Origin of the sequence: Citrobacter sp. JGM124, from assembly GCF_018257795.1 — a bacterium.
Taxonomy (GTDB): Bacteria; Pseudomonadota; Gammaproteobacteria; order Enterobacterales; family Enterobacteriaceae; genus JGM124.
The window spans coordinates 230687-288357 of record NZ_JAERJD010000003.1 but is presented as its reverse complement, the minus strand read 5'-3'; the positions used below and the strand labels follow the sequence as shown (position 1 = coordinate 288357).

Annotated in this window: 49 protein-coding genes and 1 riboswitch (2 of these 50 running past the window's edge); of the genes, 19 read left to right on the top strand and 30 right to left on the bottom strand. The window is 47.1% G+C overall.

Going from position 1 to position 57671, the window contains the following annotated elements; genetic code table 11:
- On the bottom strand, nt 1–607 hold the 5' portion of the coding sequence (gene dgoR / locus JK154_RS06010; RefSeq protein ID WP_211991601.1) for a D-galactonate utilization transcriptional regulator DgoR. It extends 83 nt beyond the left edge of the window; the window shows 607 of its 690 coding nt (coding positions 1–607); its start codon is at nt 605–607; its stop codon lies off the left edge, out of view.
- 691 nt (nt 608–1298) lie between these two features.
- Between dgoR and JK154_RS17805 the strand changes: the two genes are divergently transcribed.
- Complete coding sequence (locus JK154_RS17805) at nt 1299–1427, top strand: hypothetical protein (RefSeq protein ID WP_283093661.1); 129 nt, start codon at nt 1299–1301, stop codon at nt 1425–1427.
- 43 nt (nt 1428–1470) lie between these two features.
- Here JK154_RS17805 and JK154_RS06005 read toward each other — a convergent pair whose 3' ends face one another.
- Entirely contained in the window at nt 1471–1944 is a 474-nt protein-coding gene (locus tag JK154_RS06005; RefSeq protein ID WP_211991600.1) for a DUF1456 family protein, read from the bottom strand.
- Nucleotides 1945–2083: 139 nt separating this feature from the next.
- Nucleotides 2084–3196, bottom strand: coding sequence for an iron-sulfur cluster carrier protein ApbC (gene apbC, locus JK154_RS06000; RefSeq protein WP_211991599.1), 1113 nt, complete (start codon nt 3194–3196; stop codon nt 2084–2086).
- Between the two features lie 162 nt (nt 3197–3358).
- Between apbC and metG the strand changes: the two genes are divergently transcribed.
- Complete coding sequence (gene metG / locus JK154_RS05995; RefSeq protein WP_211991598.1) at nt 3359–5395, top strand: methionine--tRNA ligase; 2037 nt, start codon at nt 3359–3361, stop codon at nt 5393–5395.
- A 1148-nt stretch (nt 5396–6543) separates the two neighbouring features.
- Here metG and JK154_RS05990 read toward each other — a convergent pair.
- Nucleotides 6544–7785, bottom strand: a complete 1242-nt coding sequence (locus JK154_RS05990) for an MFS transporter (RefSeq protein WP_211991597.1) — start codon at nt 7783–7785, stop codon at nt 6544–6546.
- A 537-nt stretch (nt 7786–8322) separates the two neighbouring features.
- Between JK154_RS05990 and ybjG the strand changes: the two genes are divergently transcribed.
- Both ybjG and deoR read left to right on the top strand, forming a co-directional pair.
- Nucleotides 8323–8931, top strand: a complete 609-nt coding sequence (gene ybjG / locus JK154_RS05985; protein WP_211991596.1) for an undecaprenyl-diphosphate phosphatase — start codon at nt 8323–8325, stop codon at nt 8929–8931.
- Between the two features lie 62 nt (nt 8932–8993).
- Nucleotides 8994–9758 carry a DNA-binding transcriptional repressor DeoR gene (deoR, locus tag JK154_RS05980; RefSeq protein WP_211991595.1) on the top strand — a complete coding sequence of 255 codons (765 nt, stop codon included), beginning with the start codon at nt 8994–8996 and terminating at the stop codon, nt 9756–9758.
- Between the two features lie 5 nt (nt 9759–9763).
- Here deoR and dacC read toward each other — a convergent pair whose 3' ends face one another.
- Complete coding sequence (gene dacC, locus JK154_RS05975) at nt 9764–10969, bottom strand: serine-type D-Ala-D-Ala carboxypeptidase (RefSeq protein WP_211991594.1); 1206 nt, start codon at nt 10967–10969, stop codon at nt 9764–9766.
- A 325-nt stretch (nt 10970–11294) separates the two neighbouring features.
- On the opposite strand from dacC, the gene JK154_RS05970 reads away from it, so the two are divergent.
- Together JK154_RS05970 and rimO are read left to right on the top strand one after the other, a co-directional pair.
- Nucleotides 11295–11921: a glutathione S-transferase family protein gene (locus JK154_RS05970; protein WP_211991593.1), complete on the top strand. Its 627-nt coding sequence runs from the start codon at nt 11295–11297 to the stop codon at nt 11919–11921.
- Nucleotides 11922–12100: 179 nt separating this feature from the next.
- Nucleotides 12101–13408 (top strand): 30S ribosomal protein S12 methylthiotransferase RimO, encoded by a 1308-nt coding sequence (gene rimO, locus JK154_RS05965; protein WP_211991592.1) that lies wholly within the window; start codon nt 12101–12103, stop codon nt 13406–13408.
- 39 nt (nt 13409–13447) lie between these two features.
- Here rimO and gsiD read toward each other — a convergent pair whose 3' ends face one another.
- The 6 genes from gsiD to JK154_RS05935 form a co-directional block, all read right to left on the bottom strand.
- Nucleotides 13448–14359, bottom strand: coding sequence for a glutathione ABC transporter permease GsiD (gene gsiD / locus JK154_RS05960; protein ID WP_211991591.1), 912 nt, complete (start codon nt 14357–14359; stop codon nt 13448–13450).
- A 2-nt stretch (nt 14360–14361) separates the two neighbouring features.
- On the bottom strand, nt 14362–15282 hold the full coding sequence (gene gsiC, locus JK154_RS05955) for a glutathione ABC transporter permease GsiC (RefSeq protein ID WP_211991691.1): 921 nt from the start codon (nt 15280–15282) through the stop codon (nt 14362–14364).
- Between the two features lie 127 nt (nt 15283–15409).
- The gene (gsiB, locus tag JK154_RS05950; RefSeq protein WP_211991590.1) at nt 15410–16948 is read right to left on the bottom strand and encodes a glutathione ABC transporter substrate-binding protein GsiB; all 1539 of its coding nucleotides are present in this window, start codon (nt 16946–16948) and stop codon (nt 15410–15412) included.
- An 18-nt stretch (nt 16949–16966) separates the two neighbouring features.
- The gene (gsiA, locus tag JK154_RS05945) at nt 16967–18841 is read right to left on the bottom strand and encodes a glutathione ABC transporter ATP-binding protein GsiA (RefSeq protein ID WP_211991589.1); all 1875 of its coding nucleotides are present in this window, start codon (nt 18839–18841) and stop codon (nt 16967–16969) included.
- Nucleotides 18841–19794 (bottom strand): isoaspartyl peptidase/L-asparaginase, encoded by a 954-nt coding sequence (locus tag JK154_RS05940; protein ID WP_211991588.1) that lies wholly within the window; start codon nt 19792–19794, stop codon nt 18841–18843. The genes gsiA and JK154_RS05940 overlap by 1 nt, the downstream gene beginning before the upstream one ends.
- 200 nt (nt 19795–19994) lie before the next feature.
- Nucleotides 19995–20159 (bottom strand): hypothetical protein, encoded by a 165-nt coding sequence (locus tag JK154_RS05935; RefSeq protein WP_211991587.1) that lies wholly within the window; start codon nt 20157–20159, stop codon nt 19995–19997.
- 231 nt (nt 20160–20390) lie between these two features.
- On the opposite strand from JK154_RS05935, the gene JK154_RS05930 reads away from it, so the two are divergent.
- The 3 genes from JK154_RS05930 to moeB are packed head-to-tail and all read left to right on the top strand — an operon-like array spanning nt 20391 to nt 22625.
- The gene (locus JK154_RS05930; protein WP_211991586.1) at nt 20391–20600 is read left to right on the top strand and encodes a hypothetical protein; all 210 of its coding nucleotides are present in this window, start codon (nt 20391–20393) and stop codon (nt 20598–20600) included.
- 36 nt (nt 20601–20636) lie between these two features.
- The gene (gene moeA, locus JK154_RS05925; protein WP_211991585.1) at nt 20637–21869 is read left to right on the top strand and encodes a molybdopterin molybdotransferase MoeA; all 1233 of its coding nucleotides are present in this window, start codon (nt 20637–20639) and stop codon (nt 21867–21869) included.
- A gap of 3 nt (nt 21870–21872) precedes the next feature.
- Nucleotides 21873–22625, top strand: a complete 753-nt coding sequence (gene moeB, locus JK154_RS05920) for a molybdopterin-synthase adenylyltransferase MoeB (protein ID WP_211991584.1) — start codon at nt 21873–21875, stop codon at nt 22623–22625.
- 48 nt (nt 22626–22673) lie between these two features.
- Here the strand turns inward: moeB and JK154_RS05915 are convergent, their stop codons facing one another.
- The 3 genes from JK154_RS05915 to JK154_RS05905 all read right to left on the bottom strand — a co-directional run bounded on the left by JK154_RS05915 (nt 22674) and on the right by JK154_RS05905 (nt 25541).
- A complete protein-coding gene (locus JK154_RS05915; RefSeq protein ID WP_349291096.1) occupies nt 22674–23384 on the bottom strand; it encodes an MgtC/SapB family protein in 711 nt (236 codons plus the stop codon).
- A gap of 265 nt (nt 23385–23649) precedes the next feature.
- Nucleotides 23650–24690, bottom strand: a complete 1041-nt coding sequence (locus JK154_RS05910) for a magnesium transporter (protein WP_249215790.1) — start codon at nt 24688–24690, stop codon at nt 23650–23652.
- A 71-nt stretch (nt 24691–24761) separates the two neighbouring features.
- Nucleotides 24762–24937: riboswitch (M-box (ykoK) riboswitch) on the bottom strand.
- A 280-nt stretch (nt 24938–25217) separates the two neighbouring features.
- Nucleotides 25218–25541 (bottom strand): hypothetical protein, encoded by a 324-nt coding sequence (locus tag JK154_RS05905; protein ID WP_211991583.1) that lies wholly within the window; start codon nt 25539–25541, stop codon nt 25218–25220.
- Between the two features lie 742 nt (nt 25542–26283).
- Between JK154_RS05905 and JK154_RS05900 the strand changes: the two genes are divergently transcribed.
- On the top strand, nt 26284–26883 hold the full coding sequence (locus JK154_RS05900; protein WP_211991582.1) for a LuxR C-terminal-related transcriptional regulator: 600 nt from the start codon (nt 26284–26286) through the stop codon (nt 26881–26883).
- A 17-nt stretch (nt 26884–26900) separates the two neighbouring features.
- On the opposite strand, the gene JK154_RS05895 is transcribed toward JK154_RS05900, so the two are convergent.
- From JK154_RS05895 to JK154_RS05875, 5 genes are read right to left on the bottom strand one after another with little or no spacing between them, the layout of a single operon-like run.
- On the bottom strand, nt 26901–27590 hold the full coding sequence (locus JK154_RS05895) for a molecular chaperone (RefSeq protein WP_211991581.1): 690 nt from the start codon (nt 27588–27590) through the stop codon (nt 26901–26903).
- Nucleotides 27591–27594: 4 nt separating this feature from the next.
- Nucleotides 27595–29211, bottom strand: coding sequence for a fimbrial protein (locus JK154_RS05890; RefSeq protein ID WP_211991580.1), 1617 nt, complete (start codon nt 29209–29211; stop codon nt 27595–27597).
- Nucleotides 29201–31735: a CS1-pili formation C-terminal domain-containing protein gene (locus tag JK154_RS05885; protein WP_211991579.1), complete on the bottom strand. Its 2535-nt coding sequence runs from the start codon at nt 31733–31735 to the stop codon at nt 29201–29203. Before JK154_RS05885 ends, JK154_RS05890 begins: the two co-directional genes overlap by 11 nt.
- 8 nt (nt 31736–31743) lie before the next feature.
- Nucleotides 31744–32421, bottom strand: coding sequence for a hypothetical protein (locus tag JK154_RS05880; RefSeq protein WP_211991578.1), 678 nt, complete (start codon nt 32419–32421; stop codon nt 31744–31746).
- Nucleotides 32422–32480: 59 nt separating this feature from the next.
- A complete protein-coding gene (locus JK154_RS05875; RefSeq protein ID WP_211991577.1) occupies nt 32481–33065 on the bottom strand; it encodes a common pilus major fimbrillin subunit EcpA in 585 nt (194 codons plus the stop codon).
- Between the two features lie 908 nt (nt 33066–33973).
- On the opposite strand from JK154_RS05875, the gene JK154_RS05870 reads away from it, so the two are divergent.
- The 3 genes from JK154_RS05870 to JK154_RS05860 all read left to right on the top strand — a co-directional run bounded on the left by JK154_RS05870 (nt 33974) and on the right by JK154_RS05860 (nt 38294).
- A complete protein-coding gene (locus JK154_RS05870; RefSeq protein ID WP_211991576.1) occupies nt 33974–34585 on the top strand; it encodes a methylthioribulose 1-phosphate dehydratase in 612 nt (203 codons plus the stop codon).
- 453 nt (nt 34586–35038) lie between these two features.
- Nucleotides 35039–37348: a molybdopterin-dependent oxidoreductase gene (locus JK154_RS05865; RefSeq protein ID WP_211991575.1), complete on the top strand. Its 2310-nt coding sequence runs from the start codon at nt 35039–35041 to the stop codon at nt 37346–37348.
- A gap of 28 nt (nt 37349–37376) precedes the next feature.
- On the top strand, nt 37377–38294 hold the full coding sequence (locus JK154_RS05860) for an alpha/beta hydrolase (RefSeq protein ID WP_211991574.1): 918 nt from the start codon (nt 37377–37379) through the stop codon (nt 38292–38294).
- Nucleotides 38295–39355: 1061 nt separating this feature from the next.
- On the opposite strand, the gene zigA is transcribed toward JK154_RS05860, so the two are convergent.
- The 6 genes from zigA to dalD form a co-directional block, all read right to left on the bottom strand.
- Nucleotides 39356–40582, bottom strand: a complete 1227-nt coding sequence (zigA, locus tag JK154_RS05855) for a zinc metallochaperone GTPase ZigA (RefSeq protein ID WP_211991573.1) — start codon at nt 40580–40582, stop codon at nt 39356–39358.
- A gap of 300 nt (nt 40583–40882) precedes the next feature.
- Complete coding sequence (locus tag JK154_RS05850) at nt 40883–41761, bottom strand: ABC transporter permease (RefSeq protein WP_249215799.1); 879 nt, start codon at nt 41759–41761, stop codon at nt 40883–40885.
- Between the two features lie 119 nt (nt 41762–41880).
- Nucleotides 41881–43380 carry a sugar ABC transporter ATP-binding protein gene (locus JK154_RS05845; protein WP_211991571.1) on the bottom strand — a complete coding sequence of 500 codons (1500 nt, stop codon included), beginning with the start codon at nt 43378–43380 and terminating at the stop codon, nt 41881–41883.
- A 66-nt stretch (nt 43381–43446) separates the two neighbouring features.
- The gene (locus JK154_RS05840) at nt 43447–44412 is read right to left on the bottom strand and encodes a substrate-binding domain-containing protein (RefSeq protein ID WP_211991688.1); all 966 of its coding nucleotides are present in this window, start codon (nt 44410–44412) and stop codon (nt 43447–43449) included.
- 67 nt (nt 44413–44479) lie between these two features.
- A complete protein-coding gene (gene xylB, locus JK154_RS05835; protein ID WP_211991570.1) occupies nt 44480–45949 on the bottom strand; it encodes a xylulokinase in 1470 nt (489 codons plus the stop codon).
- Nucleotides 45933–47318 carry a D-arabinitol 4-dehydrogenase gene (dalD, locus tag JK154_RS05830; protein ID WP_211991569.1) on the bottom strand — a complete coding sequence of 462 codons (1386 nt, stop codon included), beginning with the start codon at nt 47316–47318 and terminating at the stop codon, nt 45933–45935. The genes xylB and dalD overlap by 17 nt, the downstream gene beginning before the upstream one ends.
- Before the next feature lie 301 nt (nt 47319–47619).
- Here dalD and JK154_RS05825 point away from each other — a divergent pair, with 301 nt between their 5' ends.
- Together JK154_RS05825 and JK154_RS05820 are read left to right on the top strand one after the other, a co-directional pair.
- Nucleotides 47620–48576 (top strand): sugar-binding transcriptional regulator, encoded by a 957-nt coding sequence (locus tag JK154_RS05825; RefSeq protein ID WP_211991568.1) that lies wholly within the window; start codon nt 47620–47622, stop codon nt 48574–48576.
- Nucleotides 48577–48661: 85 nt separating this feature from the next.
- Complete coding sequence (locus tag JK154_RS05820) at nt 48662–49165, top strand: DUF523 domain-containing protein (RefSeq protein WP_211991567.1); 504 nt, start codon at nt 48662–48664, stop codon at nt 49163–49165.
- A gap of 187 nt (nt 49166–49352) precedes the next feature.
- On the opposite strand, the gene JK154_RS05815 is transcribed toward JK154_RS05820, so the two are convergent.
- Complete coding sequence (locus JK154_RS05815; RefSeq protein ID WP_211991566.1) at nt 49353–49877, bottom strand: DNA starvation/stationary phase protection protein; 525 nt, start codon at nt 49875–49877, stop codon at nt 49353–49355.
- Between the two features lie 632 nt (nt 49878–50509).
- Here JK154_RS05815 and JK154_RS05810 point away from each other — a divergent pair.
- From JK154_RS05810 to JK154_RS05795, 4 genes are all read left to right on the top strand, one after another.
- Nucleotides 50510–51631, top strand: coding sequence for a hypothetical protein (locus tag JK154_RS05810; RefSeq protein WP_211991565.1), 1122 nt, complete (start codon nt 50510–50512; stop codon nt 51629–51631).
- 466 nt (nt 51632–52097) lie between these two features.
- Entirely contained in the window at nt 52098–52574 is a 477-nt protein-coding gene (locus tag JK154_RS05805) for a WbuC family cupin fold metalloprotein (RefSeq protein ID WP_211991564.1), read from the top strand.
- A gap of 290 nt (nt 52575–52864) precedes the next feature.
- A complete protein-coding gene (locus JK154_RS05800) occupies nt 52865–53647 on the top strand; it encodes a glutamine amidotransferase (RefSeq protein WP_211991563.1) in 783 nt (260 codons plus the stop codon).
- Between the two features lie 27 nt (nt 53648–53674).
- A complete protein-coding gene (locus JK154_RS05795; RefSeq protein ID WP_211991562.1) occupies nt 53675–54367 on the top strand; it encodes an amino acid racemase in 693 nt (230 codons plus the stop codon).
- A gap of 166 nt (nt 54368–54533) precedes the next feature.
- On the opposite strand, the gene JK154_RS05790 is transcribed toward JK154_RS05795, so the two are convergent.
- The 4 genes from JK154_RS05790 to JK154_RS05775 all read right to left on the bottom strand — a co-directional run.
- Nucleotides 54534–55256, bottom strand: a complete 723-nt coding sequence (locus JK154_RS05790; RefSeq protein ID WP_211991561.1) for an amino acid ABC transporter permease — start codon at nt 55254–55256, stop codon at nt 54534–54536.
- Between the two features lie 3 nt (nt 55257–55259).
- A complete protein-coding gene (locus JK154_RS05785; RefSeq protein WP_211991560.1) occupies nt 55260–55973 on the bottom strand; it encodes an amino acid ABC transporter permease in 714 nt (237 codons plus the stop codon).
- A 59-nt stretch (nt 55974–56032) separates the two neighbouring features.
- A complete protein-coding gene (locus JK154_RS05780; protein ID WP_211991559.1) occupies nt 56033–56872 on the bottom strand; it encodes an ABC transporter substrate-binding protein in 840 nt (279 codons plus the stop codon).
- A gap of 289 nt (nt 56873–57161) precedes the next feature.
- Nucleotides 57162–57671, bottom strand: the 3' portion of a protein-coding gene (locus tag JK154_RS05775; protein ID WP_211991558.1) for a LysR family transcriptional regulator. 381 nt of this gene lie beyond the right edge of the window; only the last 510 of its 891 coding nucleotides appear in the window; the start codon falls outside the window, past its right edge; it ends in the stop codon at nt 57162–57164.

Here is a 57671-nt window from a genome sequence, read left to right as displayed (position 1 = left end):
GAATCGCATCAAACAGGGCTTTATGCTCTTCGAGTGTTTTCGGCATATTGCCTTCATCACCGCGCCAGGTTCTTTCAAAAACAGCAAGCTGAAGTGAGCTGATTGCAACATTAAGCTGTTGCAGTACCGGGTTATTAACTGAATTCAGTACTGCTTCGTGATAACGTATATCCGCTTCATTAAAAGCAACCCTGTCCTGATTGTTCGCAATCATATCGTTGAGCGCAGCTTCAATTTCAGCCAGATTGCTTGATGTCGCCCGCTCCGCAGCCCAGCGAGCAATCGCAGGCTCGACCAGATTTCGGACCTCACTCATGGCATTAATCAAAGCCGGGTCATCATCACCTTCCAGAACCCATTGCAGCACGTCACTATCAAGGTAATTCCACTGATTCTTTTGTGTGACATAGGCACCATAATATTTCTTCACCATGATTAAGCGTTTTGCCATCAAGGATCGAAAGACTTCACGAATAATATTTCGTGACGTTGAAAACTCTTCACATAAATCAGTTTCTGCCGGTAATGCTGAGTTAGGTAAATACTTACCACTCACTATTTGCTTACCCAGTGTAATAACGATCCGGTCCGTTTTATTGAGAGTCATATGTCATCCTCAGGCATGATATTTACTGCTCAACTTTATCATTAACACCTGAACCGCCTCCACTTTTGTAGTACAAGCAACAGGGCTTTATCCATATCGCTTGAAACATTGTAGTACAATCTATAATGATTGTACTACGATCTGGATCACAAAACAGTTCTGACTCTTTCAGAGAAAAATAAGACGAATAGTGGCATGCCTGCCCCCGTTTACTGAAGAGAGCCCCTTGTGCCGTTATCATGGTTATCTAATTGATATAGTTATAAAAAATGGGGTAATTCATTATGCAACTGTTCAACAAACTGGCTTATTGATCATCGTACTGCCCCTTTGAGGGTGAGCAGCAGCCTGATGTCATCACTGGCTAAACCGCGCCCCGAACACAAAGCCAGAGCGATCGATTTATTGATTTTCAGTCAGCAGTAAAACAGAGGGAGGAACGTCGCTTCCCCCTCTTTTCAACAATGGCGGCATCCTGAATAGCGTTGACGCATTTACTCCAGCCAGCACCTTCGGCAAGACAATCTGGGGTCAGTATGCGCCAAATGCCTCTTGCCCCGAACAATGTCTGAAAGAACGTGAACAGCAACGTGCTGAAGCAGAAGTAAAAGCGCAATTTTTGCCGCTCTTGTGAAAGTCATGCCGGGTTAAGCCAGAAAATAGCAGGCAGGCAAGAAAAAAGGTTGGCGCGTTGGCAGAAATCGACAATACACAGCGAATCCATCCGCCGCTGGAGGGCAAAATGCCCGCTGAAGTTCAGCAGGCATTTGAAGATAAACGCGTCTCAGGGTGGCAGGAAACGCTCGCCTCTTTCACTTGAGTAACACGGTCCCCTGGTCACGGGCGTTACGGTATTCTTCTGGCTACTCTGGCTTAGACGGTTTAATACGTTGTGTTAAGCCTCGTAAGAAATAACGCAGGAACTGGTCGCCACATTCACGGTAATTTTTATGATCCGGATTACGCATCATGGCGGTTATTTCCGGCATAGAAATGCGAAACGTTTGTTCGGTTAAAATATCCAGCACATCGTCTGATTTAAGCTCAAAGGCAATACGCAATTTTTTAAGCACAATATTATTGGTTATTTTACGTTCAATCTTAGGCTCAGGTTTACTCTCATCTTTGCCACGGCGGAAATAAATAAGGCCATTAAGAAATTGCGCCATAACAATATCCGGACAGTTGCTGAACCCCTCTTCGTCCTCTTTCTTGACCCATGTGGCTATCTGTGCGGGTAATACCTCAGTACCAGTTAAGGCCAGGATGGCAACCATTTGTTCGTTATTCAAGTTCAGCATGTAGCGCACGTTACGTAAGACATCATTATTCAGCATGGAGCAAAATCTCGGCATTAAAAACGGGAAGTATATAGAGGTACAGCGGTATTGTAATAAAAACTACCTGATTTTTTATTGTCGGTAAAAGAAGCTGAACAGCGGGGAGCACACCACCCCACTGCTCTTTTGAATCAATTCAGACCGCGCGGAAAGCAATATCCGCCGGAATAACTTCACCGTTCCAGTACAGGCTCGCCGCAACGCGGCCTGCCAGCTGGCGATATAACGCTGAAAACTCGCTTTCCGGACGGCTCACCACGGTGGGTTTGCCAGCATCCAGGTCTTCCCTCAGGGTGATATGGAGCGGCATTTGCCCCAGCAGCTGGGTATGGTACTGCTGCGCCAGTTTTTCTGCACCACCGGTACCAAAAATGGGCTCATGGTGGCCACACTGGCTGCAAACATGCATGCTCATATTTTCTACAATACCGAGCACGGGAACCTCAACCTTTTCAAACATCACAATGCCTTTTTTGGCATCAATCAGTGCAATATCCTGGGGGGTGGTTACCACCACGGCGCCAGTCACAGGAATATTTTGCGCCAGGGTCAGCTGAATATCACCGGTACCGGGAGGCATATCAATCACCAAGTAATCCAGGTCTGGCCATAGCGTTTCCTGAAGCATCTGCATCAGTGCTTTACTGGCCATAGGGCCACGCCATACCATGGCGTTCTCATCCGTCACTAAATAACCAATGGAGTTAGTTGCCAGACCGTAGGCCTGGATCGGTGCCATGTGTTTACCATCGGGCGAACTGGGACGCTGTTGTTCTGTACCCAGCATATTAGGAATCGATGGGCCATAAATATCCGCATCAAGGATACCTACTTTTGCCCCTTCAGCTGCCAGTGCCAGAGCCATATTAACCGCCGTGCTCGACTTACCTACCCCGCCTTTACCGGAGCTGATAGCAACAATATTTTTTACCCCATTGATGCCCGGCTGATTTTTAACTCGCTTCAGAGTGGCAATATTGTGATGGAGTTTCCACTCCAGCGCTTTGGCACCGGTAATACGTAGCAAATCCGGGCCGCACGCGCTTTGTAGCGCCTCAAAACCGCTCTTCCAGGCAAAGGGCATTTGCAGTTCAATGTGCAGGGTGTCGTCCAGCACCGCAACATGGTGTAATGCTTTTAATGCAGTAAGATTATGTTTTAAAGTCGGATGCTGAAAATTAGCCAGTATCCCGGCGACCATTGCCGTGATCTGTTCTGGTAACGCGCTGGCTGGGGATTGTGAACTCATCCCAACTCCTTATGATTTTTATCAAACATTGCAGTGTGCTAATCATATCAGAAAGCGCGGTGGTAATTCATATTCCGATATTCCAGGTTTTGGGCTTACTAAACAATCCTCAATCCGGTAATATCGAAATCCCTTTTCTAATCAGAAGATGCAATTCCGACTATGGCTCAAACCGCGAAAAAAATATTGGTAACGTGCGCACTGCCGTACGCTAACGGCTCAATCCACCTCGGTCACATGCTGGAGCATATTCAGGCTGATGTCTGGGTCCGTTACCAACGAATGCGCGGCCACCAGGTAAATTTCATCTGTGCCGACGACGCCCACGGTACGCCAATCATGCTGAAAGCACAGCAGTCAGGTATCACTCCTGAGCAGATGATTGCCGAAATGAGCCAGGAACATCAAACCGATTTTGCTGGCTTTAATATCAGCTACGATAACTATCACTCCACCCACAGTGAAGAAAACCGCCAGTTATCGGAACTTATTTATGGCCGCCTGAAAGAGAATGGCTTCATTAAGAAACGGACCATTTCTCAGCTTTATGACCCGGAAAAAGGTATGTTTCTGCCTGACCGCTTTGTAAAAGGTACCTGTCCGAAGTGTAAAGCACCGGATCAATACGGCGATAACTGTGAAATCTGTGGTGCCACCTACAGCCCGACAGAACTGATTGAACCGAAATCGGTCGTTTCTGGCGCAACACCTGTCATGCGTGACTCCGAGCATTTTTTCTTTGACCTGCCTGCCTTCACCGAAATGCTCAAAGCATGGACACGCAGCGGCGCGCTGCAAGAGCAAGTCGCGAACAAAATGCAGGAGTGGTTCGAGTCAGGTTTGCAACAGTGGGATATCTCCCGTGATGCGCCTTACTTTGGCTTTGAAATTCCTGACGCACCAGGTAAATACTTTTATGTCTGGCTGGATGCGCCTATCGGCTATATGGGGTCATTTAAAAACCTGTGCGATAAACGTGGTGATACCACCAGTTTTGAAGAGTACTGGAAAAAAGATTCTGATACCGAGCTGTACCACTTTATTGGTAAAGATATCGTCTATTTTCACAGTCTGTTCTGGCCTGCCATGCTGGAAGGCAGTCAATTCCGTAAACCGACCAATCTGTTCGTTCACGGTTATGTGACAGTCAATGGTGCGAAGATGTCTAAATCGCGCGGCACCTTTATTAAGGCCAGTACGTGGTTAAAGCATTTGGATGCTGACAGCCTGCGTTATTATTACGCCGCGAAACTGACCCCGAATATTGATGATATTGACCTGAATCTCGAAGATTTCGTCCAGCGCGTTAATAGCGATATCGTTAATAAAGTGGTTAACCTTGCTTCCCGTAATGCGGGCTTTATTGCCAAACGTTTTGACGGCCAGCTGGCAGCTGAAATCGCTGACCCTGAGCTGTATAAAACCTTTACTGATGCTGCCCAGAGTATTGGGGAAGCCTGGGAATTACGTGAATTCGGTCGTGCTATTCGTGAAATCATGGCCCTGGCTGATAGTGCTAATCGCTATGTGGATGAGCAGGCCCCTTGGGTGGTTGCCAAACAAGAAGGTGAAGATGCCAAACTTCAGGCTATCTGCTCCATGGGTATCAATTTATTCCGGGTACTCATGACCTACCTTAAGCCTGTGCTGCCCTCACTGAGCGAGCGGGCAGAAGCATTCCTCAATACCGAGCTCCAGTGGGAAGGTATCTATAACCCGTTGGTTAACCATAAAGTGAATAACTTTAAGGCGTTGTACAACCGTATTGACCTTAAACAGATTGAAGCCCTGGTTGAAGCCTCTAAAGAGGAAGTCAAAGCACTCAACCAGTCTCTGATCAGTGGCCCGCTGGCGGATGATCCGCTTCAGGAAACGATCAGCTTTGACGATTTCGCAAAAGTTGATTTACGTATCGCGCTTATTGAAAATGCCGAGTTTGTTGAAGGCTCCGATAAGTTGCTGCGTCTGACTCTGGACTTGGGTGGTGAAAAACGGAATGTCTTCTCGGGTATTCGTGCCGCTTATCCTGATCCTGCCGTCTTAAAAGATCGTTTAACCGTAATGGTTGCTAACCTGGCACCACGCAAAATGCGTTTTGGACTTTCAGAAGGTATGGTCATGGCCGCTGGTCCTGGCGGTTCTGATATCTTCCTGTTAAGCCCTGATAGCGGTGCTAAACCAGGCATGTCAGTAAAATAAAACAGACTCAGGACGTTGGGTTCTGAGGAAGGCTAAAAAAGGGAAAACTATTGCTGTTTTCCCTTTTTTATTAGTCCCGCTTCCGTCAGTAATCATGCTACATCTACTGTCGTTCTCTGTTCTTTCCCATTGATTCCCCTGCCTCTGGATTCATCAGCTTAATACAACTAACCAATGATTAACGCTACGCCATGCAGTAAACCTTTATGGCACTATTCATAAAAAACAAATCGTATTTAGTGATGTCTATGTCAGGTAATCAAGTTAATTTGGGAATTAATTAGAAATGAATACAGGCTTTAATACTTCTTCAAGCGCTGTTATCCCCCCTTGCCCAAAAACGCTGCCATCAACGTTATCATTAGAAAGTGCCCGCGGCAGAGATATCGTGTTCATTAATCCTTACTGTGAAGGCGGGGGAATGAAGCATTAGCAAAAAAAATAGTAAATATTGCCTTAGAGGAAGGATGCCGGGTCACAATATCTTCACTGGATGTTTCCTGCCATAATAACAACAGGGAACCGCATCATAACTATAAGAATTATGCCTTACAAAATGAATGCGGCCATAATATTTCCGAGTTTCACAATCCCTTATTTATTATCGCCCTGGCAGGGTTCGCTTGCATTGATAAATTAAAAAAACATATTTATCATATTTGTGAGAATTGCAATTCCCCGAAGAATGATGCCCTCATTATTGAGGGGATGGATGTGTTAACTCATGCAGACAGGGCGTTAAATAATTATGATAACATGTTAATAAACATTGAGTTTCCTCAAGTTTCCGTCAGCCGCCCTGGGTTCAGTGACGTTAGCTTGCCCGGGGCTCGGTCACTACATTAACAGTAAAATTATCGGCACATTACCTTTTTCAAGAACAGTCGTGTCTTCTTTAAGAAAAAAACATGACATGCTGTCTCCAAAATTATCAGATGCGAAAAACATATTTGATAAAAAAATATCATCATATATAGCCAGCCGCTATATTAAATCATTGATTCGTTCCAGCACCGGGAAGTCGTGGCACGCCAGGCGATATATTTATAACAATGGCTAACGCTGGCTCAGGAAGGAAACGTGATACCGGCTAACGAGTTATGTCAGCATCCGATGGCAGGCAACGGATGCTTTTCCCTGGCAGAGGGTTAAGGTACCGCAGCCCCCGTAGCCTGTCCGGCGCGTTTATCTTTAAAAAAGATAAACATTAATCCCAGCCAGAAAAGCCCCCCGATCAGGTTTACAAGATTAAAAAATCCTGTTCCAGCCAGGGAGTAGGTATGCTTACTCACTTCAATACCGACAGTAAAAATAAGCATCTGAAGCATTCCCATGGCTGCCGATACCGTGCCTTTACTTACTTCGCTTGAAAACAGGGTCAAACGTACCAGCCCTGCGTTTGCAATACCAATACCAAAAGCATAGATGCTTAAACCGGCCGTCATCCAAAGATACGCATGAGGTGAAATTAACGTCGCCGTCGCGGCCAATATCAGCCCAGGAACAATCCACCAGCCCCCCATAATAACCAGGCTACGCACGGTACGACGTGCAGTCAGTTTTGCCAGCACCAGGTTACCAAGGATCAACGCACCAAAAATAGGAACTTGCAGTAGCCCATACTCATAGGTGCTCATCTGTTCCCCATTCATAATAATCACCGGTGACTGAGCAATCCAGGTCAGCAGGGGGAGACTCACAAAACCCAGCCCGAGTGAGCCCGCAATAAAGCGAACATTCTTGAGGACCTGTTTGTAGTCATGCCACAGGCTGGTAAATGAGAGCGTCTCGCCAATACGGGTGGCGGTTTCAGGCATCGATTTATGTAAACCGAAAAATGCGATTCCCCCCAGTAATGCAAACATGACAAACATCGTTTCCCATGGGGCGACATGCACCCACACCGCACCAACAAGAGGACCCAGCAATGGTGCTATCAGGGCGACATTCGCCATTAACGCGGTGATTTTAATACAGACTGACTCTTCAAAGGATTCCTGAATGGCGGCATATCCCACGGCCCCAATAAAGCACAGGCTTATCCCCTGCAGAAAACGTAGCAAGGTAAACTGTTCAATATTCTGGGCCAGGAGGGTCGCCATGCAGGTGATGATAAACCAGGCCACACCTACTAGCATTACAGGACGCCGGCCTGTACGATCTGATAATGGGCCCAGCAACCACTGTAAAAACATGCCTCCTGCCAGATAGGCGGTCATTGAGGTAGGAACCCACTCAATACCGGCCTGATATTGTTCGACCACCGCCAGCATACCCGGCTGGATCATATCGTTGGCAATATAGGTAGAAAATTCATACAGAACCAGGCAAAGAGGGAACAGCAATGCCTGACGCCCTAACGATTTGTTAGTTGTCTTATTATTTTGCATTAAAAACTCAGAAGGTAAGCATGCGCAGCGCTTTCAAGCGCCCCGCACAGATTATATAACCCCAATCATTCGAGTCACTCATAGACACAGAGTCCATGTGACGATGATAAGAGGCCGACTCACTGCGTCGGCACACCCGACAAAGGCAACACCCACGACTTGAAGCACGACGGATACAGTCAATTTCAGTAAAAAAACAGTCTATCGGTCAGGGGAGGATAATAACTCATTTCCGTTAAAGATTTCTTAATCTACGACGAATATTCTACTCTCCTCCACCTGCGTGTTGTCGTTTAAGCATAACGTTTGAGGCATCACGACATTGAAACAACTGGAAATAAGAAAACCCGCTTTACCTTAACGGGAGACGCTTCTATATTCAGGGGTTTTGGTATATTGAGGCTGGATACGTTGCCGGGCAGTGCATTGACCGCCCATTTTACACTCGCAATCGTCGGATAAGTACTGTGGTATATCAGTCCAGGTATCTGTCTTTGCGTGTTATTTTTGCCTACTTGTTGAGTAACAGAAGAGATTATGATGGAAACACTTAACCAGTCGCTATTTTTGCTGATCAATGCGACTCCGGATTCCCCGACATGGCTGTTAGAACTGGCAACCTTCATTGCCAAAGACCTTATTTTGCTCGTTCCTGTTCTGGTGGCCATCTTCTGGTTATGGGGCCCCCAGGAGCAGATGAAATCGCGTCGCCAGCTCGTCATTAAAATTGCTATCGCACTGGCAGTCGGTCTGCTGCTATCCTGGCTGATGGGTAACGTCTTTCCGCATCCCCGCCCCTTTGCTGCCGGTATTGGGTATAATTTTCTGGATCATAAACCGAATAATTCATTCCCAAGTAATCATGGCACAATCATCTTCACTTTTGCCTTCGGCTTCTTATTCTGGCATCGTCTGGTGACTGGTATTGTATTACTGATTCTGGGTGTTGCTATCGCCTGGTCACGTGTTTACCTGGGGGTTCACTGGCCACTGGATATGGTAGGCGGTTTCCTGGTGGGGCTACTCTCTTGTGCACTGGCGCAGCTGCTGTGGTCATGGCGCGGAGAGGAGCTTTATCTGCGCCTGCATCAATTACACCGTATTGTCTTCGCGCCTTTTATTCGCAAAGGCTGGATACGCGACTAAGGTATACAGCAACCCACGTAAAAACCCGGTATTCCCGGGTTTTGTCATGTCAGGAGGACACGATGGAAACGCGTCGTAACAGTCGTATGACTCGTCTCATGCAAGAACTGAAGCAGAATGATAAAATACATTTGAAAGATGCCGCCGGGCTGCTCGGGGTATCAGAAATGACGATCCGACGTGATTTGAGTGACAACGCCGGCCCCCTGATGTTATTGGGGGGATATATCGTTATTGAGCCACGGGCTAGTGCAACCAGTCACTATCTACTCAATGACCAGCAAGCCTTAAAAACGGCTGAAAAACGTCATGCGGCAAAACTTGCTGCCGGGCTTGTCCGCCCACACCAGACGGTCTTTTTTGATTGCGGTACCACCATGCCCTATATCATTGAGGCGCTGGATGATGCCCTGCCTTTTACTGGCCTCTGTTACTCACTGAATACCTTTTTGGTATTACAAAAAAAACCCTTGTGTCGAGTGATCTTAAGTGGCGGAGAGTTTCACGCCAGTAATGCGATTTTTAAACCGATCAATTTCCAGGAATGCCTGAATAATCTCTGTCCCGATATCGCTTTTTTGTCTGCTGCGGGGGTCGATGTGCGCCAGGGAGTTACCTGTTTTAATCTCGAAGAGCTGCCAGTAAAACAGTGGGCACTGGCAATGGCGCAAGAACGTGTGTTAGTTGTGGATGACAGTAAATTCGATCAAACCCGTGCTGCCTGTATGGGCCCCTTGACGGCTTTTGACCGAGTAATTACCAATAAGAGACCCGCTGAAGCCTTTGTGGAGTACGCCTCAGCGGAGAATCTCAGTTTATTATGGTGAGGCTGTCAGGAAAACCAGCCACCGAACCAGCTCTGAATTTTCAGTAAGATAAAGTCCCAGATACGCCCCAAAAAGCCCGCTTCTTCAACGGGCTCCATAACCAGTAACGGGCGTTGTTCTATCACGTTACCATTGAGCTGAAAATCAATCGTTCCGACCACCTGCCCTGCTTTGAGTGGCGCAGTCAGCTGGGGTTCACTCAGGGTATAGCTCGCCTTAAGGTTCTTTAGCTGTCCGCGAGGAATAGCAACAGAGCCCCCTTCACCGGCACCAAGGTTAACTTCGCTCTTATCACCAAACCAGACCCGCTGCTGAACAAAGGTAGCTCCGGGTTTAATCGGGGTCACCGTCTCAAAGAAACGGAAACCCCATGTCAGAAGTTTTTCACTTTCATTGAAACGAATACGGTCAGTTTTTGCACCTAACACCACCGAAATCAGGCGCATATCGCCCTGGGTTGCGGAAGCGACCAGGTTATAGCCGGCGCCAGCCGTCGTTCCGGTTTTCATCCCATCGACATTCAGGTTCGTGCTCCATAACAGGCGATTACGGTTAGGCTGTTTAATTTTATTAAAAGTAAACTCTTTCTCTTTATGAATCGCGTATTCATCCGGCACGTCATGGATCATAGCTCTTGCCAGGGAAGCCATGTCTCTGGCAGTACTGTACTGCCCGTCAGAGTCGAGACCATGCACCGTTTTAAAGTGAGTATTGGTGAGCTTGAGTTGTTGCGCGTAACTGTTCATCAGGCTGATAAACGCATCCTGGCTTCCGGCAACATAGTCAGCAATCGCAATACTGGCATCGTTTCCTGACTGAATAATCACCCCTTTATTCAGGTCTTCTACTGATACGTTGTCCCCTGGTTTCAGGAACATTAAAGAAGAACCGCGTAATTCTGGGTTACCGGTAGCCCAGGCGTCTTTGCCGACGGTCACGATATCAGTAAGATGTATTTTACCCGATTTCAGGGCCTGACCTACCACATAACTGGTCATCAGTTTGGTCAGGCTGGCAGGGTCGAGTCGTTCATCGGCACTGCCTTCAGCTAAAACCTGGCCACTGGAGTAGTCCAGTAAGATCCATGCTTTTGCCTCTATTTGAGGAGTGTCTGCCATTGGAACCGCACTTAATGCGGGGGCAGTGACTAACAGTAAGGCCGTTCCCGCAGCAACAACGCGTATTATTGCAGGAATTTGCAAGCTCTTCATAAAATCACCTGAATATCCATTTTAACAATGACGGCACTTGCCGCCGTAAAACCTGTTTCAGGATGTGAGTAATAACCTACGTCCCCGCGAAAAGAAACCTTGTCTTGGTAAAGTTTGTTAAGTTTATGCGCCTACCCTCATTTATGCCTCTGCTACCGTTAATTTTTTATCTCTGATTTTATCAAGGACTTCACCCCCACAGCACGGGGATGTCCCCCTCATCGCCTGGTGACATAAATGTGGCGGGTTCTATAAAAGTACAGATGTTTTCCCTGGTCAACTCAGCCATACTCAAGGCTGACTCATTAATCCCAAAGGAACACTTATGATTACTGTCTGGGGAAGAAATAACTCAACGAATGTAAAAAAAGTACTCTGGTGTCTGGAAGAACTCAGCCTGCCGTACCGCGCCATCCCCGCTGGTGGTCAATTTGGTCTGACCCATGATGCTGACTACCTTGCCATGAATCCCAACGGTCTGGTGCCTTGCCTTCATGATGATGCCCATGGGCTGACATTGTGGGAATCCAATACCATTGTGCGTTATCTGGCAGCCGAATACGGTGCCGGTTCACTCTGGCTGAATAGCCCGTCAGAACGGGCCAGGGGTGAAAAATGGATGGACTGGGTGGTCGGTTCCCTTGCTGAGGCCCATCGTGGGGTCTTTATCAGTCTGGTACGTCTGACACCGGAACAACAAGATCCCGTGCTGATCGAAAAGAGCATAGCTGAATGTAACCGTCTGTTTTCTATTGTTGATATGGAATTGGCCAAACCCCCCTGGCTCGGCGGTGAAACCTTCGGCCCCGGCGATATTGCACTTGGCCCGGTTATCTATAATTTGTTTAATCTCAATATTGAATGGGATGCCATGCCCCATTTACAGCGCTGGTATCAACAACTCACCGAACGCCCGCTATTCCAGAAAATCGTCATGATCGGGATTAGCTAAACATCGATACCAGACTGATTCAGTGGGAAGCAGCGTCCCACTGGGTCGGTACCCATGTCATTACCCCGCCATCAGGTTGTTTATGGCAACCCTTGCCTGTGTTTTTCTGTGGATATAGCTGTCAGGTTGAGGGCTATGTATAATCCCCCCCAATTGTGAGCAATGTATAGAATTATAAAATGGCAAAGATTGGTTTTTTATCGTTAGGTTGTCCGAAAAACTTGGTGGATTCTGAGCGAATTCTCACTGAATTACGGACTGAAGGTTATGAAGTGGTTCCGAGTTATGACGATGCCGATATGGTTATCGTTAATACTTGTGGCTTTATTGACAGTGCAGTGCAAGAGTCGCTGGAAGCCATTGGCGAAGCATTAAAAGAGAATGGGAAGGTCATTGTCACCGGTTGTCTGGGTGCAAAGGAAGACCAGATCCGTGAAGTTCATCCTAAAGTACTGGAAATTACCGGGCCCCATAGTTATGAACAAGTCCTGGAGCATGTTCACCATTATGTTCCTAAACCTCAGCATAATCCGTTCTTGAGCCTGGTGCCCGAGCAAGGGGTCAAATTAACGCCACGTCATTACGCCTATCTGAAAATATCTGAAGGCTGTGACCATCGCTGTACCTTCTGTATCATCCCTTCCATGCGAGGCGATTTAGACAGCCGTCCGATTGGTGACGTGCTGGCAGAAGCCAAACGCCTGGTTGAATCCGGGGTTAAAGAGCTGTTGGTTATCTCCCAGGATACTTCAGCTTATGGTGTGGATGTTAAACACCGTACCGGCTTCTGGAACGGTGCACCAGTCAAGACCAGTATGGTGAGCCTGTGTGAGCAACTCGCTAAACTTGGGGTCTGGACCCGCCTTCACTATGTTTATCCATATCCTCACGTGGATGATGTTATTCCCCTGATGGCAGAAGGTAAAATTTTACCTTATCTGGATATTCCGCTTCAGCACGCCAGCCCCCGGATTCTGAAACTGATGAAGCGCCCGGGATCAGTGGATCGCCAGTTACAACGTATTAAACAGTGGCGCGAAATCTGCCCGGAACTGACCCTGCGTTCAACCTTTATTGTCGGTTTCCCAGGGGAAACCGAGGAGGACTTCCAGATGTTACTGGATTTCCTCAAAGAGGCTCGCCTGGATCGCGTAGGTTGCTTCAAGTACAGCCCTGTTGAAGGGGCTAAAGCCAATGAACTGCCTGATGCCGTCCCAGAAGAGGTGAAAGAAGATCGCTGGAATCGCTTTATGCAGCTCCAGCAACAGATTTCTGCTGAACGCCTGCAGGAAAAAGTAGGACGTGAAATTCTGGTGATGATTGATGAAGTCGACGAAGAAGGTGCCATTGGTCGCAGTATGGCAGATGCCCCCGAAATCGACGGCGCAGTTTACTTAAACGGCGCAACAAAAGTTAAACCGGGTGATGTGGTACGCGTCCGCGTTGAAAATGCAGATGAATACGACCTCTGGGGCTCCCTGGTCTGATTCAGGCCGGCCCTTTCCTGTGCAGGAAAGGGCCGGGCATCATCCTTTCAGTTTCGGGTCCAGAGCATCACGTAGCCCGTCGCCCAGCAAGTTAAATGCCAGCACCGTAAAGAATATTGCCAGACTTGGAAAAATAGCCACATGGGGGGCAATGACCATATCGGCACGGGCTTCGTTCAGCATGGCCCCCCACTCTGGTGTGGGCGGCTGTGCTCCCAGACCAAGAAACGACAAACTGGCCGCCGAAATAATTGACGTACCGATGCGCATGGAAAAATAGACCACAATGGATGACACCGTGCCTGGCAACAAATGACGGAAAATAATCGTCAGGTCTGACGCGCCAATACTGCGAGCGGACTCGATGTAAGTCTGTTGTTTAAGCACTAAGGTATTTCCCCGCACCAGGCGGGCAAAGGCAGGAATACTAAAAATAGCCACGGCGATAATCACATTTGTCATACCGCTGCCCATCACGGCGACCACTGCAATCGCCAGCAAAATACCGGGAAAGGCAAACAATACATCACAAATACGCATAGTAACCCGGTCCCAAATCCCTTCATAATACCCGGCCAGTAAGCCAAAGAAAGTCCCGATCCCGGCACCAATCAGTACTGAAAAAAAACCTGCCGCTAATGAGATACGCGCCCCCACCAGCACACGACTAAAAATATCCCGCCCCATGGAGTCCACCCCGAACCAGTGCGCCAGAGAGGGGCCGGCATTCAGCTGGTCATAGTCAAAATAATTTTCAGCGTTATAGGGCACAATCCAGGGTGCGATCAGCGCAACAACGATCAGCAGTAAAATAAACACCCCCGCGGTTACCGTCATGGGTTGATGGCAGACACGGCGTAAAAAAGTTTGCCAGGGGGTGTTGAGGTGACCTGGTTGTATCACAGGAATAGCACGGGTAATGGCCTGGCGCCGCCAGTTCAAAAGCTTCATCGTTATCGATACCTGATGGTCGGGTTAATGGCGGCATATAACAAATCGACCACTAAATTAATCACAATAAACTCCAGGGAGAACAGTAAAACTTCAGCCTGAATCACTGGGTAGTCACGCATTTCCACCGAATCCACCAGTAATCTGCCCAATCCCGGCCAGTTAAACACCTTCTCAATGACAATAGAGCCACCCAGCAAAAAACCGAACTGGAGCCCCATCATGGTCAGCACGGGTATCATGGCATTGCGCAGGCCATGTTTTATTACCACAATCGTCTCACTAAGCCCCTTAGCCCGGGCCGTTCGGATATAGTCTTCCTGCAGCACGTCAACAAACGATGCCCGGGTAAAGCGAGCCATCACTGCCGCGACCGCGGCCCCAAGCGCCAGTGAGGGTAAAATATAGTGTCGCCAGCTATCAGCCCCGACAGTTGGCAACCACCCCAGATCAACAGAAAAAATTTGCATCAGCAGCATACCTAATGCAAAAGCAGGAAAAGAGATCCCGGAAACGGCAATAATCATGCTCAGGTTATCAGGCCAGCGGTTACGCCACACTGCCGCCACAATACCAATAACCAGTCCAAACAAAGCGGCCCAGGCCATACTGGTCAGGGTCAGTAAAAGTGTCGGCATAAAGCGGCTGGCTATCTCGGTCGCGACCGGACGCCGTGAGACCAATGAGGTTCCAAAATCACCCTGTAAAATATTACCAATATAGTGAATGAATTGTGACCATAGCGGCCTGTCAAGCCCGAGCTCTTTACGCACCAGTTCGATGACTTTCGCATCCGCTTCCGGCCCGGCAATAATACGAGCCGGATCGCCAGGCAACATATGAACGAATAAAAATACGATCACTGCCACAATAAACAGTGTCGGAATCAAACCTGACAGGCGTTTGAGGAAATAGTTAAACAATATCGCCTCTGTTACACAGAGTGGCGGAGCAGCATGCCCCGTCACATATTAGCCAATAATGGATGGCGCTTGACGCCATCCATCGGGAGTGATGACAAACCATCAGTGGCTGCCTACGGATAAGAAATCACTTCAGGTCAGCATCATCAAAACTGAAACCCGTGTCTGGCATGACATAGAATCCTGTCAGATCTTTGCTGTGAGCAGAAACCAGTTTTTCAACGACCAGCGGTACCCACGGCGATTCTTTCCAGATAATATCCTGGGCCTCTTTGTACAGTTTAGCTTTCTCTTCTGGCTGTGTGGTTTTTAATGCCGCAGCCAGGTCACTGTCGACCTGTGGATTGCTATAGAACGCAGTATTAAACAGCGTCGGAGGCCAGTTGGTGGCAGCGAAAAGCGGTGACAATGACCAGTCAGCCTCACCTGTTGATGCGCTCCAGCCAGTGTAAAACATTCTGACCCCGCTTTCTTTCTGCCCTTTACCTTCAACCTCTGCAGCCCGCTGTCCGGCATCCATGGCAGTCAGCTTGACTTTAATGCCTACCTGAGCCAGTTGTTGCTGAGTAAACTGTAATACTTTTTGCGCGGTGCTGTGATTATGGGAAGACCACAGTGTGGTTTCAAAGCCATTAGGGTAACCCGCTTCTTTTAATAACTGTTTCGCTTTTTCAGGTGAATAAGGCCAGGGTTTGAATTGAACCGAATACGTGATGGCTGGTGGCACAACCCCCTCTGCTGGGGTAGCAAAGCCTGCAAAGGCCACTTTAACCAGAGCATCCCGGTTAATCGCATAGTTAATCGCCTCACGGACTTTCGGGTTATCAAAAGGCTTTTGTGTCACATTCATACTGATATAACGCTGCATAATTGATGGGGAAGCGACCAGATCAATTTTGCTATTTTTTTCTAATAAACTCGCTTGCTCGTAAGGAATGGGAAATGCAAACTGCGCCTCACCGGTCTGCAGCATCGCGGCACGGGTATTATTATCCACCACCGGACGCCAGGTGATGGTATCAAGTTTAGGCAGCCCTGGTTGCCAGTAGTGGGCAAATTTTTTCACCTTTACAAAATCAGTCTGATTCCAGGTGTCCAGTTGGTATTGTCCTGTCCCCACCGGATGGAAACCAATATCTTTGCCATATTTTTCCAATGCGGCAGGGGAAATCATCGCCGTTGCAGGATGAGCCAGCACGTTAATAAACGCGGAGAACGGCTGTTTTAAGGTGATTTTTACCGTTTCAGGATCGATCACTTCAGTTTTATCAATCAAACGATAAAGATTATAACGTTTGAGGTGGTTATCCGGGTTACTGGCGCGGTCGAGGTTTACTTTTACCGCCGCAGCATTAAAGTCTGTGCCATCCTGAAACTTAATCCCCGACCGCAAGTAAACGGTATAGTGTAAACCATCCTCTGAAACGCTATAGCGCTCTGCCAGCACATTTTGCAGCTTCATATCTTTATCAAGACCAAATAACCCCTGATAAAAAGACTTTGCCACTGCCTGAGATAACGTATCGTTAGCGTCGTAAGGATCCAGGGTCGTGAAATTCGATCCCACTGCCACGACGACATCTTTGGCAGCAAAAGCCGGGGCGGTGATAAATACAGAGGCAAGCCCCGCGGAAATTAACCATTTATGCGTGCTGCGTATTGTCATTATTTTTCTCCAGGGTTTTTAAACACGATGATCACTACTACCAATGGTGTGTCGGGCCACGAAGTGCCCGGGGGTTATTTCAACTAAGGGGGCGATATGCGGTTCGTCACCCAAACGACGGGCCGCACTGGGGGGAATATCGGGCACAAGTACCGACTGGCGACCACGAAATGCCGGGTCAGCCACAGGTACGGCAGCCATCAATTTTTGGGTATAGGGGTGCTGGGGGTTTTCAAACACCGCGCGACGTGACCCTATCTCAACGATTTGTCCAAGATACATGACGGCGACCCGGTGACTGATACGTTCGACCACCGCCATATCATGAGATATAAACAAAAATGCGATCCCCAGCTCCTGCTGCAAATCAAGGAGTAAATTGATTATCTGAGCCCGGATAGAGACATCGAGTGCGGAGACAGACTCATCAGCAATCACCACTTTAGGGTTCAATGCCAGGGCTCGTGCAATACAGATACGCTGACGCTGGCCACCAGAAAATTCATGTGGGTAGCGTGCAGCGTGTTCAGGTAGCAAACCAACCCGTGTCAGCAATGCCTCAACACGCCGTTCAGCCTGTTCGCGGGGCATAACATTGTGTACCAGTAACGGTTCCATTATCGAGTAGCCAACAGTCTGACGAGGATCGAGGGAGGCATAGGGATCCTGAAAAATAAATTGAATATTCTTGCGTACTGCTTGCATATCCCTGTTAGAAAGATTATCGATACGCTGGCCATCAAAGGTAATCGTCCCCCCCTGGGTTTTTACCAGCCGCAGTAATGAACGCCCGGTCGTGGATTTGCCACAACCCGACTCCCCTACCAGGGAAAGTGTTTCACCGGGGCGCAGGTCAAAACTGACCTTTTCTACCGCATGAACCTCACGCTGAACACGATTAAAAATCCCGCCTCGAATCGGAAAACGCGTTACCAAGTCATGTACTTCAAGAATAGGCCGGGCTCCCGGAGGAATGGTATTCTGCGGCGGGTAAGTGAGATACTTGTCTTCATCAGTAGGGGAAACAACGGGAAATTTCTGCGGCAAATCTTGGCCTTTCATCGTGCCAAGACGAGGAACCGCCGCAAGGAGCCGCTGTGTGTAACGGTGCTGTGGATGACTAAAAATTTGCGCCACGGGGCCACTTTCTACCGCCTGACCTCGATACATGACCAATACGCGATCGGCAATATCTGCCACTACACCCATATCGTGGGTAATAAAAATGACCCCCATTTGCATTTCATGCTGCAATACTCGGATCAACTGTAATATTTGGGCCTGAATCGTGACATCCAGCGCAGTGGTCGGCTCATCAGCAATGAGCACAGCAGGACGGCAGGATAATGCCATGGCAATCATCACCCGCTGCCGCATCCCTCCAGACAGCTGATGTGGGAAACGCTTTAGCATCTCCCCGGCGTCAGCAATACGCACCCGTTCCAGCATACGCCGTGCTTCTTCCATGGCTTCTTTATGCCCTACCTTCTGGTGTAACTGAATGGCCTCTGCAATTTGAACCCCCACCGGGAACACCGGGTTAAGGGAGGTCATGGGTTCCTGAAAGATCATTGCAATATCCGCACCTCGGACACTGCGCATTTGGGCGTTGCTCAAACTAAGCAGGTTTGATACCTGCTGATTGCGTCGCCGCAATAACAGTTGATCGCACTGGGTATGGCTCCCGGTCTCACTTAACAACCGCATCAGTGCCAGCCCGGTTACCGACTTACCGGACCCGGATTCACCAACAATAGCCAGCGTTTCTCCCCGGTGTAGATCAAATGAAAGGTGCTGTACTGCGTGAACAACCTGATCTTGTTGTTCAAACTCTATATTTAACCCACTGACAGATAAGACCTGTTCTGGAGCAAGTGTGTGACTGCCCGCCATCAGTTATCCTCACCACTGTAAATCGCTATTTGAGGCACAGCACCCAGGAAACCGACACCACGATACATGCCTTCACTATTGAAAGGTAAGGCCACATTGCCCTTTCTGTCGACGGCAATCAGGCCACCACTCCCCCCCAGGTCGGATATTTTTTTCATAATCACCTGCTGTGCTGCTTGTTGCAGGCTCAGTTGCCGGTACTCTACCAAGGCTGCAACGTCATAAGCAGCGAGGGTACGGATGAATACTTCCCCGGTTCCGGTACAAGAAACGGCAACACTACTGTTGCTGGCATAGCAGCCCGCGCCAGGTAACGGAGAGTCCCCCACTCGTCCTGGCAGCTTATTTGTCATCCCCCCCGTGGATGTGGCTGCGGCCAGATTCCCAGCACTATCCAGTGCCACCGCGCCGACAGTCCCGAACTTATTCTTTTCACTCAGGGGCGCTCTGGCATCATTATCCAGCCAGACTTGCTGCCCGGCCCTGGCCTCTTGCCATTGCTGGTAACGTTCGGGGGTGGAAAAACAGGCCGGGTCTACCCGTTTCAGCCCCTGGGCTTCGGCAAAGGCCTCGGCGCCATCAGCAATAAGAAGAACATGAGGGCTGTTTTCTAACACTTTCCTTGCCGCCAGCACGGGATTACGAATATGGCTCACACCGGCTACTGCACCAACTTTACGTGTTGCACCATCCATCACACAGGCATCCAGTTCATGAGTCCCGGCCCGGGTATAAACAGAACCGATACCGGCATTAAACAATGGGCATTCTTCCAGCAAACGCACAGCCTCAGTCACCGCATCCAGTGCAGAAGCTCCCTGTGCGAGCATTTTTTGCCCCTGGCTCACCACATCGGACAAGGCCTGTCGATATTTCTGCTCGGCATCCGGATTGAGTCTGCCACGGGACAGGGCTCCGGCACCTCCATGTATGGCGATCACTGCTTTGCTCATTGAGTACTCACCTTTACCCCTGATATCTTTAGCTTAATGCAAGGCATGACACGCCGAATCCGACAATGGGGGTCACTGTGCACGATTAAGTGGCACAAGATATGTGCTTTATTCCGAACCTAAACAGGAATACTCCCCGGGTCAATACCTGTCATGCAGTTTCTGTGTGTCATAACACCCCGCCAGCCATTCATTGTTGATTATGTTTCTGACCCATTGAACAGGGGCGTTATCAATGACGAATGGCGGTATTCAATATCATGGGCATACTGAATAGTGCAGTCCCCTCCGGGGATTAACATACTCATGCCGGGTAAAATGGAATAGAAAATATAAACCGCACCACCGTTCTGATTATTTTCCATTCAATCGACGCCCCCTACGATTAACTCTGTTATTCGCTATACATTAAATAATATCGTCATGATTTTTCAGTAAAAAAATCACATTTCATATGATTTATTGTTATATCTATTTTCAAAAAATGCATAACGTATGCAGCATTAAATACTGGCACAACACAGGGACAGATCATGCTTGTCATCCATAAATAATGACGCGAAAAAGAATCCATATTTCATGCGTAAAAATATCCAATGATGCGTACAAAAATAATCGTGCTGAATATTTTTATAAGACCAGTATCGGTTGAAATAGATATCGCACTGAACTCAGACATGATTGCTACCCAGGAACAGCATTATTACCGGGCGGCCATTCCCCAGGCCACCAGCGGAAACACCATTCCTGATATCCATAGCAAGGTGTTACTCTTTATGCCTGATGCCATGTGCAATATGTCATAATAAACCTTTGCTCAGTCTGCCCGCGAGGAATCAAAGATGGAACACAATGCTGGACTCATCCCCCTGGAAACTGCACTGGAAAAGATGTTATCAGGCATAACAGCGGTCAAAGAGACGCAGACCCTGGGCTTGTTACACGCTGCTGGCCGGGTAACCGCGATGCCGGTTATCTCGCCTCTGGATGTCCCGGGTTTTGATAACGCCGCGATGGATGGTTATGCCGTCAGAATGACGGATATTCAGTCCGGTGGGGTTTTACCTGTGGCAGGCAAAGCATTTGCCGGGCAGCCCTATACCGATACCTGGCCTGAAGGTACATGCATTCGTATTATGACAGGCGCACCGATCCCGGCGGGAACCGATGCCGTCATCATGCAAGAAGAGGCCAGCATTAGCGATCAGGGCGTGCAATTTGTCACCCCGATAACGCCAGGCCAGCATATTCGCCGTCGCGGGGAGGATATTCTCAAAGGGGCCGCGGTTCTTGATGCCGGTATTAAATTAAGCGCCGGGGAGCTGGCCCTGGTCGCTTCCCTGGGCATTAAGGATATTACCGTCTTTCGCCAAATTAAAGCGGCGGTTTTTTCAACTGGCGATGAGCTGCGTTTGCCGGGTGAAACACTGGCTGAAGGGCAAATTTATGATACCAACCGTCTTGCGGTACACATCATGCTGTCCCAGCTCGGCTGTGAGGTCATTGATCTTGGCATCATTCCCGACAACGAAGCCGCCTTGCGTACGGCTTTTCACCTGGCGGAGCAACAGGCTGATGTGGTGATCAGCAGTGGGGGCGTTTCGGTGGGTGAAGCTGATTTTACCAAACAGATTCTGGAAGAACTGGGGGAGATCAGTTTCTGGAAACTGGCGATTAAACCGGGTAAACCTTTTGCTTTTGGTAGACTGAATCATAGCTGGTTCTGCGGTCTGCCAGGAAACCCGGTCTCTGCGGCGGTGACTTTCTATCAGTTAGTTCAGCCTCTACTGGCGCGACTCAGTGGACTACAGGGATGTGCACTCCCGCCCCGGTTGCGCGTTCGTAGTGCTGGTAAATTAAAGAAAACACCAGGCCGGCTGGACTTTCAGCGTGGCATACTGAAAACCGGGGTTAATGGTGAACTGGAAGTTCTGAGCACCGGCCACCAAGGTTCTCATATTTTTAGCTCTTTCAGTCAGGCTAACTGTTTTGTGGTACTTGAACGTGAGCGTGGCAATATTGAGCCCGGTGAATGGGTCGATGTTGAGCCATTTAACGCACTGTTAGGAGGGTGACAAATGGAGGTGCTGAGTGATACCGAAGCGTTGCGTTATAACCGTCAAATAGTCCTGCGGGGCTTTGATTTTGATGGCCAGGAACAACTTAAACGCTCACGGGCGCTGATTGTTGGCCTCGGAGGATTAGGCTGTGCTGCCGCGCAGTATCTGGCTGCGGCAGGTGTTGGACACTTGACGTTACTGGACTTCGATACCGTATCGCTTTCTAATCTCCAGCGCCAGACCTTACACCATGAGACGGATATTGGTCAGTTTAAAGTGCTCTCAGCACGTAACACACTGGCCGACATCAATCCGCACATTCAGATTGACACGCTCCCCTGTCTACTGGCAGAACCCCAGCTGCACCAGCAAATCGCCCGGCATGATATCGTCGTGGACTGCACTGATAATGTGGATATTCGTCAGCAACTCAATCGTGGTTGTTTTATGCATAAAATCCCCCTTGTTTCAGGGGCAGCAATCCGTATGGAAGGGCAAATTAGCGTCTTTACCTATCGTCCTGAAACCCCCTGTTATCGCTGCCTGAGTCGGTTGTTTGGTGATACCACATTGAGCTGTGTAGAGGCTGGGGTAATGGCACCGTTAGTTGGTGTGATAGGTTCACTGCAGGCGATGGAAACCATTAAGCTACTGACCCACTTTGGTACCCCGCCAGAGGGAAAAATAGTGATGTATGACGCCATGACCTGTCAGTTCAGGGAAATGAAATTGCCACAGAATCCACAATGTGAGGTCTGTGCGACCCCCTGATACCTGGCCAGAAACATCAGTTTATTGATTATCAGCGACTGAACGCACTTATGTGCATAACTGCCACCTGGCCGAATTAACCCCTTTTTCAAGGGTGATTCGGCTAACCAGGTTTTCCAGCTGATCAGTGAAGTTAGCCTGCCCACAGACTTTCACTCTAATTTCGATGCGTAATGAGGAATCCAGTTGTTCACTGTGTAACGACAGAATGTGCAGACGACTTTCCCCAAGCTGGTGGCGCATCAAGTCACGAACCTGTGGTTCATCTTGTATCAGGCAGATAATATGAATGTTGTAATACTGTATCGGTTCATTGACTGGGATGGCCGATTGTTGGTGAGAATCTGTCGTCAGATTATGTAGCAGAGTATTGGCACACAGTATAAGCAAGCTCGCTATCGTTGCCTCAATTAATAACCCGGTACTGCACAACACACCAAGCGCCACCGTACAACTTAGGGTGACGATGGTATATAACCCCCGGAGATTCAGGCCCTCTCGTATAATGACCCAACATACAAGCAAACCCACGCCCAGTAATACTCCGGAAACAATACTGAAAGCGTTGATCATCATACCAGGCGTTAACTGAGCTATCAGAGCAAGGAGACAGCTACCAGCGCTGACTAAAGCATAAGTGCATAACCCAATAGCACATTGACTCTGTTGACGTTCACTCCCCGCCAGAACACCCAGCAGCAGGGCCACAACAACGTACAAAAAAAGTATTTTCCAGTCCATGATAAAAGTAATACTCACTCTACAGCATCAATATTGTCCAATATCGGGACAAGTAAAATAGGTCATATGGCCCACCGCAAACGTGGATATCAAAAAATGATATCGTTCTTCACATGTCGCCAAAATTCATCGTCACCGGACTGTGGTTGAGTATCGGGTAAAGGTAAAGTCAATGTGGCTCCCCTCAGGTGTTAAGTCGTGTGTCGGGTGAGCAAGATAAGCTGCTTTTTACAACTCATCTTGCTCGCTAAACTGATTCACATTGCCTTACGGGGTATATGCACTAAATAGTCAGCATCACCTTGGCGATTTGAAAATAAATAATCAGCCCGGTGCCATCAATCAGTGTTGAGATAAAGGGGGCCGAGACAAGCGCGGGATCAATGTTCACTCGACGCAATAACATTGGAATAATAGAGGAAACAATGGCGCTCCAGACGGTAATGGCAACCAGGGTCAAACTGACCACGACCATGACTTCCATACCCACACCCAGTGTCCAGGCGCGTATAAAGCCCGCGGCCCCAATGGTCAGGGCGATTAAAACTGCTGCCGAAACCTCTTTACGTAAAATAGCGCCTAAATCTTTCAACCCAATTTCACCCAGGGCCATAGCACGGACTAAGGTTGACGTAATTTGCGTCCCGGTATTCCCGCCAGTACCGATCAGTAATGGAATAAAGAAGGCAAGCGCAATAGCCGTTTCAAGCTGGTCCTCGAATGATTTAATCACGGTTCCGGTATAAGCTTCTGCCACAAAAAGCAATAATAACCAGACCGATCTCTTACGCCATAAAGTGAAAATACTGTTTTCCAGATAAGGCGTTTCCAGTGGTGATGACGCGCCTTGAAGCTGGCTATCCAGTGTTCCTTCATCTTCTTTTAGTTGGGCTATCTCTTGCGGGCCTAATATCCCTTTTATCTTTCCATTATTAAGTACAGGAATATAATTTATAGCAGCTTGTTTTAAAAAAATACTTGCTTCATGACGTGGTTGATCCATAGTCAGTGAGGCCTTAATGCCGGTCATTATATCGCCAATAAAGGTATCAGGATTCGCATCAAGTAGATTTTTTACTGTCACCAAACCTAAAAGATAACCATCATCATCAATGACAAATATTTGCGGTGCAATATAGTCACTGTTGATATCGGAAAAGAAACGTTCCCGGGTAATCTTCACTGAAGTGGCGGCTGAGAGTGCCAGATAATCTTGAGTCATATAAGACTCAATACCATGGCTATATTGCGTTGTGTTATCAGTTGAACAACGCAGAGACGATCCGTTGTCATGTGCAACGGCAGAATTTGAAAAGGTCATCATTAAAGCTCCCCGATTACTGTTTTTATCTTAAACAGAACTCATCTGGGGCGAAGCAAGATAAGAGAGTGCTAACGCTATCTCCATGTCTCGGTTTTAGCACTGTACAACGTATCCCCTGGCTGGCAGGAGGAAGTTACCTGGGATTACACCTTGACTCGATATAATCTGTCCTAATCTTGGGCGTCTCTCGACGTCGTCAGATCAGTAACCTATGTTTGTACAGGAGCCTCGCCTAACGAGATACTGCAAATCTTCGCGGCAAATTCTATTTAAATTCATCATCTTTGCAACTCAAAACACAGTTCTCGTTTACTATTCATTTATATTTCCAGGTAAACAGTGCATTTGGTGAAAAAACCTAACTGCGGATGGATTTAATATCATGTTAACAACGCAGGGAAGATACCCAGTAATGGACACGAGCTGAACCATACCCCAATGCAGACGCCAGAGGTTTCACTAATTAAACATGGTTAAATGTTATCTTAATGAAACCTCTGCTTTACTATTTTATTAAATGCCTGCTATCAGCGCCTGATATAAATATGGGAACCACCATCGCTATTATAGGCAGAGAACTGAGGGTCTGTGAAACGCAAGCGATTTGCTTTATCAACGTGCCCCAAAAAATTTTGCTGACGTATATTCCTTTCGTTCATATAACCTTGCAGGTCGTTATTTTTCGTGGGGGCAACTTCTCGCCGGGGTTCTTCTTGCCACTTCAGATTAAAATCAGCTTTTCCCGCTTCTCGCCGGGGTTCTTCTTGCCACTTCAAATTAAAATCAGCTTTTTCCGCAGCGAATGAACTGGCTGATAAAAGCAGTATAAATACCATTCCTATTTTATTCATTTTTCCTCCATGTATAAATGATACTCGCCACCTGTTGGCATTCTATTTAACAGGGATAAATAAAGGTTTTTGCATTTTCATTAAAGGATCAGGTTAGTGTCACCTCTTTCTATTAGTGTAATACTGACCTTCAATAAAATAATATATTACGCTTTAATAAAAACTCAAAAAACAATCCCAACGACAGATTATCACAGTGTAATGTTGGTTTTATAATCCATTGTTTTTACTTTTTATTTAATGACACTGTGGTGAAATTACTCTTCCCATTAAATACCTCCTGTTATAGTTATAACGAGGCGCTGGTATTCACCGCCAGTCTAACAGAAAAAATACCGGGCATTAGAAAAATCAGAAAAATCCAAACTACAAAAACACGTCCGCATCACGCCAGAATACTAGACAAAAAATGGCCACCCTTCTCTTTAAGTAAGCATGCTAATAAATAGCATAGATACCAATGGTTAATTAAAGAAAAATCCCATCTGATCGCTTCAGTCAATTAATGTCAAAACAAAGAAGTTATCAATTTATTTACAAAAAAAACTGAAGCTTAACTTCCCGGCTACTTCATTGCGGGCAAGAAATACAAAAAAACATGCTATATCCTTTTTGTTTAAGCAAGATATACACAACTGATGTTATAATATTAGTCACAAAGGAAGTGACACCCGTAAATTTGAAAACCTACATACCTGTCAGGAGTCAGATGAATATAACCCTACCGCCAGATATATATTGCATGACTTGCGTACTAAACTGTAAATTCAAATCAGGTCGCAAGGTAAATGGTTTTGAATGTGAAGAGCAAAAGCTCATTGTCTGGCCATCAGAAAATCATTTTTTCAAAAGAGCCATTCACGAATCTGTCTTTAAAGAAAATAGTTGTTTCCTTCCCGGCGGTGTCATTATCGTTGATTTTTCAAAGAGTAATTTAACCCACTTCCTTAGTGACTCATGGATTAAAAAACTTAACGAAACAGGACTGAAAATTATTCTGTTAACTGAAAAGAGTATGTTGTCTGTCGCTAATTTTTGGAAAAGTAAATACACTGAAATAACAGCAAATATTCTGACCAGTCGCGATCAAAGAGACGTTCATGAGCAGATTAAGAAGGTACTGCGCGGTGCATCTCTCCAGCCATCCAGACGCCCTTGTCTGACTGATGATGAAATGCATATTCTGCAACGTATTCTGAATGGTGAATCAAATCAGAAAATAGCCAGCGATATGCTCTGCGATATGCGGTATGTCTATCAGGCGCAGCAGTCATTACGCAGAAAACTCGGGGGCATATCCCGTCTCAGGGAGTTGCTGACACACTATGCCCCCGGGTACTGATAAGATACGGGATCGACTTAATGCTGAAAGCATCCCGTCCCGAGCTGATGATACCGGCCCTGTGCGACGATGAATTTTTTATTCTGTTTTCTGGCTTCCGCTCCCTGCCAGGTTTCTCCTGGCAACATATAAAACTGGGAGGAGCTTTCATCATCCCCATCACAGCCTTTCTGTAATATCACCCTAAAAAATGTATTTCCCGTATTGCGGATGGTCCCGTTGGCTTCATCTATCTCATATTTCAGTTTTGCATTGCGCGGCCTGACAATGAGCAATGTACTCATGGCGACAACAGGAAAAATATCCAGTTCACGAGATCCATTTCGCCACGGGAGAACAGATACTGGTGTTTCTCTGAATAGCACCCGATAGTAACGCTCGGTATTATCTATAGGACCACGATAGTAAAGCTTAAAATATTCACGACCATCAGGCTGAGTCATAAATTGTAATGGGGACCAGAGCAATTCTTTACCCGCATCGGTGATGACTTCCTCATTACCATTCCCCGGTTTGCGAATTTTCCAGGCCTCCAGCGTATACAGATTTGAACGTTTGGTGTCATTCATCACCGGAAGCGCTGTAAAGGTTTTATCTGCATCCACTTCATAAATGAGAGAGTGCAGATATACAGCCTCCGTGGGCAGTGACAGGACGCAGGAAATTAGCAGCAAGCATCCGTATATTATTTTTTTGATTTTTTCCATAAAACTAACGATCTACCCCCACCCATGTTGCCGTCACTTTCACTTCACCACTGGCTTTCACATTCCCCATCCAGTCACTGCCATCCACGCTGAACAGACTTCGTGAGTCATTCATCGGAAACAGTAGTTTTAATTTGGTGGTAAAAAAGAAGCTGTTATCCAGATTGGCATTCCATGCGGTTTGAGTCCATAAGGCCTGAGTGATATCCACCGCATCTTCTGAGCAGCTATTGCGAGTCTTAACCTCATTACCACTGGCGGAAATCCAGGAAAGATAAGCCGGGATCGGTACTTTCAGGGTGCCGTCATCTGAGGAGAATACACACCAAGGCACGCCATCGAGCTGAGTACTTTCCCCCGTCACCTGCGCGGTGATGCTGTCAGCCTGCCGGGGGGCGGATGTTGTCACGGTGTATTCAAACGTAATCGGCTGATCATCACCAATCTTCCCGGAGGCGCTGGGTGCCGCGCTGCCATCACTGGATATAATGCTGATGCCATAATCTTTGGGAAGAATATTAAGTTGAGTCGAAGGTGTGAATTGATAATAACCCGACTCAGGTGTAATAGAATTATTAAAATCAAAAGTAAACAGTGACTCTTTATTCGTTAAATCAGTACCGGCATTCACAGATTTTTTAAAAAAATCTTTTGACAAAAATACATAAACATATTCACCACCGGTGATGAATATTTTATTATAGACTGAGCTACTACTATAATTCGTCCAGGTTGCCGCATCACCACTGTATTTTACTTCGCTCCCAGCAGGAGAAAAACCCAGAGTTGCCGTATCGATAACCATCCGAAATTTGAGCGATGTCGTTAAGGCTTTACTCTGCTGCAGGTCATAGGAAATCATTTTACATATAATACCAGAGACACCGGAAACAATACCGGTCTGACACAATTCTGAACCCTCATGAATACTGGGCGTCCCGTCACTGGCTACCCAAATTTCGGCCATTGCTCCCGTCCCTTTCAGAGTAAGGTGTCCGACTTTTTCCAGAGAAATCGAATAATAACGCCAGTAAGCATTACTGGTGAGATCTTTGCAGCGAGTGCCTGAAGCATAATCATAGTCACCATTAGATGAGCTCATATAACAGAGGTTGAGTTCAAAGACATCAGTGGTACTGACTGACCTGCTTCTGAAATATTCATACGCTGATGGGCTTAGGGTGGCGGCACCATAGCTGCCATTTTCCAGACTACCTCCGGTCCTTGCATGGTAGAATCCGAAGCTGTCAAGCGCGTTCGGGGCAATATAGCCCGATGCCGGGCAGTTAGCTCCCGTCGTCATGCAACGGATTCCGAGAAAAGGTTGTATAATAGGTGAATCGGTGATCCACATATCTATATAACGGTTTGGGTTACTCCAGCCGATATTAGACATATATCCCAGGCTAACTTGTTTTGTTTTATATTTCGTCCAGACATTTGAACCACTGAAACGCGGGTCCAGCGATCCAGATGTAATAAAGTATTCTTTATCGATATTATTCTCGATAAAAAGATAGGTGTTACTCCCTTTACCGCTGCTGGTTGCTTTTAAAGCCAGGGCTGGCAGTGTACATACAGCACTCAACAGAATAATAAATATCGAGTTTCTAATAAACATTGCTGTTCTCTCCCGTCCGAGATGCAACCTGCTGCTGCATTTCACAAGTAATATCACCGAGCCAAACCGCTCCCCTTGCTTTCTGCAAGTCAAGACTGGCTTCACATAAACTGCCGCGGTTATCGATCAACGTAATAATGGGGTAACGTTTATCCACATCCATCGCAAATTCACCATTATCATCCAGGCGAGTTTTACCAATATGATTATGGATATCCATATTGGCATAATAACCACCACTGCCTTTTTTCATCCGGCCAAAGACCGTCACCAGCTGTTTAACTTCAGGGTTCAGTACCGATACATTACCGGGGTATAAAACGATCTGACTACGACGCCCGTTAATAATATCGACACTGTCTTCAGAGTTTTTGTCATTCATTAATTCCACCTTATATTCAGCATAAGCTGGCAGACTGATAAAATTGCTTTTACCCGTCAGTGGATAATTCTGACCATTAATCTGCGCGATCATGGTGCCATTTTCATTAAACCGGGTATTCACAACCACGCCGGCATTCTGTGTACCTTTACCGAGATAGATTTCCTGAGGAGTCCAGGCAACACTGCCCTGTGAACTGAGGCTGATATTTGAACTGTGTTCTGAAGAGTGGCTGGCTGACAGGGTGCCCGCATTATATTTCGTGTCATAACTGGCAAAACCATTTACAGAAACATTGTCTGAATCATACTGATTGCTGTTACTATTTTGTTTTATACGCTTAGAAACAGAAGCACCGACTTGGGTAAATGCACTGTTATCCAGACGTTTACGCAACGTCGCATTGGCCAGCATGTTGCCATTCTGGCTTGAAATCCCAGTACTAAGCCAAGTGCCAAACGGAATAGTGATATCAATATTGACGTACTTATCATTCAGCCTTTCTCTATTATCATACTGATAACTCTGGATGCCTGTACGCAGGGAAACTGACGCATAACGATTCGAGAACAGGCCCTGACTGTAGTCAGCATTGGTATAGGTACTGCCCGTGTAATTATTACGGGTCTGGCTAACGCTCAGGGACCCCATATGAGGCACTATTTTGCCCAGATTCCCCGTCATTCCCAAGGTCCAATAGTCATTCTGCTGAACGGAAACACGGTCACCAATCCGGCTGTACTGCCGCGAACCCCAGAATGAGCCATACCCTTCTGGCAAGCTCAGATTCAGTGTTGAAATACTTTGCCAGCTGCCGTCCGTTGCCAGCATCCCCTGCTGATTAATGCTCATGCTGTCATTGACAGCCAGATTCACTTCAAGCTCATTGACGCCAGTATTATCAAAGCCATAGAGTGTCGATGTCAGGCCAACCCCGGATAGCATCGGCAAACGGGTCGCCACCGCCAGGCCAGCAATCCAGGTATCTTTCTCTCCGTAATTCGTTCGTTCCTGCTTTCGATAATCTTTACGATCATAAGTCAGAGAACCACCAAACACCTGCCATGATAGCCCCCCTGTGACGCTGGATTTTCGGGAAAAGGTTTTATTGATATTGGCAATGCGGCTGCTCACTTCCCGGCCATTCACGACCACCTGAACATTCACATCATAAATACCGAAAGGTAATCGGGAGGTGTCTATTTCGTAGCTACCCATTGGAAAATTCTGGATACTGAGTAATTTACCGTCGCGATAAATATAGACTTCGCCAGCAGCGGGCAGGAATACGGTGACAGGCAGCAGGGAGAGCGTATTATCTTCAATTTGCGTACTACTTTTATTACCGTAACTGACACCGTATATCCGACTGGAACTCAAAGCACTCATACTGGCAATGGATTGCAGGTTCCACGTGTCGACCATACCCAGTGCAAGACGCCGCCCGTGATAATCCCGTTCATACATAGCGCGGTATAAATCGCCCTGCTGGCTGCCTGAGCCAATTCCATAGACAGAACCGTTCAAATTAAGATGATGTTCACGGAGCGACCACGTATTGTCCAGTGTCAGGTAACTGCTGTTGCTGTCATTATTTTTATATTTATTGTAATAACTGCCGAAAGAATAATTCAGTACACTGGACAGTTTTTCCGATGTTGACTCAGCCAGCATGTTCGATCGTGGCAGTAAAGCTGCCTGCATCGCTTCCCGCCGGACAGTCAGTTCAAGATAAAATGACCCGGTATCAAGCGATAAAACAGCATTTGGCCCGAGATTAACCCGCTGGCCATCACCGATACTTTTATCCTGTAACTCAGTTAGCAATTTCTTTATTTCGGGAGAAAGCTCAGTACGTTCAGGAAGCTCACTTAATGTGACCTGATTAATGCGGAACTCACTATCTTTAATAGAGAGGAGCGCATCAGCAATTTTTTGCCGGCTCCGCTGTGTATCGGTATCACCGTCATAACGAATAAATACCGGTACCGTCATTCCCTGATACAACGCATTGGCAAATACGGCAGGAATAGCATAATTATTAATTCTGACTGGCATCCCAGGGTTTGCGGCTTCAGCCTGACACAAGGTTAATAACATGCCTGTAAGAAGTAACTTATTAACACACCCTGGTTTATCCATAATAATTCTCAGTTCACATTAATATATTGCTCACCGTGCCAGATCCCGATGCGTGTTTTTTTATCTGCCAGGTCCGTATGCTTAATTCGGACATGATTGCCTGGCATCAGGTAATAGCGTTCCCGGCAGCCCTGACCTTGTTCTTTTGATTTATCTTTACAGGGGCCATATGAAATAACGCGAAATGATGCATTACCCGTGTTTGTTACTGTATCCCCTTGATGTTTAAAATCGAATGTCTCATCACGTGGGGCAACAACCAGAATGGTACTGATGATCGCGGAAGTCGTTGCCTGTCCTTCTTTTTTCTTGTTAATGGCAGAAAACTCCGTCACCGGTTCATCTGTCCATGACAGACGGTAATAGCGCTCTTTGTGATCCCCCTTTCCTTTATAAAAAAAACGGAAGTACTCTTTTGAATCACCAGGCAAAATAATACTGGCTGGTGTGGAAAGTAATTCATCACGGGATTCCATCGGAATAACAACACCATCAGCCATAGGAGAAGAGATTCTCTCCACATGGACACTCACGAATCGGGCGGTATCAGTCGGATTACTGATCTCTTTTGCCAGACTTAAGGCATCGGGCGGCATCATTGATGTCACCTCGCCGACGTTAATTGCTTGTGATGTGAACGGCCATGCCAGTAATGGCAGCATTGATAGTAATAGTTTGAATTTCATAGCATATCCTTATCTAAAGGAGACCGAAGCCTCCTTTATATGACACGGCTACCGAGCGATCAGCTGGTGGTCCATACCGCGGTAAACTGCACCCGGACATCGCCACTCCAGACGCCATCATCCAGGTCACTGAACGCCACTTTGTTGGTGCCATCACTGGCAGAATCAATGGAGAAATCGAAGCTTCCCTGAGTGCTGACACGGTCAGAGCCTGCATAGGCACTGGCGACAGCCAGGGCATCTAAACCAGCGGAAACCTGGCTGCCGGATTTGGTATTAATCATTGTTACGGGGGTTGTGGTGCTGAGTGCTTCACCGTTCCATTTAACACCAACATCCAGGGTTGATGTGTCGGTAGTACGGCTGAGTGTGTTACTGACAATCTGAGAAGTAAGCTCAAAATCTGTCGCGCCTGATTGCCCCTGAATCGTGATATCAAACGCACCTTTCTGGGTATTAAACGCCTTAATTCCTTCAGCATACTGGAAGTTCAGTGATTTCAGCGGAGTAACGACCAGGCTACTTGTTGTGTCTTTGGTGGCACTGGCATCCCAGCTAGCCGTGGCGGAAGCATTAACGTTGGCCATCGCATTTGCAGAAAGAAATGCCGTGGTAATTGCCGTTGCTAATATAATTTTTTTCATATTTTCATTCCTGAGTTGATAACGTATTTCCATTATTGATGTTGTCACATCATGATATATCGGTTATTAATTTCGATATTTAAAACATGGTACACGTATTCTCGCCCCTCCTTCATGACGTAATAAAAATCACAAAAACAAATTAATACACCGAATTATTTTGAGTGGATAGCTGCTATTTAAAGCCGAATAAATTAGCAGCTCATTAAATATGATGATGAAGATTTTGTTTATGCTTTCCAGTTTTCAGCCTGGTCGCTGCTGCTCTTCTCTGTAACTCATACTATGCATTGTTAACCGTTGTGACAACATCAATCTGTAAACCTGAAAAACAAAAACATCTAATAAAATTCCTAATGAATTTAATGACGAAAACAACATAACTGGCTAATTTATATAGCAATCACAAATAACACAATGTCGTAACATCATTCATCCTTTAAGAATCCTTAGCCAGTCATTGGGAATCATTTGAAAAAAAGACGCTTATTGATTAAAAAAAACAGCACATATAATCAAAATAACGACATCACATAAATTTTGTTGAATAAATAAAAACTTAATGGGGAAAATGTTCTATGCATGACACTGCCACAGGTCAGCCTTCATTCATCCACGCTGGCACAGATAGTTTCTCTACGGCCAGTCTCTCTTCAGATGATGGTAATGATGAATATTGAGTAAAAAATATCTTATCGCCGTATTTAACTGCCCGGCTAAAAAAGTATCCTCATACTGAAAAACTCAGTCGTTATCAGGGTGAAAACACGACAATGGCTTTAGCTGATGAAAACAGCAATATTTTGGCGGAACCCGGCTTACAATTTCGCTATCATCATAAAAACATCGACTGGCAGCACCGACACTGACAAGGGCTGCTGTTTTAAGTGACTAAAGGAAAAATCGTTATGTGGCAAGAAAGACTGGTGCAATTAGTCACAGCCTGTCATTGGATTGGTGCCAAAGGCTGGGCGCCAGCGACAGGTGGAAATATGTCCGTTCGCCAGGATAAAGAGTGGTGCTGGCTCAGTGAGTCTGGCCGTGATAAAGGAGCCCTGACAACCGAAGCATTCCTGCAAGTGGATATAGCCACCAATCTGGCACCTTCCGGGCGTAAACCCTCTGCAGAAACGGGGCTTCATACTTTAGTTTATCGCTTATTTCCTGAGGCCAATGTGGTACTCCACGTTCATACGGTAAATGCCACGGTATTATCCCGCCTCGAAAAAGGTGATGTTCTGAATATCCAGGGTTATGAAATGCAGAAATCTCTGGCAGGACAAACCACCCATCTGGACTGCGTCAAAATAGCTATTTTTGAAAATACACAAGATATTGATGCTCTGGCAAAGCATATTGAACACTATGCTCAACATCACCCACTAAAGTATGGTTTTTTGCTGCGTGGCCACGGTCTCACCTGCTGGGGCAAAGATGTCAATGACGCACGCCGTCACCTTGAAGGCCTTGAATTCCTGTTTGAATGTGAAATGCAGCGTCGTCTTTACGAGCGCGACTGACGTCTCTTTATTGGTAAATAGTGAGTAACCCTTGATGAGTCAGCCCCATAGTGGCTGACTTAAATTATACGCTTTATATTACACGCAGATATTCACCTATTATTATTGTGCCTTAAAATATAAAAACATAGCCTTGGATAAATATACAAAAATAGATTATAGTTATAACATATTCTCATATTACCGTACCATTCCCCCCCACGTTTCAACGTTGCTGATACGTTCTGAAATTAGCAACAGTTTTATTTAAATTATCGTATATTCAAGATAAAATAAAAATAAACAGCCTCTGTGAACACATACCTGATAATAAAAACCAGAGTTAAAGATGAAGACCACATCATTCGCTATATTTCACTCTCATCGCACTATATGGCATAAATTAATGACGACTATCTTTTCATCCCGCCATGATTATGATGTCCTCTTCCTGATAATAAATAGAGTATGAACATGAAAACGGAACATCAACTGGCGGTAATGCACTGGGGAACCTATCGGGTAAGCACCCAGGATGCTGAAATCACTGGGATATCACCTGTTGACTGGGATAAAAACCCATCTCAAATTGGTCAGTCACTGGCGGATGCTGTGACAGGCAACAGCCGTATCCGTCGCCCGGCGGTACGTCTGGGTTACTTAACCCATGGGCCTGACTCCCGGAAGGGACGAGGAAAAGAGCCATTTGTTGAAGTCAGCTGGGAGCAGGCCATAACCCTGATTGCCAGGGAAATGCGTTCAGTTCAGGAACGCTGCGGTAATGAGGCCATTTTCGGTGGATCTTATGGCTGGGCCAGCGCCGGGCGTTTTCACCATGCACAAAGCCAATTGCACCGTTTTCTGAGAGGTTTTGGGGGTTATACCGCCAGCACCAATACCTACAGCAGTGCTGCGGGGGAACGCGTATTACCCCATATTATTGGGCCATTAAGCCCACTGCATCATCAGCACACCCACTGGTCCGTTCTGGAAGAGCACTGCGATGTATTTGTTGCCATCGGGGGACTGCCAGTACGTAATGCCCAGGTCAATGGTGGCGGTGCAAATGATCATATGCTCCAGCATTGGCTAGACCGCCTGGAGAAGAAAGGCGTGCGGTTTATTAATATTAGCCCCGTTAAAAATGATCTCAGTGCCGTGCCCAGTGCCCAGTGGATGGCTATCAAACCCGGTACAGATACAGCCCTACTGCTGGCTCTGTGTCATACGTTAATCACCGAATCACGCCATGATAACGCTTTTATTGAGAGTCATACTGTCGGTTTTGAGCCTTTCCGCGCTTACCTGATGGGGGAAACGGATGGCTACGCTAAAACAGCACGCTGGGCTGGGGCAATAACCGGCCTTGAAGAACAGGCCATCATTGATCTGGCACGAACCCTGTCTGAAAATCGCAGCATGGTGAATATTTCCTGGTCCATTCAGCGGGCACGACAAGGGGAGCAAACCTACTGGGCAACTGTCGCTCTCACTGCCTTGCTGGGGCAAATAGGCACCCCTGGTGGGGGGCTGGCATTTGGTTATGCCTGTACCAACCTGGCGGGTGCCGGGCGGGTGGCTTTCTCGGGCCCTCGCTTACCCGTTGGTCAGAACAATATTAATACGGAAATCCCCGTGGCACGGTTAGCAGACATGCTGCTACACCCTGGGGAAGCGTATCAGTTTGATGGCAAACATTTGCGATACCCGGATATCCGTATGGTCTATTGGGCTGGGGGGAATCCCTTCCATCACCATCAGGATTTAAATCGTCTGGTTGAAGCCTGGCAACGACCAGAAACTGTCGTGGTTCATGAACAGTACTGGACGGCCCAGGCTAAATTTTCCGATATTGTGTTACCGGTGACCACGTCCCTGGAACGTAATGATATTGGCAGTGCCAGCCATGATGGCTTTATGATTGCCATGCGTCGGCAGATCCCCCCGGTAGCGGAATCTCGGGATGATTATGCTATTTTTTGTGCATTAGCACGGGAGTTAGGCTTTGAAGCCCAGTTCAGCGAAGGCCGTAGTGCCGAAGAGTGGTTGCCCCATATGTATGAACAATCACGGGAGCGGGCAGAGCAAGACAATATCACACTACCCTCTTTTGACAGTTTTTGGGAACAAGGCAAACTGGAGTACACCGCCCCACAAAAACCGCAGATCTTTCTCTCTGATTTCCGCCACTCACCGGAACGCTTCCCACTTGCGACACCTTCAGGGAAGATAGAACTCTACTCCGAGACAGTAGCAAAGTTTGGTTATCGGGAGTGCCCGGGATACCCATTCTGGGATGAAGAAGAAGCCCAGTTCCAGATGAAGCAAGCCCGGCAATGGCCACTGCATCTGCTTTCCAGCCAGCCACGTACTCGTCTACACAGTCAGTATGATCAGGGAAGTGTCAGTAGAAAAACCAAAATACGCGGACGCGAACCTTTATGGCTGAACCCTGAGGATGCCAAAGTGCGCGGCATATCAGAAGGCGATATTGTCCGGGTATTTAATCAGCGAGGCGCGATTCTGGCCGGTGTCCATATCAGTTCACAGATTATTCCTGGCGTGGTACAAATTGCCACAGGTGCCTGGTACGACCCTCTGGATCCAACAACACCAGGATCGCTGGATAAGCACGGCAACCCGAATGTATTAACTGAAGACCGGGGCAGTTCACGCCTGGGGCAAGGCTGTAGTGCACAGAGTTGTTGGGTAGAGATTGAGCAGTGGAATGGGGCATTACCACCTATTACTGCATTTAACCCACCTGAGTTTGTTGAAATTTAACAGATAACCTGCTCAATCGGAGAACAAAATGGCACTGGAAAGTGGGATCGCTGAGTTAGTTCAAACCTTTATCGAGAATGGACGTCCCTCTGCGCGATCACAGACAATAGAAGAACGCCGTAGTGGTTATGTCAGCAGCACAGTATTAGCCGGTGAGACAGAGCCCCAGGTTAAGGTAGAGGATCTTGAACTGGATGGTGTGAGACTGCGGATTGTATCCCCACTCAATGCGGCATCACATCTTCCTGCGGTGGTCTATTTTCACGGGGGATGTTTTATCAGTGGGGGATTTTCCACCCATGATAATCAGTTACGTCAGTTAGCTAAATATGGTCAATGTCGGGTTATTGCAGTGCAGTACCGACTGGCACCTGAGCATCGATATCCTGCCGCTCATGATGATGCGGAAAAGGGAGCCCGTCTGGTTTGGAAACATGCTGATAAACTGGGCATCAATCGCGAAAAAATTAGCCTTGCGGGTGACAGTGCCGGTGGACACCTGGCTTTGGTGACAGCCTTGCGGCTTAAAGCCAGCGCCGGCTGGCAACCACGGCAACTGGTACTTATTTATCCCATGCTGGATGCTACCGCACAGTCTGCCAGCTATACACAGTATGGTGAAGACTACGTTATTACTCGTGATGCTCTGTTGACCGGTTATGAGCACTATTTCATAGATACTGACGTACTCAACCCAGAAGCAAGCCCGCTGTGGCGTGAAGATTTTACTGGTCTGCCTTTAGTGCACATCATTACAGCCCAGTACGATCCCCTGGCGGATGAGGGGGAAGTCTTATATCAGCGTCTGTCTGAGCAGAATGTTGCGGTAACACACCAACGCTGGTCAGGTGTTATTCATGGTTTCTTTCAACTGGCAGGCATCAGCCTTGCGGGACAAGAAGTGATAAAAGATGTCGCGCGCAGGGTTGGATCACGGGAAGACTAACATCTGAAATTAAAACAAGGTGGGGCCTTTTCCCGCCTTGTTAATGGTTATACCGCTCCCCAGTAAATACCTTATGGATGATTATTGGAACCCCTGAATTCAATATCTCATGAGTTAATAATCTAGCTATAAAATACAGCAAGAAATACAAAATAAATTAAATATTTATAAAACAATAAGTTAAAGGTTACTAACTGCTGCTCAACATCATGGTAAACAGATACTTAAAAAGCACCCGATCACCAATAACAGTTATATTCACCGTGAGGTTAAATTAATATTTTTTATTGATGATATGAATATAAATAAAGACATTAATAAGAAGGTTATTTAATTAAATAATATGCAAGACACCAACGTAATGGTATAAGACGTATATTATTAATACGGCTATACCCCAGCATTCCCGGCCAATGTCCGGGACACATTTTATTACGGACGCCAGGGTTGATCACCATGCGGAGAATCCTGATATCATCCTGCTGAAATATTATTCCACTTATTCAATTTAATATTATGTGGTTTTTTTCACTCAAAAAAAAAGTAAGTTTATTACGCACAATCAATAAGAACAGTCTTAATGAATAATAAATTAAATTTAAATCAGGTGCTTATTCCATAAACAGCAACATATACATATGATGACCAAAGATTACACAACTTTAGATTGAAACAGCCAAAATCTGATAAAAATTGATTAAGATCATCTTTATTTGTGCTGTTTTTAGTAACATTCACATCGGATTTTTCTTGTAACGAATTTTCCTCCCCTTATATAGGGGAGGTTTTTTTTAATACTAAAAAATCAAGTAATAAGGCCTAAACATAACTGGTTTTAGGATGAATCTTGGTGAAAGTTGTACTACAAATCATTATTTATCATGATATAACATCACATTAAAAATAATCCTAAATAGATTACTGTTATTATTCTTTCCTGTTTTTATTCACATCAACAGATGCCAGAATAATAAACATCCTTATGTTTAGATCATGCTGTTTATAACCCCGGATACTTTTTACCAGGATATTTACTCCTTGTTTATCAAACACAAAGGGGATTATTCATCATCAAACCAGGTCTCAAACGGGTCCGGCAGAGCAAGCCAGCCCCCCAGCCCTGCGCTCATTTCTGAATCCGTTAGCAAGGCATCCGTTAACTGTGCCCGTAGCTGCTGCTCATCCATATCAATGCCGATAAACACCAATTCCTGCCGGGCATCCCCCACCCCATCCAGCCAATTTTCCTGGATCAGTTGCAGGGATTCAGCATCAGTTGGCCAGCGATCTCTTGGCACACTCGCCCACCATATTCCCCCATACCCCTGGCGGGCCACACCCCCAGCCTGGGACCAGCTACCGGCATATTCTGGACGACTGGCTAACCAAAAATAGCCCTTTGAACGCAGCACATTACGCAGGTTTTTTTCCAGCGCAGTGGAGAATCGCTGAGGATGAAAAGGGCGACGAGCCCGGAAGACAAAACTGGCAATACCGTACTCTTCGGTCTCTGGCTGATGTTCACCGCGTAACTCTTTAAGCCAGCCCGGTGCCTGTGCTGCCCGTTCAAAATCAAACAGTCCAGTATCTAATATTTGTTCCAGGGGAACCTGTCCAAAATGCGAGGGGTGAATATTCGCCCGAGGATTCAGTGCCTGAAGAATAGCCATCAGTCGGCTGATTTGTGACGCATCCATTAAGTCAATTTTATTGAGTACGATGACGTCACAAAACTCAATCTGTTCAATCAGCAGGTCGACAACGCTGCGATCATCCCCCTCGCCAAGTGACTCACCACGGGATCGCAGGCTGGCATCAGACTCATAATCCTTAAGGAAATTGAACGCATCGACCACAGTGACCATGGTATCCAGTCGAGCAATCGTCGAGAGGCTCTCTCCCTGATCATCGGCAAAAGTGAAGGTTTCAGCCACCGGAAGGGGTTCTGAAATCCCTGTCGACTCAATGACCAGTTGGTCAAAACGCCCCTCTTTCGCCAGGCGACTAATTTCAATCAGTAAGTCTTCACGTAATGTACAACAGATACAGCCATTGCTCATTTCGACCAGTTTTTCGTCGGTGCGTGACAGTTCAGCCCCACCGGCTCTGACTAATGCGGCATCTATATTCACTTCTGACATATCATTGACAATCACTGCCACACGCCGGTTATCCCGATTGTTTAAAATATGATTAAGCAGTGTCGTTTTGCCGGCACCGAGAAAACCCGACAGTACAGTGACCGGTAATCGTTGATCTCTTTTCGTATTGATTGCAGTTTTCGACATTTACAGCCCACTCTTCTCTTCATTGTTTTACATGACGGATAAATAACAAACAGGCGGTTTCGTCCATATAAAGACATGAGTCCTGCTTTGCAGAGATTGAATCACTCTTTACCGCCATGCGTTATGTTATAACATAACCAATTGTAGCGTCCAGTAACCTAATGTGCGATTTCCCTGGTCGGGATTGAGATATTGAGATAAGGAGAGAAAGCCAGTGTGGTATAGCAGGAGGGCAAAAAAAGTAAAATGGCGATCCAGGGATCGCCATAAGAACGCTAAGACAGGATATAAAAACGTCGTTTATGCACGCTTGCGGGATTTGATACTTTCCAGCATAACGGCAACGATAATAATCACACCTTTGACCACTTGTTGGTTATAGCCAGAAATATTCATCAGGTTCATCAGGTTAGAGATGATACTCAAAATCAGTACCCCGATGATGGTGTTGACCACATTACCGCGCCCACCCGCCAGACTCGCCCCACCGACAACAACAGCAGCAATGACATCCAGTTCAAAGCCCACGGCCAGTACTGGGGAGCCAACACCTGTTCGGGTCGATGCCAGTAACCCCGCCATCCCTGCGGCAAAACCACTTAGCGCATAGACTGCAAATTTATACCAGCCAACACGAATACCCGCAAAACGGGTGGCAGTTTCATTGGAGCCGATAGAGATAACCAGCCGTCCAAATGTTGTGTATTTATAGATAAAATGAGCCGCCACTGCGAAGATTATCAAAATATAAACAGGTTTAGGCAGACCAAAAAGATAACCCGTACCAAAATCTACCAGTGCCATGTCATCAATAAAAATAGGCTGTCCCTTGGCTGCTATCAGCGACAGGCCACGGGCAATAGTCATCATTGCCAGAGTGGCAATAAAAGGGGCAATGTTAAACATCGTGACTAACAGCCCCGACCCCGCGCCGATTATTGCACCAACAAACAAGCTGGCAAACACCGCAGGCCAAAGACCAATTTCAGGAATAAAAATCGCTACCGCAACGGAAATCAGAGCCATGATTGATCCGACTGACAGATCAATCCCTCCGGTTAAAATAACAAATAACAGCCCTAATGCCGCCAAGCCTAGCGGCACGCTCTGGCGCAATACGTTAGTCAGGTTATCGCCGCTGTAAAACTTATCAGATAAGAAACCAGCAACAACCAGCATAAGTATAAAAACCACCAGCGTGGAGTTGTTCACGAGGAAATTGAGGATCCACCTTGATACTGAAGGGGCGGTGGCAGTTTGTGATGTTGTGACCTTTTCCATTATTCTGGGTTCCCCATTCAGACTAAAGCACGTTTAGGAATTGCGTGTTTCATAATATTCTCTTCTGTTATCTCATCCCCGGTCAGTTCGCAGGTAATACTTCCCTCACTCATCACATAGACGCGGTGAGATAAATGGATGACTTCCACCATTTCTGATGAGATCAAAATAATGGCGTAACCCCGTTTGGCCAGCTCATGAATCACGTTATAGATTTCAACCTTGGCCCCGACATCCACCCCTCGGGTAGGCTCATCCAGGATAAGCACGTCGCAATCGGTATTCAGCCATTTGGCAATAACCACTTTTTGCTGGTTGCCGCCGCTAAGACTGGAGAGCGGATCTTCCACCGAGCCCAGTTTAATTTTCAGTTTACTGCGGTACTCTTCTGCCAGTTGCTTATCCTTGCGGTGGCTGATAATGCCCAGTCTGTAGCAGACCTCTTTCAGGCTGGAGATAGAGATATTTTCGCGAATACTTTGTGCCAGGATCGCGCCTTGCTCTTTCCGGCTTTCCGGCACCAGTCCAATCCCCTGTTTCATCGCGTCCACCGGGTGGCGTAGCGTTACCGGCTGGCCATTTTTCTTCACACTGCCGCTCGCCATACGGTCAATGCCGAACAGACAACGGGCAATTTCAGTACGCCCGGCACCCACCAGGCCTGCCAGCCCCACAATCTCCCCTTTACGAACATGGAGATTAATATCCCGTAATAACTTCCGGGTGGATAAATTTTCTACCCGCAAAACTTCTTCCTGCTGGGGTATATTCAGTTCAGGATAGAGATTCTCAAATTTGCGCCCCACCATGGCAGAGATAATGTCATCCTCGGTGCAGGTTTTAGGATCAAGATCCCCCATCGACTCACCATCTTTAATGACACTGATAGCATCCGCTATCATAAAAATTTCTTCCAGCCGGTGGGAAATATATAAAATCGTTACCCCCTGTCCTTTCAGGAGCTTAAGCTGGCTAAACAGAATGCTGATTTCACGTTCTGACAGTACGGCGGTTGGTTCATCAAGAATCAGAAATTCGACATTACGTGCCAGTGATTTAGCAATTTCCACCATCTGCTGATAAGCGACGCTCAGATTGCCCACTTTTTCATCCGGTGGAATATCGAATCCCAGTCGGCTTAATACTTTGGCGGCTTTATGATTCAGCTCTTTCCAGTTGATAATGCCCTTTCCAGAAGTAAGGTCATCTAAAAAGATATTTTCGGCAACGGTAAGATCCGGTGCTAAAGCCAGTTCCTGATAAACAATGCCAATTTTGTGTTCACGACTCTGTCCTGGGGTTGTGAAGTGAACCTCTTCCCCATTAATCTGTAACGTCCCGCCATCTTTAATATAAATGCCGGACAGGATCTTCATTAACGTTGATTTCCCCGCGCCATTCTCACCGACAATGGCGTGAACATCCCCATGTTTAACTTTCAGACTGACGTTTCTCAGGGCGTGAACCCCACCAAAACGCTTTTTTACTTTGTCGATGACAATTGCATATTCTTGCATCAGGCATGCCTCATTGACGCTTTTTTAACATGACGGACAGGGGATCACCCTGTCCGTCATGGCGGATCAGAAAATAGAATCTTTGTTATAAAATTTACTGACGTTATCTTTGTTGATCAAAATAGAAGGGATATAAACGTAGTCAGGGAAATCTTTTGTCCCAGCCTGGTATTTAGTAATAACATCCATAACGGTATTCGTTAAAAGATCCGGGTTATTTGAAGCCGTAGCCTGAATATCACCACGCTGAACAGCTTCCAGCCCTTTTTTGTAGCCATCGTGTGAGAATACTTTCACACCTTGCAGCTTGTTGGCCGCTTTTAATGACAGTACTGCACCCAGTGCCATGTCATCCATTTCACTGTATACACAGTTAATTTTATCACCGTGGGCAACAATCAAGTCTTCCATGGCTTTTAAACCACCTTGCTGGTCCCAGTTACCCCACCCCTGGCTCAGAATGTTTACCTGGGTGTGGTTATACTTACGCAGCTGGGCTTCCATTACCCCACGGAAGAAGTTGGTACGGCGAGCTTCCCCGACCAGGTTGCCTTGGTTACCGCTGATAACGACACAGTTCAGAGGCTTATCACCAAACTGATCAACGGCATATTCACCGATCAGAATGTTATTTTTAGCGTTATTCGCCTGAACGCGGGTAACCACCGGCGCATCGAGCGAAATATCACTGTCCAGCACAATCACAGGGACATTTTTGCTTTTGGCTATCTGGGCAATACGTTGACCCGCTTCAGGATCTTGAGGGTTCAGTACCAGATAGTTGATCCCCTGGGCCAACATGTCTTCAACATCGGAAATCTGCTTATTCAGATCACCACGAGCATCAGTCGTAATCAGCTCATAGCCATGGTCCTTGGCATGAATCTTCATGTATTCAGTCAAGCCATTAAAAAATGCGCCGTTCAGAGTACGGTTGGCGAAACCGACTTTCACTTTGTCATCCGCATGTGCCGTGACGGTAGCGGTAACGGAGACCAGTGCCAGTGTGACGCCCCAAACGAGTTTTTTTATTTTCATCTTGCTTTCCTTTGTAGAGATACAGAGTGTTGCCTGTGGTAAGAAATCGAGATTCAAATCGTTATGATAAAATACGTCGTGCCTCAACCTGTTGACGGTACAGCAAACGCCAGTGTTGTAAGCGGCTCTGCAAGACGTCCCGACGCCCGGCATCAGGTAAATACCGGTGACGTTCAGCTGGTTTCACACACACCAGCGCTTCATCAGCACCGGTTGCCAGCTGCGCCAGCCGAGCCGCACCCAGTGCCCCGCCTGCTTCACCACCTTCATGGGTGATTATCAATAAATTCAGTGTGTCAGCTATCAGTTGTGCCCAATAAGGGCTCCGTGCGCCACCGCCAACTAAAGAACATTGTGTCAGTGTCGTACCTGCGTCATTCAGGACACGCAAACCATCAGCCAGACCAAAGGTCACTCCTTCAATGACGGCATAACCAAGATGGGCTCGCGTGGTTGCATGATTCAGCCCAGTAAACGCCCCTTCAGCCCAGGGATCGTTATGGGGAGTACGTTCACCCGAGAGATAAGGCAAGAATAACGGGGCATGGTCCCGCTGTTCGGCTGTCAGCTGTTCCACCTCTGTCATCAGAGTGCTTTCATCACAACCCACTAACTGGCAGAGCCAACGCAATGCGCTTGCCGCAGTAAGCATGACACTCATCTGATGCCATCGGTTTGGCAGGGCATGACAAAAAGTGTGGACAGCAGATTGTGGATTAGGGCGATAGCTGTCATTAACCGCAAACAGTACCCCGGAGGTCCCGAGTGAGATAAACGCATCACCACTATTAACCGCCCCAATACCCACCGCACTGGCTGCATTATCCCCACCGCCGCCAGCAATAATCACTTTATCTGATAAGCCCCACTGAGCCGCGATACTTGGTGCTAACAGGGCACTGGCCTGGGAACCCTCAACCAGGGAAGGCATCATGTCACGGCGTAAATCACAAGCAGCCAGTAAATCGTCTGACCAGTCACGCCTGGCAACATCCAGCCACAAAGTGCCAGCCGCATCCGACATGTCACCGACCATCTCTCCGCTCATGCGCCAGCGCAGATAATCTTTTGGCAACAACACATGGGCAATACGGGAAAAAATATCCGGCTCATGTTCAGCCACCCACAGTAGCTTTGGCGCGGTAAAACCCGGCATGGCCAAGTTCCCCGCCACATCATGCAGCTGTGGCGCTTTGCGTGTCAGGGTTACACATTGTTCTGCACTGCGCGTGTCATTCCATAAAATGCACGGGCGCAGAACCTCCCCTCGGGCATCCAGCAGTACCGCCCCGTGCATCTGTCCGGACAGGCCAATTGCACGAATATCAGACCAGCGTTCACCCACTTTGCTACGTAACTGCCCCACGGCCTGGTTGAGTGCCTGCCACCAGGCTTCGGGATCTTGCTCCGACCAGTGTGGATGTGGGCGCTGTACTGTCAGCGTCACCCCGGCGATAGCCACAATGGTGCCATCCTCTTCCAGAACCAGCGTTTTTATCTCGGAGGTTCCTGCATCAATGCCCAGATACATATCCTGCCTCCTCCAGCTGCGCGACCGTTTCGCGCATCAGCTGGGCAAAACGTGCATCTGTCGCCAGTGGGCCAAATAACGTTTCATCAGCGGTAAAACGGTCGAGGGCATCATCGGCAGCCAGCAGGGTATGCATCGCGTCTTCATTCAGTACGCCATCCTGGTAGGTGTAAGGCAACTCCCCACGATGCCAGCGTTGCAGGAATAAAAAGAATAATGCCGGTAAGACTGCTGTCGCACGAGGCTCTGCGCCACGCTGGTAACATTCCACCAACGTAGGGGTAATGAAGCCCGGGATTTTTGATAAACCGTCTGCCGCAACGCGCTGGTTGGTGTCCTGAATATAGGGGTTACTAAAACGGGACAGCACTACATCACGGTACTGTTCCAAATCAAGTGGGCTCGGTGATAGTGAAGGAATAACATCTTCCGTCACGTAGTTCCATGCTAACTGGCGGATGGCGTCCGTTTGGGTACTTTCATGAATATAAGACTGCCCTTTCAGCGTACCAGCCCAGGCAATACAACTGTGGCTGGCATTCAGAATACGAATTTTCGCCTCTTCCCATGGCAGTACGGACTCCACCATTTCCACACCAACATTTTCCAGTGCGGGGCGTCCTGCAATAAAGTGGTCTTCAATCACCCACTGAATAAATGCCTCGCCCATGACAGGGGCCTGATCGTCCACACCGGTTTGTTCCTGAACTCGGACGGCGATATCTGCTGTCGGGCGTGGAGTAATACGGTCAACCATGGTATTGGGTGACGTTGTCTGCTTCAGAACCCACTGATATAAATCCTGATCGTCACTTAACTGTAAAAAGGCCAGGAATCCAGCACGGAAACGTTCGCCGTTATGACGTAAATTATCACAGTTTAACAAGGTAACTGGCTGACCATGCTGCTTCATTCGAGCCCGTAGTATCCGTGCCAGGGCGCCATATATAGTACGGGCCTCACCGGCCAAATCAGCCTGAATATCAGGATGACGTGGGTCAAGCTGGTGGTTAGTATCAAGGTAGTACCCCCCCTCAGTGACGGTAAATGAAATCACTTTGGTATTTTCATCCGCCCCCTGGGCGACCAGGGCACTGAGTTCTTCATCCCATGGCAACACTTTTTTTACGGAAGTAATTGTCTCATAAACACGCTCCCCTTCTGGCGTTACGGTTTCCAGCGTGTAGCGCCCTTGTTGCTTATCCAACGCGTCGAGAAGAGGCTGTGCATCATTGCGAATGTTACCGAGCGCAATATGCCAGCGGTCATCCCCCTGTGCCAGCAGACGATGTAGATACCACGCCTGGTGGGCTCGGTGGAAAGAACCAGCTCCCAGATGCATCCAGTAATACGGTTTTGATGTTGTCATCCTCTTCCCCTTAACACATAGTAAATGTGAGCAATTACTTAATTGACGGGCAATTATTCGGATTTTAATCTAAATGAATAATTGCCCTCTTACTGAGCAATGGATCACAAAATGCAACAATCAGTCACTGGTTAAAGGTAAAATGCGGCTTATAGTTTTCCCATCACGCTCTGCCGTTCCACGAGAGTGGTGATGATGACGCCGGGCAGAGAAAAGAAAATAATGTCGCCATCCCCGACAAAAACTGGATGGTAAGTGGAAAAAATCGAGCCTGTACCAAGGCAATCAACGGGGTGAATGGATGACTAAAAATGATAAAAGACAGGATATGGCGGCCAGGGCAGCCTGGATGTATTACATCGGTGGACAAACACAAAATCAGATTGCTGATGTTCTGGGGGTTTCGCGTCAAGTGGCGCAACGTCTGGTGGCTGCGGCTTCTGAGATGGAGCTCGTGCAGGTCCGGATATCCCATACGGTGGCGCATTGTGCTTCACTGGCTGAACAGATGATGCAGGTCTTTGGATTAACGCGCTGCCAAGTGGTTCCTTCTGCTGGCCTGCCGGCTGAAACTATTCAGCATATGATAACCGTATCTGCTGCGGAGGAGATTGAGTGGGCGGTACAACCGGAACAACCCCAAATTATTGCACTGGGTTCCGGGCGTACGTTGCGTGGCGCCGTGAAAGAGATGTCCGAAATTCCACGCCCGCAACACAGTTGCCTGTCACGGATTGGGGCCATTGCCAGTGATGGCTCCTGTACCATTTATGATGTCTCATTAAGTCTGGCGGAAAAAACCTCAGGCAAATACTTTATTCTCCCCGCGCCGTTATTTGCTGACAGCCCGGAAGATCGTGAAGTATGGTGCAACCATCGTATTTATAAACTGATTATAGAGCAGACCGCACTGGCAGATGCGACATTTATTGGTATTGGGCCTATCTCGTTTGAATGCCCACTGTTCACCGGGGGATTCATTACCCGAGAAGATGTACAGCGTTTGATGGCTGCTGGCGCAGTGGCGGAAATCAATGGTCACTTTATCGATAGTCTCGGGGAACGTCTGCCTGACCAGCTGGATAAACGCTGCACCAGTATTCCACTGGAACGCGCCCCTGTGCGGCAACTCACCGCATTTGCCGGGGGTGAAGATAAGTTTCAGGCGATTCAGGCAGTATTACGAGGTAAATGGATTAATGGCCTGGTCACCGATGAGAGCACCGCCGAGCGCTTACTACTAGAACATTTACCATAAGGTAAAAGCATCGCCCGCAGAATGGCGTATTTTCAGCGGGCTAATGGCATAATCCTGACATGCACCCTTTCCTGTGATAAAACCGATGAAAGATAAAATTCTGGTCAGTGCCTGTCTGATGGGCTTTAAAATCCGCTATAACGCCAGTGCAAAGGCCCGAATCGTTGAAAAACTTCAACAGTGGCAGCAGGAACAACGTCTGATTACCCACTGCCCTGAACTGGCTGCCGGGTTGCCAACTCCCAGAGCCCCCGCGGAAATCCTTAATGCCAATGGCAAGGCGGTGATGCAACAGCAAGCCAGAATCATGGATAACACCGGTACCGATGTCACCCCCCATTACCAACTTGCTGCCTGGATGGCATTGCGTGCAGCACAAGAGGCTGGCTGTACAGCAGCCCTGCTCACTGATGGAAGCCCAACTTGCGGGAGTCAGTTCATTTATGATGGGTCGTTCACGGGACAACGGAAATCCGGAATGGGGGTGGCGGCATCTCTGCTCACCGAACATGGTATCAAGGTTTTTTCTGATACACAGCTCCCCGAGCTGATTGCCTGGGTGGAAGCTCGCGAGCGCAGCCAGGAATAACAATTTCAGGGCACACTATTGATACCGTTAAGGCAGACTAGAAAACTTGACGCGCGAGAGTGGGTTTGCTTCCCCTGCTGAAGCGTTACGGGCTCTGACACCCTGTGCCAAAGCCCGCGGACTAAGACATCAAGACACCATCCCCTTCAGCACAGTGTCTTAATGAATGAACATCAGGGATTAAGCCTTAATGGCCTGATGTTTTTGCTTCGCGGCAGGCCTCAAACAAGAACCAGACACGACGCTCTGTTTCGTCGATCCAGTTCTCAATCAGGCTGGTGGTGGAGTAATCACCCAAAGAGGCAGATAACTCATGAGCCTGTCTGAATTCACTGGCAAGATGTTTATTGTCTTCACAAAGCTCGGCCAGCATATCTAACGGCTCAACATAATCTGCGTTGTTGTCCTTAATTCTCTGCAATTTAGAGATTTCACCGATAGAGTGGAGCGTCACACCGCCAATTTTACGTACTCGCTCGGCAATCGGATCAGTCATCGCAAAAAGCTGGTCACCTTGTTCATCCAGCATCAAATGGTAGTCACGGAAATGAGGACCGCTAATATGCCAGTGGAAATTTTTGGTTTTCAGGTAGATAGCAAAGATATCTGCCAGTATCGCATTCATGGCCCCACTAATATTTTTGGTCGCTTCAGGTGAAAGATCAGTTGGGGTTTTGAGGGGACGAATACGTAACTCGTTAGCTTTACTCATTATTGACTCCTGAGAATATTCATAATGTCCAGTGGTCTGCCACCATGATACTGATTCCCTATGGCGGTAGCCTGTTACGTCAGTTCAGACGATATGCTAAGACTATAGAACAATTTTTTAAGATTTCCACTCTATCAGCAGGTAATGTGTGAAACACTATGCAGGGCATGCTATTCACACGAAATACCCTCCAAACCACCGGCCATTTAGCGTCCGGTCGGGCAATATGTTCTTTATTCTGGCTCTATACTCATATACGCATAAATAAACAGAAATACCTGGCAGCACCAACACAAGGCTGCAGATATTCTGGCTGCCGGCATACGGCTTACCATTCTCGCTATATGACGGAGCATTAATACCGCACACGCCTTATTCTGCATGAGCTTTAAATGATATTATTTTCCAAAAAATCGCCCACTATAAGCCCTGTATTAAGTAACCAGAGGAATAATAACCATAACAATAATCACACAGTGACTCACTGAAAAAAGATTTTTTCAACCGTAGTTTAATCTCTACAGGCAATAACCCTGGCCTCTGTTTTGATCATCACCAGAGCATATAGCATATTCCTCTGCTGTGTTACTCATTATTACGCCAGTAATTTCTGACAAAAAATAAGGTACATCATGCAAAGCTTCACCGGGACAGGCGCATCTCAGAATGCCAGTTTAAACATGACACATCATATTGATAATAATATATTCAGGCCACAAGAGATAAGCTCCCCCCTGTTTTCACAAATGCATTCGGTAGAAAACTCCAGCGATTATTTAATGCCTTCTGTTTTCAATTCTGGCGCTTCTGAAGAAAATGGAAATAAATCCAGAGCTCGTCGAGTGGGGTGGATCGCAGCCCTTGTTGTTGGTGTGACCGCACTCACCGGGACAGGGCTGCTAGTCGCAAGTAATTTCAGGAATGACAACCATGCAGGACGTCCGATAGATACCACACTCACAGCAAGAATCCCTGTATTTTCATTATCACAGAACCTACCCGAGAATGATATTTATGCTCAAAAATACAACACTAGAATAAGTAGTACTGAAAAAAATGCAAAAATAATTGAGCCCTATTCTTACTATAGGATAACCACACCCCCACAGCGAAAAATAAACACCACAACCACCGACACCACTATATTTGTAAAAAATAATAATACGGATATTAAAAAAACAAGTGAAACTTCTTATCATTATGATCAGGTGAAAAAAGAAAATCACCACTCAGCGAGCGAGAAAGTTAATGTTAAATTAAAAAACTTCTATCAAAACAAAATATATACTATTTTATTTTCAGAAGTAAAAAACATAACCAACAAAAATAACCAGAAGAAAGTCGCACTGGAAAAACTGATTGATTTACTTGATAAATGCATGAAAAAATCGGCCAGAATAAACGCCATGCATAATAAAGAACCGAAACTTTCAGCATGTCATCATCAAGAAAGAACTCTGGCACAGAAGAAAATAGAAACTATTTTATTCGTTTCTGAAATAATCATCAGCAACAACAAATTACTTAGTAATGTATTTTTCGATTCAATTAAGGGACCACTCAACAGGATTACATTATCTGATGAAGATATCGTAAAGAAAGAAATAGCCCTTCGTGAATATGTAAAAAAACTCCCTGCCTTAAATGATGTCAAAGAGCAAGAAAATATGCCCACCCACAGGAATAGCACGCTTCACATTATAAAAAGTGACAACATGGAAAACATTCATGAAAACATAAAATGTTATAGTTAATGATAATATTCAACCATTCAGATCACTGTTCTTTTCAATAAACAGTTCATTATACTGGTACAGACAGTGCTATACGACTAAACGATGTTGTATCTGTGGCGAGTTTATATTAAACATATAAAAACATCGCCGTTAATAACATGAGAGATGTCCTTACATTGTAAGGACGTCTCTTTGTGTTAAAATAATACCAGAGTGACCACAGGAGAAAAAAGGTAGTATTTCAGAAATATAAATTTAGCTTAAGTGGGAAATAATACATATTGCAAAAATCACTGCATTGATATACCAGCTCCATATCGAAAAAATCAATTCTTCCTCACGAGCAGGCACACCTATAAAATCAAATCCAGATATTACCGCCCGGCACCAGTGTATGCGACTAAATGCTTTTCTGTCAGAATCCTGGCTGTTAATCTTAGCGCAAAGCAATAGTGCTAATCACTCCTGACCCCAGGCAACTTTTATGAAACAGATAACCTTCAGTGATATGCAACAACAGAGTGCAGCCGCTTCTCATGCTCCCCGTTTACGGGCTCACCGGAATTTCCACCCGGAACTCAGCGACCCAGTACAACGCCTGGCCATTGCTATGGAGCCGGGCACCTATATTCGCCCTCACCGCCACCCCCATACATTTGAATTACTGCTGCCCCTCAGGGGACGTTTCCTGGTTCTGAATTTTGATGACCAGGGTACCGTGACACAGCGTGTCATACTCGGCGAGGATTGTACCGCCCTGGAAATGGATGCCGGTACCTGGCATGCCGTGCTCTCCCTGGATAAAGGCGGTATTATTTTTGAAGTGAAACAAGGTGGTTATCAGCCCGTAGCAGAGCAGGATTCAGCCCCATGGGCCCCTGCAGAAGGTGAAAGCGGCACGGCTGAACTCATGGCCTGGTATGCCCGGGCACAAGTCGGCGACGGTAAGTATACCGGCTGATCATCGTCCTTACCTGAATAAACTGATGATGTCAGTTTATTCAGGTGTTGAATCATACCCAGATGTCATCCCGCTTATAACAAGGGGGCTGGATATCACTTCCGTCTTCCGGGCAGTATTGCCTCTATCAATAAATATTGTTCCCCATAAACAGCAGGTATCCATATCATTAATAGGGTTGAAATTAATTCTATTTAATTCAATTGTGCTGAAACTTCATATTGCTTATCTTGGCGTTATCTGACCTTTTTTATCTGTCAGCCATTCACCCGAAGAGGCCTGCTGAGTTTATGAGAGATGAATCCCATTCCGTGAAAGTGACCAATACGGCAGCCCTGCCTCCGATTCTGCTTATTCAGACAGGAACCCCTCCTGACGGCATCTTGAACGAACAGGGTGATCTGCCCTTATGGTTCGACAAAGCAATGGGGTTAGCACCTGGAGCTCTTCAGGTGGTGCAAGTCTTTAGGGGAGAATCCCTTCCGCAACCTGATCCGACAAGGGTCGCGGTTATCACCGGCTCCTGGGATATGGTGACAGACAAGCTCCCCTGGAGCGAAGAAACTGCCGAATGGATACGCCATGCGATGGAAGTGGGTATGCCGCTGTTTGGCGTCTGTTACGGCCATCAACTTATTGCATATGCTTTAGGGGGAACGGTTGACTATCATCCCCAGGGCCGCGAAATGGGCTGTCTGGATGTCAGGCTGGCAGAAGCCGGACGCAACGATCCGCTTATCGGAAAGCTCCCCAACGTGTTCAAGGCTCATCTTACTCATTTGCAAACGGTAACCGCGTTACCCCCCGGGGCGACATCCCTGGCCTCATCCGTCCATGACAGGAATCAAATTATTCGTTACAGCGAAAAAGTTATATCAACACAGTTTCACCCGGAAATTACACCAGAGATTGCAGCAACAATGATCAATCTGCGCGCAGAAAGTCTGGTTAACGAAGGGTTCGATCCGGCCGTTATGCTTGATGCCCTGGCTGACGCCGTGGATGCCAGAGCGCTGCTAAAAAGATTTATTTCGCTTTATGTTACCCCATACCACGCAGGTCAGTCTGAGTAAAAATTAATCGTAATCACAGGAGTCAGCATGAAAAAACTTGGGCTCATCGGCGGTACAGGCCCCGAATCCACGCTGCTTTATTACCGCAAGTTTGTCTATGAAGCCCACAAACGGCAGGGAGCAACTTTCTTGCCAAACCTGACCATCGAAAGTATCAACGTATTTGACGTGCTGGATATGTGTGGCCGAAAAGATTATACCTCTTTGGTTCATTACCTCTCTAAAGCAGTCAAAAATTTAGTCGCTGCCGGTGCAGAAGTGGTGGCTCTTACTGGTAACACCCCACACATCGTCTTCAATGAACTCCAGGCCAGTTCGCCAGTCCCGCTTGTTAGCATCATCGATGCCACTTGTAGGGTGACAAAAAATCAGGGATTAAAGAAAGTGGGATTGCTGGGAACACGATTTACCATGGAGGAGGACTTCTTTAAACGGCCCTTTATGCAAGCAGGTATTGAGATAGCCATCCCACATGCTGATGAAATCAGTTACATTGCAGATAAAATCTGCGATGAACTAGAAGTCGGCATCATCGCCCCCCAGACGCGAGACAACTTTATCGCTGTCATTAACCGGATGTATCAGAATGACGGCATTGAAGCCATCATTCTGGGGTGCACTGAACTGCCATTGCTGTTTGCGGGTACCGAATTACCGGTTCGCGTGCTGGATACGGTTGATATCCATATTGACGCACTGTTTGACGCTCTTGCTCCCTGAAAATATCTATTCATTCATTGCTCGTCTTTAACATAACCGTATTTTCATGCAGCCCCGTGCGGCATGAAAGTACGGTTAGTCGCTGGCGTTGAGCACCATTTTCTGATACGCCCCTACGGACGTTATCCCCTTGATTCGTCAAGGCTCCTGATACTGTTAATGCCAACTAAGACAACGGTTGTCGCTGCCACCAACGGCGTGTCGGTTCACTCTGACGACCATAGTGGCGCTGAACCCAGCCAGCCACCAGTTCAAGGGCAAGGCAGAGGATAAAATAGACCCCGGCAATGAACAGAAAGATCTCCGTGGGGTGGACCATGCTACGATTATTGACCTGGGTCGCAAGAAAAGTGAGTTCCCCAACACCGATGATATAGGCCAGTGAAGTATCTTTAATTAAGGATATCCACTGATTAATAAATGACGGGATCATCATCCGCAATGCTTGTGGCAGCACGATATAACCGAGGGTTTGCCAGCGTGTTAACCCGAGTGATAACCCTGCCTGACTCTGCCCGATACCAATAGCCAGAATCCCTGCTTTCACGGCATGCGCCAAATAAGCAGAGGAGATCAATGCGAGGGCACACACCACAGTAGTGATTTCCGGAATATCAATACCAAACAAAATGGGTAAAAGAAAATAACTCCAGAAAATCAGCATAATCACAGGAATCGCTCTGAAAAAACCCAGCACAGCGGCTAATAAGGCCGCTGGAATCCCCGTTGAAACGGCAAGAAGTATACCCAGCACGGTGCCCAGGATAGCTGAAGCTATTCCGGCTAACAGGCTGATCACGACCGTGAGCGCCGCCCCTCCTAAGGGGCCATCAGGCCAAGTGCCGATAAGCAGATAGCTCAGGTTATCCTGTATAATACTAAAATCCATGGCTTACCCCCTGGCAACCTGATGACGTTGCTGACGCCACATCCCCCAGCCCTCCAGCACGGCAATAATCAACACATAGAGTATTGTGGCAACACCAAAAGCCTGGAATGTGCGTAGTGTTTCCGTTTCCACCTGGCGTGACGCATAGGAAAGTTCAGCCACACCAATGGCCATCGTGAGGGATGAATTTTTTATTACATTCATGTACTGCCCCAGCAGGGGTGGAAAGGCAATATGCAGTGCCTGGGGTAAGATAACGTAACGCATTGACTGCCACCCAGTGAGCCCGAGCGCCCAGGCCGCATTTTTTTGTCCTGGAGCAACCCCCCGGATCCCGGCACGGATCTCCTCGGAAATAAATGCCGTGGAGTACAGTGTCAGCCCGATAAAACCAGCAAGAAACTCAAATGATGGCCATGAAAATGGTCCCAGCTGATGCGGGCTATTCAGCCACTGCATGAGGCTGGCTGGAAATAACTGCCCGGCAGCAAAGTACCAAAAAAATAACTGAACCAATAATGGCGTGTTACGAAATATCGAACTGTAACTAATGGCCAGTGTCCGTAACAGCCCTATACTGCTGTCACGCATCCCAGCAACCAGAAAACCCAGCAGTGTTGCAGCCACACTGGCACAAGCCGAAATCAACAAGGTGAGTAAGAAACCCTGCCATAGCCAGCCCAAATACAATGGACTCAGCCATTCATCCCAATTCATGATTACTTCCTGTCAGAAACAACCAGCCCGGGAGGATATCCCCCCGGGCTCTGTATTGATCACGCTTTAGGCTGATCAGCCAGGGGCGCAATATGGAAATCCCCTCGCGGTTGTGGTGCTTTGGTATCAGGACCAAACCAGCGATCATAGATAACCGTCGCCTGGCCATCTTTTTCAAGTTCAAGCAGCGCGGCATCAACCGCATCAGTCAGACGCGTTTCCCCTTTCCCAATTCCCACACCTTGATACTCTTTGGTCAGGCTGAAAGGTGAGACTTCAAAAGCATCACGCTGTTCAGGGGGCAGGTTACCTAATAATCCCACCAGTTTAGCATCGTCCTGGGTAATGGCCTGAACATTACCGTTACGCAGGGCTACAAAAGCCAGTGGGGTATCGTCATAGGAGATAACTTTGGTATCAGGATAGCGCTCACGAAGGGTGATTTCCTGGACTGTGCCTTTATCCGCACCAATACGCAATGGACGAATATCATCGGGCGTTTTCAGCACACCTTTGCGGGCAATAAATTTCTGCCCGGTTGAAAAGTAAGGCACACTAAAGTTAACGGCCTTGGCACGCTCGTCCGTGATGGTGAAGTTCGCCGCAATGAGATCCACTTTATTGGACGATAACAGAGGTATTCGGTTTGCCGGGTTCGTCGCCCGAAGTTCGACTTTGGTCCCTAACGCTTTACCAATCGCTTCCGCAATATCCACATCATAGCCAACCAGTTTTTTAGTCTGAGGATCGACGTAACCAAACGGTGGGTTACTGTCAAACACCGCGATACGCACCACGCCGGCCTGCTTAATATCATCAAGTTTATCCGCACTGGCCGTGGCGGAAAACAGACCTGTCAGACTGGCTATCAATGTCAAAGTGGCAATATGCTGCTTCATGTACGGCTCCTGAAAGTGATTTATTCTGTATACATTCAAGCTACCAGCAACAGATTCATATTAATAAATAATATAAAAGGCTATATATATAACAATAATATATAAAAATTACATGCTTGTTTTATAAATAACATTTCTGCTGGTATTCTTCGTACCGGAGCCACATTATCACAATGAAAATAAAGAAAATTTTTAATTTCTCTGCTACACCAATTACCCCTGAATAGCGATTAAGGGGACCGTCCTGACAAGACACCTTACCCTCATTTATGGGTGCCAGATTAAATAGTCACGACCCTACCTCCCCCCCCTGCAGATGCTCCCGCAGGAACTCAATAAATCGTTGTGTCTTCGCTGGCATCAGGCGGGTTTCAGTCATGGCATATACCGGCTGGGGAGTACCCTGCCAGTCGGGTAGAATACGCTTTAGTTTCCCGGAGATTAACGCCTCAGCAACGATTTCCTGGGGCAACAGGATGATCCCCATGTCAAGAACCGCCAGCCGGCGTAACATGCCCACACTGTTCAGGGAAAAACGCCCCGAAACGGGAACGGTTGTGACCTGTTTCCCGGAATGAAGCTCCCATTCCCCCCCTCGCAGTATATTAATACATTCATGTTGTGCCAGTTCTTCAGGTTTACCAGGCTCACCGACTCTTGCCAGGTAGCCAGGTGAGGCATATAAGTAAGGGGTTAAGGTCACCAGCAAGCGCGAAATCAGCTGTGAGTTTTCAGACCCGCCCATACGAATGGCCACATCATAAGGTTCACTCACCAAATCGACCCGGCGTGGAGCCAG

Coding starts and splice junctions, on each gene's coding strand:
- JK154_RS05890 (WP_211991580.1), bottom strand. CDS start 29,211: ATGTTTATTAGAAACTCGATATTTATTATTCTGTTGAGTGCTGTATGT.
- JK154_RS05940 (WP_211991588.1), bottom strand. CDS start 19,794: ATGAGCAAAGCAGTGATCGCCATACATGGAGGTGCCGGAGCCCTGTCC.
- JK154_RS05825 (WP_211991568.1), top strand. CDS start 47,620: ATGACTAAAAATGATAAAAGACAGGATATGGCGGCCAGGGCAGCCTGG.
- xylB (WP_211991570.1), bottom strand. CDS start 45,949: ATGTATCTGGGCATTGATGCAGGAACCTCCGAGATAAAAACGCTGGTT.
- JK154_RS05795 (WP_211991562.1), top strand. CDS start 53,675: ATGAAAAAACTTGGGCTCATCGGCGGTACAGGCCCCGAATCCACGCTG.
- moeB (WP_211991584.1), top strand. CDS start 21,873: ATGGAGGTGCTGAGTGATACCGAAGCGTTGCGTTATAACCGTCAAATA.
- metG (WP_211991598.1), top strand. CDS start 3,359: ATGGCTCAAACCGCGAAAAAAATATTGGTAACGTGCGCACTGCCGTAC.
- JK154_RS05820 (WP_211991567.1), top strand. CDS start 48,662: ATGAAAGATAAAATTCTGGTCAGTGCCTGTCTGATGGGCTTTAAAATC.
- JK154_RS05815 (WP_211991566.1), bottom strand. CDS start 49,877: ATGAGTAAAGCTAACGAGTTACGTATTCGTCCCCTCAAAACCCCAACT.
- JK154_RS05930 (WP_211991586.1), top strand. CDS start 20,391: ATGATGCGTACAAAAATAATCGTGCTGAATATTTTTATAAGACCAGTA.
- dacC (WP_211991594.1), bottom strand. CDS start 10,969: ATGAAGAGCTTGCAAATTCCTGCAATAATACGCGTTGTTGCTGCGGGA.
- JK154_RS05810 (WP_211991565.1), top strand. CDS start 50,510: ATGCAAAGCTTCACCGGGACAGGCGCATCTCAGAATGCCAGTTTAAAC.
- JK154_RS05895 (WP_211991581.1), bottom strand. CDS start 27,590: ATGGAAAAAATCAAAAAAATAATATACGGATGCTTGCTGCTAATTTCC.
- JK154_RS05790 (WP_211991561.1), bottom strand. CDS start 55,256: ATGGATTTTAGTATTATACAGGATAACCTGAGCTATCTGCTTATCGGC.
- gsiA (WP_211991589.1), bottom strand. CDS start 18,841: ATGGCGGGCAGTCACACACTTGCTCCAGAACAGGTCTTATCTGTCAGT.
- JK154_RS05910 (WP_249215790.1), bottom strand. CDS start 24,690: ATGATGACCTTTTCAAATTCTGCCGTTGCACATGACAACGGATCGTCT.
- moeA (WP_211991585.1), top strand. CDS start 20,637: ATGGAACACAATGCTGGACTCATCCCCCTGGAAACTGCACTGGAAAAG.
- JK154_RS05885 (WP_211991579.1), bottom strand. CDS start 31,735: ATGGATAAACCAGGGTGTGTTAATAAGTTACTTCTTACAGGCATGTTA.
- JK154_RS05780 (WP_211991559.1), bottom strand. CDS start 56,872: ATGAAGCAGCATATTGCCACTTTGACATTGATAGCCAGTCTGACAGGT.
- JK154_RS05900 (WP_211991582.1), top strand. CDS start 26,284: ATGACTTGCGTACTAAACTGTAAATTCAAATCAGGTCGCAAGGTAAAT.
- apbC (WP_211991599.1), bottom strand. CDS start 3,196: ATGAGTTCACAATCCCCAGCCAGCGCGTTACCAGAACAGATCACGGCA.
- JK154_RS05880 (WP_211991578.1), bottom strand. CDS start 32,421: ATGAAATTCAAACTATTACTATCAATGCTGCCATTACTGGCATGGCCG.
- JK154_RS05785 (WP_211991560.1), bottom strand. CDS start 55,973: ATGAATTGGGATGAATGGCTGAGTCCATTGTATTTGGGCTGGCTATGG.
- JK154_RS05905 (WP_211991583.1), bottom strand. CDS start 25,541: ATGAATAAAATAGGAATGGTATTTATACTGCTTTTATCAGCCAGTTCA.
- JK154_RS06005 (WP_211991600.1), bottom strand. CDS start 1,944: ATGCTGAATAATGATGTCTTACGTAACGTGCGCTACATGCTGAACTTG.
- deoR (WP_211991595.1), top strand. CDS start 8,994: ATGGAAACGCGTCGTAACAGTCGTATGACTCGTCTCATGCAAGAACTG.
- JK154_RS05990 (WP_211991597.1), bottom strand. CDS start 7,785: ATGCAAAATAATAAGACAACTAACAAATCGTTAGGGCGTCAGGCATTG.
- JK154_RS05970 (WP_211991593.1), top strand. CDS start 11,295: ATGATTACTGTCTGGGGAAGAAATAACTCAACGAATGTAAAAAAAGTA.
- JK154_RS05850 (WP_249215799.1), bottom strand. CDS start 41,761: ATGCTGGTTGTTGCTGGTTTCTTATCTGATAAGTTTTACAGCGGCGAT.
- JK154_RS05800 (WP_211991563.1), top strand. CDS start 52,865: ATGAGAGATGAATCCCATTCCGTGAAAGTGACCAATACGGCAGCCCTG.
- dalD (WP_211991569.1), bottom strand. CDS start 47,318: ATGACAACATCAAAACCGTATTACTGGATGCATCTGGGAGCTGGTTCT.
- JK154_RS05805 (WP_211991564.1), top strand. CDS start 52,098: ATGAAACAGATAACCTTCAGTGATATGCAACAACAGAGTGCAGCCGCT.
- zigA (WP_211991573.1), bottom strand. CDS start 40,582: ATGTCGAAAACTGCAATCAATACGAAAAGAGATCAACGATTACCGGTC.
- gsiD (WP_211991591.1), bottom strand. CDS start 14,359: ATGAAGCTTTTGAACTGGCGGCGCCAGGCCATTACCCGTGCTATTCCT.
- JK154_RS05870 (WP_211991576.1), top strand. CDS start 33,974: ATGTGGCAAGAAAGACTGGTGCAATTAGTCACAGCCTGTCATTGGATT.
- rimO (WP_211991592.1), top strand. CDS start 12,101: ATGGCAAAGATTGGTTTTTTATCGTTAGGTTGTCCGAAAAACTTGGTG.
- JK154_RS05845 (WP_211991571.1), bottom strand. CDS start 43,380: ATGCAAGAATATGCAATTGTCATCGACAAAGTAAAAAAGCGTTTTGGT.
- JK154_RS05875 (WP_211991577.1), bottom strand. CDS start 33,065: ATGAAAAAAATTATATTAGCAACGGCAATTACCACGGCATTTCTTTCT.
- gsiB (WP_211991590.1), bottom strand. CDS start 16,948: ATGACAATACGCAGCACGCATAAATGGTTAATTTCCGCGGGGCTTGCC.
- ybjG (WP_211991596.1), top strand. CDS start 8,323: ATGATGGAAACACTTAACCAGTCGCTATTTTTGCTGATCAATGCGACT.
- JK154_RS05860 (WP_211991574.1), top strand. CDS start 37,377: ATGGCACTGGAAAGTGGGATCGCTGAGTTAGTTCAAACCTTTATCGAG.
- JK154_RS05865 (WP_211991575.1), top strand. CDS start 35,039: ATGAAAACGGAACATCAACTGGCGGTAATGCACTGGGGAACCTATCGG.
- JK154_RS05935 (WP_211991587.1), bottom strand. CDS start 20,159: ATGGAAAATAATCAGAACGGTGGTGCGGTTTATATTTTCTATTCCATT.